At 64.6% G+C, this 56,470-nt stretch carries 47 protein-coding genes and 3 tRNA genes (1 of these 50 only partly in view); 36 read left to right on the forward strand and 14 right to left on the reverse strand.

The genetic code is table 11. The annotated features are described in order from the left end of the window. The first annotated feature begins 365 nt into the window (after positions 1–365). The 4 genes from ACVIIW_RS26870 to ACVIIW_RS26885 all read left to right on the forward strand — a co-directional run bounded on the left by ACVIIW_RS26870 (position 366) and on the right by ACVIIW_RS26885 (position 3,039). Positions 366–1,514: an acyltransferase family protein gene (locus ACVIIW_RS26870; RefSeq protein WP_456705279.1), complete on the forward strand. Its 1,149-nt coding sequence runs from the start codon at positions 366–368 to the stop codon at positions 1,512–1,514. 267 nt (positions 1,515–1,781) lie between these two features. Next, positions 1,782–2,165 (forward strand): hypothetical protein, encoded by a 384-nt coding sequence (locus ACVIIW_RS26875; RefSeq protein WP_456703500.1) that lies wholly within the window; start codon positions 1,782–1,784, stop codon positions 2,163–2,165. Next, a complete protein-coding gene (locus tag ACVIIW_RS26880) occupies positions 2,128–2,643 on the forward strand; it encodes a hypothetical protein (protein WP_456703501.1) in 516 nt (171 codons plus the stop codon). The genes ACVIIW_RS26875 and ACVIIW_RS26880 overlap by 38 nt, the downstream gene beginning before the upstream one ends. Positions 2,644–2,844: 201 nt before the next feature. Then, a complete protein-coding gene (locus ACVIIW_RS26885) occupies positions 2,845–3,039 on the forward strand; it encodes a hypothetical protein (protein WP_456703502.1) in 195 nt (64 codons plus the stop codon). Positions 3,040–3,052: 13 nt separating this feature from the next. Here the strand turns inward: ACVIIW_RS26885 and ACVIIW_RS26890 are convergent, their stop codons facing one another. After that, positions 3,053–4,231, reverse strand: a complete 1,179-nt coding sequence (locus tag ACVIIW_RS26890; protein WP_456703503.1) for an OpgC domain-containing protein — start codon at positions 4,229–4,231, stop codon at positions 3,053–3,055. A gap of 255 nt (positions 4,232–4,486) precedes the next feature. Between ACVIIW_RS26890 and ACVIIW_RS26895 the strand changes: the two genes are divergently transcribed. Continuing rightward, positions 4,487–4,792 (forward strand): ETC complex I subunit, encoded by a 306-nt coding sequence (locus ACVIIW_RS26895; protein ID WP_057754809.1) that lies wholly within the window; start codon positions 4,487–4,489, stop codon positions 4,790–4,792. A 97-nt stretch (positions 4,793–4,889) separates the two neighbouring features. Next, positions 4,890–5,384, forward strand: coding sequence for an Lrp/AsnC family transcriptional regulator (locus ACVIIW_RS26900; RefSeq protein WP_456703504.1), 495 nt, complete (start codon positions 4,890–4,892; stop codon positions 5,382–5,384). 36 nt (positions 5,385–5,420) lie between these two features. Here ACVIIW_RS26900 and ACVIIW_RS26905 read toward each other — a convergent pair whose 3' ends face one another. Next, positions 5,421–6,449 (reverse strand): AraC family transcriptional regulator, encoded by a 1,029-nt coding sequence (locus ACVIIW_RS26905; RefSeq protein WP_456703505.1) that lies wholly within the window; start codon positions 6,447–6,449, stop codon positions 5,421–5,423. Between the two features lie 159 nt (positions 6,450–6,608). On the opposite strand from ACVIIW_RS26905, the gene ACVIIW_RS26910 reads away from it, so the two are divergent. The 4 genes from ACVIIW_RS26910 to ACVIIW_RS26925 are packed head-to-tail and all read left to right on the forward strand — an operon-like array spanning position 6,609 to position 12,343. Then, the gene (locus tag ACVIIW_RS26910; protein ID WP_456705280.1) at positions 6,609–7,736 is read left to right on the forward strand and encodes an isovaleryl-CoA dehydrogenase; all 1,128 of its coding nucleotides are present in this window, start codon (positions 6,609–6,611) and stop codon (positions 7,734–7,736) included. Between the two features lie 39 nt (positions 7,737–7,775). Next, entirely contained in the window at positions 7,776–9,380 is a 1,605-nt protein-coding gene (locus ACVIIW_RS26915; RefSeq protein WP_456703506.1) for a carboxyl transferase domain-containing protein, read from the forward strand. A 4-nt stretch (positions 9,381–9,384) separates the two neighbouring features. Then, complete coding sequence (locus ACVIIW_RS26920) at positions 9,385–11,388, forward strand: acetyl/propionyl/methylcrotonyl-CoA carboxylase subunit alpha (RefSeq protein ID WP_456703507.1); 2,004 nt, start codon at positions 9,385–9,387, stop codon at positions 11,386–11,388. A gap of 43 nt (positions 11,389–11,431) precedes the next feature. Further along, entirely contained in the window at positions 11,432–12,343 is a 912-nt protein-coding gene (locus ACVIIW_RS26925; RefSeq protein WP_456703508.1) for a hydroxymethylglutaryl-CoA lyase, read from the forward strand. 19 nt (positions 12,344–12,362) lie between these two features. Here the strand turns inward: ACVIIW_RS26925 and ACVIIW_RS26930 are convergent, their stop codons facing one another. Genes ACVIIW_RS26930 through ACVIIW_RS26940 form a run of 3 tightly spaced genes read right to left on the reverse strand, consistent with a single transcriptional unit; the run spans position 12,363 to position 15,291 of the window. Beyond that, a complete protein-coding gene (locus tag ACVIIW_RS26930; protein ID WP_456703509.1) occupies positions 12,363–13,721 on the reverse strand; it encodes a TRAP transporter large permease in 1,359 nt (452 codons plus the stop codon). Next, positions 13,718–14,272, reverse strand: a complete 555-nt coding sequence (locus tag ACVIIW_RS26935) for a TRAP transporter small permease (protein ID WP_456703510.1) — start codon at positions 14,270–14,272, stop codon at positions 13,718–13,720. The genes ACVIIW_RS26930 and ACVIIW_RS26935 overlap by 4 nt, the downstream gene beginning before the upstream one ends. Further along, entirely contained in the window at positions 14,269–15,291 is a 1,023-nt protein-coding gene (locus ACVIIW_RS26940) for a TRAP transporter substrate-binding protein (RefSeq protein ID WP_456703511.1), read from the reverse strand. Before ACVIIW_RS26940 ends, ACVIIW_RS26935 begins: the two co-directional genes overlap by 4 nt. A gap of 340 nt (positions 15,292–15,631) precedes the next feature. Between ACVIIW_RS26940 and ACVIIW_RS26945 the strand changes: the two genes are divergently transcribed. After that, on the forward strand, positions 15,632–15,874 hold the full coding sequence (locus ACVIIW_RS26945; protein ID WP_092232808.1) for a pentapeptide MXKDX repeat protein: 243 nt from the start codon (positions 15,632–15,634) through the stop codon (positions 15,872–15,874). A gap of 115 nt (positions 15,875–15,989) precedes the next feature. On the opposite strand, the gene ACVIIW_RS26950 is transcribed toward ACVIIW_RS26945, so the two are convergent. After that, positions 15,990–16,334 (reverse strand): DUF6481 family protein, encoded by a 345-nt coding sequence (locus ACVIIW_RS26950; protein ID WP_092232811.1) that lies wholly within the window; start codon positions 16,332–16,334, stop codon positions 15,990–15,992. Positions 16,335–16,599: 265 nt separating this feature from the next. Here ACVIIW_RS26950 and ACVIIW_RS26955 point away from each other — a divergent pair, with 265 nt between their 5' ends. The 4 genes from ACVIIW_RS26955 to ACVIIW_RS26970 all read left to right on the forward strand — a co-directional run bounded on the left by ACVIIW_RS26955 (position 16,600) and on the right by ACVIIW_RS26970 (position 18,618). Then, positions 16,600–16,839 carry a hypothetical protein gene (locus tag ACVIIW_RS26955; protein ID WP_456703512.1) on the forward strand — a complete coding sequence of 80 codons (240 nt, stop codon included), beginning with the start codon at positions 16,600–16,602 and terminating at the stop codon, positions 16,837–16,839. A 74-nt stretch (positions 16,840–16,913) separates the two neighbouring features. Beyond that, the gene (locus tag ACVIIW_RS26960) at positions 16,914–17,138 is read left to right on the forward strand and encodes a hypothetical protein (RefSeq protein WP_456703513.1); all 225 of its coding nucleotides are present in this window, start codon (positions 16,914–16,916) and stop codon (positions 17,136–17,138) included. Positions 17,139–17,307: 169 nt separating this feature from the next. Next, on the forward strand, positions 17,308–18,096 hold the full coding sequence (locus tag ACVIIW_RS26965; RefSeq protein WP_456703514.1) for a hypothetical protein: 789 nt from the start codon (positions 17,308–17,310) through the stop codon (positions 18,094–18,096). Between the two features lie 216 nt (positions 18,097–18,312). Continuing rightward, the gene (locus ACVIIW_RS26970) at positions 18,313–18,618 is read left to right on the forward strand and encodes a hypothetical protein (RefSeq protein WP_456703515.1); all 306 of its coding nucleotides are present in this window, start codon (positions 18,313–18,315) and stop codon (positions 18,616–18,618) included. Between the two features lie 732 nt (positions 18,619–19,350). Here the strand turns inward: ACVIIW_RS26970 and ACVIIW_RS26975 are convergent. Together ACVIIW_RS26975 and ACVIIW_RS26980 are read right to left on the reverse strand one after the other, a co-directional pair. Beyond that, positions 19,351–19,587 carry a hypothetical protein gene (locus tag ACVIIW_RS26975; RefSeq protein WP_456703516.1) on the reverse strand — a complete coding sequence of 79 codons (237 nt, stop codon included), beginning with the start codon at positions 19,585–19,587 and terminating at the stop codon, positions 19,351–19,353. Between the two features lie 151 nt (positions 19,588–19,738). Beyond that, positions 19,739–19,815 (reverse strand) — tRNA-Arg (locus tag ACVIIW_RS26980). Positions 19,816–20,220: 405 nt separating this feature from the next. Between ACVIIW_RS26980 and ACVIIW_RS26985 the strand changes: the two genes are divergently transcribed. The 7 genes from ACVIIW_RS26985 (at position 20,221) to ACVIIW_RS27015 (ending at position 31,813) form a co-directional block, all read left to right on the forward strand. Then, positions 20,221–25,425 carry an alpha-2-macroglobulin family protein gene (locus tag ACVIIW_RS26985; RefSeq protein WP_456703517.1) on the forward strand — a complete coding sequence of 1,735 codons (5,205 nt, stop codon included), beginning with the start codon at positions 20,221–20,223 and terminating at the stop codon, positions 25,423–25,425. 8 nt (positions 25,426–25,433) lie between these two features. Further along, positions 25,434–27,566 (forward strand): penicillin-binding protein 1C, encoded by a 2,133-nt coding sequence (gene pbpC, locus ACVIIW_RS26990; RefSeq protein WP_456703518.1) that lies wholly within the window; start codon positions 25,434–25,436, stop codon positions 27,564–27,566. A gap of 50 nt (positions 27,567–27,616) precedes the next feature. Further along, a complete protein-coding gene (locus tag ACVIIW_RS26995; protein ID WP_456703519.1) occupies positions 27,617–29,359 on the forward strand; it encodes an ArnT family glycosyltransferase in 1,743 nt (580 codons plus the stop codon). A 1-nt stretch (position 29,360) separates the two neighbouring features. Further along, positions 29,361–30,206, forward strand: a complete 846-nt coding sequence (locus ACVIIW_RS27000) for a phosphatase PAP2 family protein (RefSeq protein WP_456703520.1) — start codon at positions 29,361–29,363, stop codon at positions 30,204–30,206. A gap of 66 nt (positions 30,207–30,272) precedes the next feature. Further along, the gene (locus ACVIIW_RS27005; RefSeq protein WP_456703521.1) at positions 30,273–31,007 is read left to right on the forward strand and encodes a glycosyltransferase family 2 protein; all 735 of its coding nucleotides are present in this window, start codon (positions 30,273–30,275) and stop codon (positions 31,005–31,007) included. Then, positions 31,004–31,342: a lipid-A-disaccharide synthase N-terminal domain-containing protein gene (locus tag ACVIIW_RS27010; RefSeq protein ID WP_456703522.1), complete on the forward strand. Its 339-nt coding sequence runs from the start codon at positions 31,004–31,006 to the stop codon at positions 31,340–31,342. Before ACVIIW_RS27005 ends, ACVIIW_RS27010 begins: the two co-directional genes overlap by 4 nt. A 33-nt stretch (positions 31,343–31,375) precedes the next feature. Continuing rightward, positions 31,376–31,813, forward strand: a complete 438-nt coding sequence (locus ACVIIW_RS27015) for a DUF3592 domain-containing protein (RefSeq protein ID WP_456703523.1) — start codon at positions 31,376–31,378, stop codon at positions 31,811–31,813. Here ACVIIW_RS27015 and ACVIIW_RS27020 read toward each other — a convergent pair. Next, positions 31,787–33,472, reverse strand: a complete 1,686-nt coding sequence (locus ACVIIW_RS27020) for a Na/Pi cotransporter family protein (RefSeq protein WP_456703524.1) — start codon at positions 33,470–33,472, stop codon at positions 31,787–31,789. The two genes, ACVIIW_RS27015 and ACVIIW_RS27020, sit on opposite strands and share 27 nt — an antisense overlap. Before the next feature lie 164 nt (positions 33,473–33,636). After that, positions 33,637–34,821, reverse strand: coding sequence for a cystathionine beta-lyase (gene metC / locus ACVIIW_RS27025; protein WP_456703525.1), 1,185 nt, complete (start codon positions 34,819–34,821; stop codon positions 33,637–33,639). A gap of 395 nt (positions 34,822–35,216) precedes the next feature. Here metC and ACVIIW_RS27030 point away from each other — a divergent pair, with 395 nt between their 5' ends. The 4 genes from ACVIIW_RS27030 to ACVIIW_RS27045 are packed head-to-tail and all read left to right on the forward strand — an operon-like array spanning position 35,217 to position 39,735. Continuing rightward, a complete protein-coding gene (locus ACVIIW_RS27030; RefSeq protein WP_456703526.1) occupies positions 35,217–36,233 on the forward strand; it encodes an amino acid ABC transporter substrate-binding protein in 1,017 nt (338 codons plus the stop codon). A gap of 27 nt (positions 36,234–36,260) precedes the next feature. Continuing rightward, positions 36,261–37,466 carry an amino acid ABC transporter permease gene (locus tag ACVIIW_RS27035; protein WP_456703527.1) on the forward strand — a complete coding sequence of 402 codons (1,206 nt, stop codon included), beginning with the start codon at positions 36,261–36,263 and terminating at the stop codon, positions 37,464–37,466. Beyond that, positions 37,463–38,983, forward strand: a complete 1,521-nt coding sequence (locus ACVIIW_RS27040; RefSeq protein WP_456703528.1) for an amino acid ABC transporter permease — start codon at positions 37,463–37,465, stop codon at positions 38,981–38,983. The genes ACVIIW_RS27035 and ACVIIW_RS27040 overlap by 4 nt, the downstream gene beginning before the upstream one ends. Positions 38,984–38,994: 11 nt before the next feature. After that, positions 38,995–39,735, forward strand: a complete 741-nt coding sequence (locus tag ACVIIW_RS27045) for an amino acid ABC transporter ATP-binding protein (RefSeq protein ID WP_092232907.1) — start codon at positions 38,995–38,997, stop codon at positions 39,733–39,735. Positions 39,736–39,934: 199 nt separating this feature from the next. Here ACVIIW_RS27045 and ACVIIW_RS27050 read toward each other — a convergent pair whose 3' ends face one another. Continuing rightward, the gene (locus ACVIIW_RS27050; protein ID WP_456703529.1) at positions 39,935–40,969 is read right to left on the reverse strand and encodes a cysteine synthase A; all 1,035 of its coding nucleotides are present in this window, start codon (positions 40,967–40,969) and stop codon (positions 39,935–39,937) included. Between the two features lie 494 nt (positions 40,970–41,463). Here ACVIIW_RS27050 and ACVIIW_RS27055 point away from each other — a divergent pair, with 494 nt between their 5' ends. Genes ACVIIW_RS27055 through ACVIIW_RS27075 form a run of 5 tightly spaced genes read left to right on the forward strand, consistent with a single transcriptional unit; the run spans position 41,464 to position 51,449 of the window. Continuing rightward, a complete protein-coding gene (locus tag ACVIIW_RS27055) occupies positions 41,464–42,939 on the forward strand; it encodes an efflux transporter outer membrane subunit (RefSeq protein ID WP_456703530.1) in 1,476 nt (491 codons plus the stop codon). Next, on the forward strand, positions 42,929–44,380 hold the full coding sequence (locus ACVIIW_RS27060) for an efflux RND transporter periplasmic adaptor subunit (protein ID WP_456703531.1): 1,452 nt from the start codon (positions 42,929–42,931) through the stop codon (positions 44,378–44,380). The genes ACVIIW_RS27055 and ACVIIW_RS27060 overlap by 11 nt, the downstream gene beginning before the upstream one ends. A gap of 36 nt (positions 44,381–44,416) precedes the next feature. Then, entirely contained in the window at positions 44,417–47,566 is a 3,150-nt protein-coding gene (locus ACVIIW_RS27065) for an efflux RND transporter permease subunit (RefSeq protein ID WP_456703532.1), read from the forward strand. Next, a complete protein-coding gene (locus ACVIIW_RS27070; RefSeq protein WP_456703533.1) occupies positions 47,566–50,670 on the forward strand; it encodes an efflux RND transporter permease subunit in 3,105 nt (1,034 codons plus the stop codon). The genes ACVIIW_RS27065 and ACVIIW_RS27070 overlap by 1 nt, the downstream gene beginning before the upstream one ends. Positions 50,671–50,711: 41 nt before the next feature. Then, a complete protein-coding gene (locus ACVIIW_RS27075; RefSeq protein WP_456703534.1) occupies positions 50,712–51,449 on the forward strand; it encodes a tRNA-uridine aminocarboxypropyltransferase in 738 nt (245 codons plus the stop codon). Positions 51,450–51,797: 348 nt separating this feature from the next. Here ACVIIW_RS27075 and ACVIIW_RS27080 read toward each other — a convergent pair. Together ACVIIW_RS27080 and ACVIIW_RS27085 are read right to left on the reverse strand one after the other, a co-directional pair. After that, positions 51,798–51,871: transfer RNA gene (locus ACVIIW_RS27080), tRNA-Cys, on the reverse strand. 74 nt (positions 51,872–51,945) lie between these two features. Further along, positions 51,946–52,152: a hypothetical protein gene (locus tag ACVIIW_RS27085; protein WP_456703535.1), complete on the reverse strand. Its 207-nt coding sequence runs from the start codon at positions 52,150–52,152 to the stop codon at positions 51,946–51,948. A gap of 269 nt (positions 52,153–52,421) precedes the next feature. On the opposite strand from ACVIIW_RS27085, the gene ACVIIW_RS27090 reads away from it, so the two are divergent. Next, entirely contained in the window at positions 52,422–52,685 is a 264-nt protein-coding gene (locus ACVIIW_RS27090; protein ID WP_456703536.1) for a hypothetical protein, read from the forward strand. Between the two features lie 240 nt (positions 52,686–52,925). Here the strand turns inward: ACVIIW_RS27090 and ACVIIW_RS27095 are convergent, their stop codons facing one another. Beyond that, positions 52,926–54,203, reverse strand: a complete 1,278-nt coding sequence (locus tag ACVIIW_RS27095; protein ID WP_456703537.1) for a transporter substrate-binding domain-containing protein — start codon at positions 54,201–54,203, stop codon at positions 52,926–52,928. A gap of 240 nt (positions 54,204–54,443) precedes the next feature. Between ACVIIW_RS27095 and ACVIIW_RS27100 the strand changes: the two genes are divergently transcribed. The 4 genes from ACVIIW_RS27100 to ACVIIW_RS27115 form a co-directional block, all read left to right on the forward strand. Beyond that, positions 54,444–54,518, forward strand: a tRNA-Asn gene (locus tag ACVIIW_RS27100). A 210-nt stretch (positions 54,519–54,728) separates the two neighbouring features. Beyond that, positions 54,729–54,908 (forward strand): hypothetical protein, encoded by a 180-nt coding sequence (locus tag ACVIIW_RS27105; protein WP_456703538.1) that lies wholly within the window; start codon positions 54,729–54,731, stop codon positions 54,906–54,908. A 136-nt stretch (positions 54,909–55,044) separates the two neighbouring features. Further along, on the forward strand, positions 55,045–55,707 hold the full coding sequence (locus ACVIIW_RS27110) for a protein-L-isoaspartate O-methyltransferase family protein (protein ID WP_456703539.1): 663 nt from the start codon (positions 55,045–55,047) through the stop codon (positions 55,705–55,707). A gap of 205 nt (positions 55,708–55,912) precedes the next feature. Continuing rightward, a protein-coding gene (locus ACVIIW_RS27115) for a TolC family outer membrane protein (protein ID WP_456705281.1) crosses the window boundary here: on the forward strand, positions 55,913–56,470 show its 5' portion. The gene runs 849 nt beyond the window's last position; only the first 558 of its 1,407 coding nucleotides appear in the window; the start codon lies at positions 55,913–55,915; the stop codon falls past the right edge of the window.

The raw sequence follows: 56,470 nt of genomic DNA on the forward strand, positions 1-56,470 counted from the left end.
GGCTTGCGCAATTTGCCACGACGGCCGCGCCCAACTCGAACTTGGAAGGGCCGGACGTTCTCGATCAGCGCTTGTGCCGGTCTGGCATGAGGATTGCTCAGCAGGGCGGGGTTGTGCCCGGGGAAATGCCTGATGACGTTGCACATGATGGGAATTGGGATTTTCCCAGGCCCGCAGCGGGAGGGCCACGGCCGTCTGGAGTAGGAAAACCTGCCGGAGCGACACGCCGAACGCTTTCAAGGGGCCTTGGCAGCTTCCCCTCTGGACGGCGCGCTTGACCCCGGCCATAAGCTTCCCGCACGAGGAAATTGTGGTCGGCTGCATTTGATGACTGCTGCCTGTGCCGGCGGGACCAACGGTTGAAAATGCGTAAGTTCAGTCTCGATCGCGGCAGTACAGACACATCTGTTGCCCTCGATGCCCTGAGGGCACTCGCGGCTCAAATGGTGTGTGTGGGTCACGGTCTCGTTTTCTTCAGTGTCGGCAACTGGCTCAAGCCTCCGGCGTCTCCCTACATCCAAAACGTCGGCGTCCTGCTGTTTTTTGTCATGTCCGGTTTTTGGATAACCGCGACATTGATCACCAACGCGGCTCGCCCGGAATACAGTTTCCTTGACTACTTTATCGATCGTTTCGCGCGCATCTATTCCGCGCTGATCCCCGCTCTTGTTCTCATCATCGTGGTGGACGCGGTCACGATCTGGCTCACCGGCGAGATCACCATAGAACGCAACTACAATCTGAAAACATTTGTTGCAAATCTCGCGATGCTCGAAGGTTATCGTGGCATTTATGGACCGTCCCATTTGCAATGGGCAACGTTCGGATCAGCAGCCCCGCTTTGGACGCTCGCGATCGAATGGCACATTTACATGCTGGTGGGCGCCGTATTTTTTCTGCTTAAAGGGCGCGGACCCTGGCTCCTTCTGATTCCGGTGGCGCTGTTTTTTGGCCAAACGCCTTTCCACCTTCTTTTCGGTGCGTTTCAGGAGGGCGGTGGCGGAACTGGCTTGTTCGCGCTCTGGCTCGGTGGCGCTGCTCTCTATTTGTTTTTTCGCTGCTATGTGCCGCCAGCCTTCTTGTCGGTGTTGGCGTTGCTCGCCGCCGGCGCCGCTTACTTTTGGATGGTCACACCGGGTCGCGAGTACAACATGGCGACCTACTTCGCTCTGGTCGCAGTCATAGGATCCCTGATCGCCATGACGCAGTGGACGAACGAGGCCGGATCAGTGCGCGTGGTCAGGATCGCAGCCGATTATTCGTTCACCCTTTATCTGATACATCACACCATCATGGCCGCGATCATTACGACGATGCCAAGTGCGCGTGGTCCGGCCTGGTTTTGGACTGCCGTACTATCATCGAACATCGTGGCGTACCTTCTCGCCCGACCATTCGAAATGCGGCATAAGGAATTGGCTCGTTGGCTGCGCTCCTTTGGCAGGACATCGACGAGAAAAAACAAAAAATGGACTGATTTGGACAGCTCGGTTCCTAACCAGGACACGCTGTAGCTCGTCCCGTTCCGCACCCCGAGCCAGCTGTATTGCAAGTCGCCGGTCGCACCGACGGCTTCAACATTAGCGACCCTCATCGGTCGAAGCTGATCCAGCAACGGACGGCCGGGCGTCAGTGGAGCGGTTTGAGCCGGCCGATTCCCCGCGCTGCTGGAGATGAATAGCCGGTGAACGCGCCTGTCCTGTGCCAAAATCGATTACCTTCCAAGGAAACCGACAGGAGCTTCACAGCGTTGGTTCCTGCAAGCCATGGGAGGAGTGAACATGCCACTGACCAGCGCCGCAGCCGCGGCAATCCTTGCCGTCCAGCTCGGGACGCCCGCAGCGATCCAGAGCGAACCACCCGCCATCCAAAACCACGCCCCGATCGTGCAGGTTGGGTACTGCGGAAACGGCTATGACATCGACATCTACGGCCACTGTTACCCGAACGGGGTGATACCCCCGCAATATCAGGCCGCGCGACGATACGGTCGACATGGACGATACGGCGCTTATGCCGGTCCCGTTCCTTGCGGCAATGGCGCTGACATCGATAGCCGGGATGGCCAATGCTACCCGACAGGCACGGTGCCGCCCCAGTTTCAGCAGGGACGGCAGGGCTACTACTATGGCCGTCAACGTCGCGGTTACTACGACGAAGATTGACCTCGCCCCGCGTCACCGTTGCGCCGGCCAAATGGCATCAGGGTTGAATGAAAGCCAGTCCGCCGACGGCCTGGAGTCGGCCGCGCGGCTCCTGGCGCCGGGTTGCCCGTCCCGCACCAAATTGCTCGAGCAACCGTTAGGCCTCGCCATGGACATATCGGCGTTGGCGCATTCCGATGATAGTCCGCTTGCGCGGCGTTGCGCTTTTTCGGCAAATCAATTCGATGCGTACCAGCCGCGTGGAAATGGTAGAAACGGCCACGCCAAGCGATTGTCGTTCGCGGCTCCGGCCGGCCCCCGAACGGACGTCGTGACGACCGGAACAGGCGGCGTTGATCGCACCGCCAAGCGCAGATATGCGCACTGCAAATTCATTGTGGTGGCCCCCGCCGGCAAGTCTTTTCAAAAAGCGATTTCAATCGAAATTTCCCGCACCCCAGAACGGCACGCTCATATTCAATTCACGCGTGCATCCTAGAAAGGTCGGCGCCGCCTTTCAAGCGGTCTCACGACTTACCCACGAGGGGTAAGGTTGATTGGTTAGGTTAAAGCCGATCGGGTATTGCAGCGACCAGGGCAGCTGTTATCAAACCGCTTCCGGCTCGCGACGGGCTGCTGCAATTCACGCTCACACAAGGTCACAGTTCGTCGCGGCGATCGTATTTGTGAGTTCTGCGTCATGTCCTTCGATCGCAATGTCCGAACCGTCGATCCACAGTCGAACTGGGCCGAGATCTGGCACCTCTGGACCGTGATCGTGCCGCGCCGCTCGATCAACGGGCAGCTCGTCTATGGCAAGGTCTGGCGCCGTCACGACGGGCGCGACTGGATCTACCGGAAATTCACCGAATATGACGGCGAGGCTGCGGCCTGAGCCGCAACCTGGCTCAGGCGGCCTTTGCAGGCGGAGCGGCCGCCGGTTTTGCCGGCGGTGGCTTCAGCGGCTTGTCCTGCCGCTTCGACCAGGAGATGTAATAGGCGACCGTCGTCATGATCGCGATGCCGGCGATGGACACGAAGAGCTGCGCGAACAGCGAGCCCGAGCTCATCGACAGCTCGAAATGGCCGACAAAGGACAGGAATACGCCGACGCAGAACACCGCGAGCGATTGCTGGCCACACACGATCACCGGATCGAAGATCTTCCACTCCAGCCCCGGCCAGTCCTTCGGTACGAAGCGTATCACCAGGATCACGATGACCACGAAGTGGATGAAGCGGTAGGGCGCGAGGTTGGTCTTATCGTTCGGGTTGAAGGCCGAGAACAGCCATTCCGGCATCATGCCGCCAAGGGCGGGGAAGCGACCCGCCATGGTCATGACCAGTGCGAACGCCAGATAGCCGAAGCAAAGCCATATCGTGACCGGTGAATTGATCAGCCTGCCGGAGCGGCGCGCGCCGCCCATCGCACACCAGGCGCCGAACACGAACAGCACCTGCCAGCAATAGGGGTTGAAGTACCACTGGCCGGCCGGATAGGCATTCAGGTTCAGGCTGAAGTGACGCGCGGTCAGCCACAGGATGATGGACAGCACCATGGTCAGGTCGGGTTTGCGCAGCATGAACCACAGCACCGGCGGAAACAGCCCCATCAGCACGATGTAGAGCGGCAGCACGTCGAGATTGAGCGGCTTGAAGCGCAGGAACAGGCCCTGGCGCAGCGTTTCGGTGGCATTGTCGACGAGACCGGCGACGTTGAACTCGTTGATCATCTCGGAATCGCCGAAGCGCAGCGCCAGATAGCTGATCGAGGCGATGTAGATGACAAACAGGATGATGTGGGCGACGTAGAGCTGCCAGACCCGCTTGGTCAGGCGCGTCGCGCCGACGATGAAGCCGCGCTCCAGCATCATTCGCGCATAGACGAACGACGCCGTGTAGCCGGAGATGAAGACGAACAGGTCAGCCGCGTCGGAAAAGCCGTAATTGCGTGTCGTGATCCAGTTCACGACATTGTCAGGGATGTGGTCGAGGAAGATCGCCCAGTTGGCGACGCCGCGAAACAGGTCGAGCCTGAGGTCACGGCCCTTCTCGGGGAGCGTGGCGTTGATGTTCAGGAAGGCCATGCGACGGGAGCTTTCGAAGGAGGCGGGTACGCTGAGATCGGCGAAGCTGGGCCGCCGGGCGGGATTCCCGGGCGGCGGGCGGGTACGCAATTGTCACAGTGCAGCATAATGACTATACCCGAGGGTGAGAAAGCCGGGGCCCCGGAATCACCGATCAGTTCCCGAAAGGTGTCTCTATACTATGCCCGCGGTTTCCACCAATCGCTACCGTGACGCATTGAAATCGAACGAAAAGACGAAGAGGCCGGACCGCCAATGACCGCACGCATTTTCAAGCCCGCCAAGAACGCGATGCAATCCGGCCGGTCCAAGACCAAGGAATGGCAGCTCGACTACGAGCCGGAGCAGCCGCGCGCGGTCGAGCCGCTGATGGGCTGGACCTCGTCCGGCGACATGAAGCAGCAGATCACGTTGCGCTTCCACACCAAGGACGAGGCGGTTGCCTATTGCGAGCGCAAGGGGATCGCCTACCAGGTGATCGAGCCCAAGGAATCCCTGCACCGCCAGGTCGCGTATGCAGACAACTTCTCGTTCCGGCGCGGTGAGCCCTGGACCCACTGAGAGGCTTTGCTTTCGGTCGGCTCCCGGAAGAGCACTTGGCACCCCACCGGCCACGTGCTTCGCTGGTCCGCATGACACGACCATGACGAGGTGGGGGATGGCCGCGCGACACCAGCTCGACGGCATCGATCTGAAGATCCTATCCGAACTGCAGCAGGACGGGCGCGTCCGCAACAACCAGCTGGCGCTGCGCGTCGGCGTGTCCCCGCCGAACTGCCTGCGGCGGCTGAAGTCGCTGTTCAGCCGCGGCGTGATCCGCGCGGTGCGGGCCGTGATCGACGAGCGGCTGCTCGGCTATGAGGTGGTGTCGTTCGTCTCGATCCAACTCGGCAGCCAGGCCCAGCCGGTGCTCGAGGCGTTCGAGGGGTCGATCGCGGCGATCCCGCGCATCCAGCAGTGCTGGCGCATTTCGGGCGACACCGACTATCTGCTCAGATGCGTGGCACCCAGCGTCGAGAGCATGCGGCAGCAGTTGTTGCATTTCGCCGCCATGCCCAACGTGAAGAACGTCCGCAGCTTTCCCGTGCTGGGGGTCGCCAAGGACGTGCCGCTGCCGGTGCAGGAGATTGTTGCGGCGGCGCCGGCAGGATGAGGGTGCTCGCGTCTGAATTCGGCGGCCGGCGGGCCTCTAGCGGTACCGGCCGCGAAACTCGCGCGGGCTGGCGCCGGTCCAGGTCCGGAAGGCCCGCGAGAAGCTTTTTTCGTTGCGGAAGCCGGCGATCTCCGCGATCCGCTTGATCGGGGTGCGACCGCGCATCAGCTCCTGCTTGGCGAACTCGAGCTTGGCTTCCTCCTTCAGATCACGCAGCGAGGTTGCCTCCTCGCGCAGACGGCGGTGCATGGTGCGGGTGGACAGGGCGAGCTCGCCGGCGACATCGTCCGCGCCCAAAATGCGTCCGCGCGCCTCGCGCAGCACGCGCCTGACGCGCTCGACCAGCAATCGATCGCGCCGATAGGGCAGCACGGTCAGGCGCAGCGCGCCCTTGAGCATGTTGTCGAGATCGGCGGCACTGCGGGCCAGCGGCAGCGAGAGATAATGCCTGTCGAACACGATGCGGGCCGCCTCCGCATCGAAGCGGACATGCTTGCAGAAGATGGTCGGATAGACCGAGACATGGACCGGCTCGGAATAGGGAAATTCCGCCGCGCGCAGTGCGATCGCCGAATCCACGGCCCAGCAGGAGAAGCCGAGCACGTAGCGGAGCAGGGTGACGAGACAGAATTCGCGCAAAGCTCCGAGATCGCGCTGCTCTTGAAGGGAGATGGTCGCGGTCTCGCCGCTGACCCCGAGCTCGAACAACACGTCTTCCGTCAGCAGGCGGTGATGCCGGCACCAGCGCTTCAGCGCGACCTCGAGAGTGGGCGCGGTGATGGAGGCGCGGCACAGCATGCCGTAGGTGCCCCACGGCAGCCTGCGCGAGAACCAGCCAAGCGCCTCGTCGTCGAGCTCGCGCATCGCGTGGCCGGCGAGCGCCTCGAACTGCGCCGCAGTGACCCGCCCGTCGGGCGATCCCACGAGGTCGGGCAGGACCTGGCCTTTGCTCAGCGCCTCGGCCGGATCCCGCCCGTAGCGGACATAGGCAGCGACCACACCCCGGACAAAGGCTGCGGGCGTCATGGCACGGCGGGGCGTAGCGGTCGCGGCTTGGAAAGGCATTGCAAGTCCTTTGGAAAATCCTCGCCAAACTTGGCGGAAAATGCAACCTTTTCGACCGCCAGAACACCCGGGCGGGGGTAGGTTCGAGCCCGACAAGATCTAGGAGGAATCGCCTTGAACATCCCGAGCATCGATTTCGATCTGGGCGAAGACATCAGCATGCTGCGCGACACGTTGCGCGCCTTCGTGGAGGCCGAGATCGCCCCGCGCGCCGCAGACATCGAGCAGGCCAACCTGTTCCCGGCGGAGCTCTGGAAGCGCCTCGGCGAGCTTGGCGTGCTCGGCATGACCGCGCCCGAGCAATATGGCGGCTCCAACATGGGCTATCTCGCCCATATCGTCGCCATGGAGGAGATTTCGCGCGGCTCGGCCGCCGTGGGGCTGTCCTACGGCGCGCATTCCAACCTCTGCGTCAACCAGATCCGCCGCAACGGCAATGACGCGCAGCGCCAGCGCTATCTGCCGAAGCTGATCTCCGGCGAGAATGTCGGGGCGCTCGCGATGTCCGAGCCCGGCGCCGGCTCCGACGTCGTCTCGATGAAGCTGCGCGCCGACAAGCGCGGCGACCGCTATGTGCTGAATGGCTCGAAGATGTGGATCACCAATGGCGGCGACGCCGACGTGCTGGTGGTCTACGCCAAGACCGATCCCGAGGCCGGCCCGCGCGGCATGACGGCGTTCCTGATCGAGAAGGGCTTCAAGGGCTTCACCCACGGCCAGCATCTCGACAAGCTCGGCATGCGTGGCTCCAACACCTATCCGCTGTTCTTCGACGACTGCGAGGTGCCGGAGGAGAACGTGCTGGGCAAGGTGGGCGAGGGCGTCAAGGTGCTGATGTCCGGCCTCGACTATGAGCGCGCGGTGCTCTCGGGCGGCCCGCTCGGCATCATGGCGGCGTGCATGGATGCGGTGGTGCCCTACATGCACGAGCGCAAACAGTTCGGCCAGCCGATCGGCGACTTCCAGCTGATGCAGGGCAAGCTCGCCGACATGTATGCGACCTGGCAGGCCACGCGCGCCTACGTCTATGCGGTGGGCCGCGCCTGTGACCGTGCCGATCATGCACGCACGCTGCGCAAGGATTCCGCCGCCGCAATCCTCTATTCCGCGGAGAAGGCGACGTGGATGGCGGGCGAAGCGATCCAGGCACTGGGCGGCGTCGGCTATACGTCCGAATTTCCGGTCGGCCGACTCTGGCGCGACGCCAAGCTCTACGAGATCGGGGCGGGCACGTCCGAGGTGCGCCGCATGCTGATCGGCCGCGAGCTGATGTCGGAAACCGCTTAGATCCTCCACGCAACCCATTCACAGCAAACGCGGGACCCCATGCCGCTGCATTCCAGCATCGATCCATCGTCGTCCGATTTCGCGCGCAACGCCGATGCCATGCGCGCACTCGTCGCGGACTTGCGCGAAAAACTCGGCCAGGTTGCCGGTGGCGGCGGCGAAGCCTCGCGCAACCGCCATACCGCGCGCGGCAAGATGCTGGCGCGCGAGCGCGTCGACCTGCTGCTTGATCCCGGGACCTCGTTCCTGGAGCTGTCGCCGCTGGCGGCCCACGGCCTCTATGGCGGCGACGTGCATTCGGCCAGCATCGTCACGGGTGTGGGGCGCATCTCGGGCCGTGAATGCGTCGTTGTCGCCAACGACGCCACCATCAAGGGCGGCACCTATTACCCCATGACCGTGAAGAAGCATCTGCGCGCGCAGGACATTGCGCGGCAGAACAATCTGCCCTGCGTCTACATGGTCGATTCCGGCGGTGCTTTCCTGCCCCTGCAGGACGAGATCTTTCCGGACGAGCGGCATTTCGGCCGCATCTTCTACAACCAGGCGCAGATGTCGTCGCAGGGCATCCCTCAGATCGCCATCGTGATGGGCTCCTGCACCGCCGGCGGCGCCTATGTGCCTGCGATGTCGGACGAGAGCATCATCGTGCGCAATCAGGGCACCATCTTCCTCGGCGGCCCGCCGCTGGTGAAGGCCGCGACCGGCGAGGTCGTCAGTGCGGAAGAGCTCGGCGGCGCAGATGTGCATTCGCGGCAATCCGGCGTGACCGATCACTACGCCCAGAACGACCCGCACGCGATCGGGATCGCCCGTCGCATCGTCGGCACGTTGAAGCGGCAGGCCAAGCCGAACCTCAACATGCATAAGCCGCGCGATCCGCTGTTTGCGGCGGAGGAGATCTACGGCGTGGTGCCCGTCGACGGCCGCAAGCCGTTCGACGTACGCGACATCATCGCCCGCGTTGTCGACGGTTCCGAGTTCGACGAGTTCAAGAAGCTGTACGGCACCACGCTGGTCTGCGGCTTCGCCCATATCTGGGGCTATCCGGTCGGCATCATCGCCAACAACGGCATTCTCTTCAGTGAGAGCTCGCTGAAGGGCGCGCATTTCATCGAGCTGTGCTGCCAGCGCGGCATTCCCCTGGTGTTTCTACAGAACATCACCGGTTTCATGGTCGGCAAGAAATACGAGGCCGGCGGCATCGCGCGCGACGGCGCCAAGCTGGTGACGGCGGTCGCAACCGCCTCGGTGCCGAAGTTCACCGTGGTGATCGGTGGCTCCTACGGCGCCGGCAATTACGGCATGTGCGGCCGTGCCTACTCACCGCGCTTCCTCTGGATGTGGCCGAATGCGCGCATCTCGGTGATGGGCGGCGAGCAGGCATCCATGGTGCTGAGCCAGGTCCGCCGCGACAACATCGAGGCCAATGGCGATAGCTGGTCGAAGGAAGCGGAGGATAAATTTCGCGAGCCCATTCGCGCGCAATATGAGAGCCAGGGGCATCCGTATTACGCGACCGCGCGCCTTTGGGACGACGGCGTGATCGACCCGGCCGACACGCGCCTCGTGCTCGGCCTCGGCCTTTCGGCGGCGTCGAATGCGCCGATCGAGCCGACCAAGTTCGGCCTGTTCAGGATGTGATGCGATGGACCGTTCGAAGCTCTACCGCCGTTTCCGCACGCTCCTGATCGCCAACCGGGGCGAGATCGCCTGCCGCGTCATCCGCACCGCCCGGGCGATGGGGCTGCGCACAGTCGCCGTCTATTCCGAGGCCGACCGCGATGCCATGCACGTCGCGCTCGCCGACGAGGCCGTGCTGCTCGGGCCCGCGCGCGCCCGCGACAGCTATCTCAATGTCGTGCGGCTGATCGAGGCCGCGCGCAAGACGGGCGCCGAGGCCGTGCATCCCGGCTACGGCTTCCTGTCGGAGAATGCCGAATTCGCGCAGGCCTGCTTTGATGCGGGCCTGGTCTTCGTCGGCCCGACCGCGGAAATGATGACGGCGATGGGTTCGAAATCGGGCTCGAAGGCGCTGATGGAGAGAGCCGGCGTGCCGCTTGTGCCGGGCTATCACGGCGAGGCCCAGGACGATGCGACGCTGTCGAAGGCCGCCGACAAGATCGGCTTTCCGATCCTGGTGAAGGCATCCGCCGGCGGCGGCGGCCGCGGCATGCGCATCGTGCGCTCTGCGGCTGAGCTTGCGCCTGCGATCGTCAGTGCGAAGCGCGAAGCCAAGGCTGCGTTCGGCGACGACCGCATGCTCATCGAGAAATATGTCGACAATCCCCGGCATATCGAGGTGCAGATCATCGGCGACAGCCACGGCAACCTGCTGTCGCTGTTCGAGCGCGAATGCACGCTGCAGCGTCGCCACCAGAAGGTGATCGAGGAGGCGCCATCGCCGACGCTCAATGCCGCCCAGCGCGAGACGGTCTGCGCCGCCGCGCGAAAGGCGGCGGGCGCGGTCAACTATGTCGGTGCCGGCACCATCGAATTCGTCTCCGACGGCAGGGACGTGTTCTTCATCGAAATGAACACACGTCTCCAGGTCGAGCACCCCGTGACCGAGTTGATCACGGGCATCGATCTCGTCGAATGGCAGCTGCGCGTCGCCTTCGGCGAGGCGCTGCCGCTGAAGCAGGACGAAGTCAAGCTCAAGGGCCACGCCGTCGAGGCGCGGGTTTATGCGGAGAACCCGACCAGGAGCTTCATGCCGTCGGTCGGCAAAATCTCGACCTGGCGGCTCCCGGCGGAGACCGGTGGCTTGCGCATCGACGCCGGCTATCGGGAAGGCGATACAGTCTCGCCGTATTACGACGCCATGCTGGCCAAGATGATCGCGTGGGCGCCGACGCGCGATGTAGCGATCGACCGGCTCAACCGCGGCCTGGAGGACTCCGACGTCCGCGGCATCGTCACCAATATCCCGTTCCTGTCGGCGCTGATCACGCACCCGAAGCTGCGGGCGAATGCGATCGATACCGGCTTCATCGAGCGCGAACTGGCGGCGCTGACCCAGGCTTCGCCGGCGCCCGGCGAGCTCGAGCTTTGCGCGGCAGTGGCTGCGATCGTCAATGAAGAACGGCAGGTTGCGCAAAGCGAGCCGAGCTCACCCTGGCAGACCTTTGGCTGGCAGCCGGTCGGCCGCCGCCGGCGCAGCTTTGCCTTCCGCGTCGGGCACGGGCCCGAGCAGAAGATCGCGCTGAACTACGGCAACGGGTTGTCGACGCTGGTCATCGGCGATCGCGAGCTGGCGTTCACCGTTGCGCCAAAAGACGGCGGCCTTGATCTGACGCTGGATGACGTCAAAACCTCGGTCGCAGCGGTGATCTCCGGGCACGAGCTGTATCTGCGCACACGCAACGGCCGTTTCGATCTGCACTGGGTCGATCCGTTCGGCGGCGAGACCGAGGAGCAGACCGGCGCGGACAAGATCGCAGCTCCCTTGCCGGGCACCGTCGTCGCCGTGCTGGCCGAGGAGGGCGCAAGGCTCGAGAAGGGCGCGCCGATCCTCACCCTGGAAGTGATGAAGATGGAGCAGACGCTGCGCGCGCCTTATGCCGGCGTGCTGAAGTCCATCAAGTGCGAGGTCGGCGACATCGTCCAGGAAGGTGTCGAGCTCGCCGTGGTCGAGGCCTCGGAAGGGTGACTTGGGAAGAATAACTTGGGAAGAATAACTTGGGGAGAGTGACATGAGCGATCCCGTCCGCATCATCGAGATGGGGCCGCGCGATGGCCTCCAGAACGAGAAGACACCAGTCAGCGTCGCGGCCCGCATCGCCTTCATCGAGGCGCTGGTCGCAGCCGGGCTCGACACCGTCGAGGTCGGTGCCTTCGTCTCGCCCAAGGCGATCCCGCAGATGGCAAGCTCCGATGCCGTGCTGCGCGGCGTTGCGCACGTGAGCGGCGCCGAATTCCACGTGCTGGTGCCGAACGAGAAGGGCTACGACGCCGCGCGAGCCGCCGGCGCCAAGGTGGTTTCCGTGTTCGCGGCGGCCTCAGAGGGCTTCTCGCGGGCCAACATCAACTGCACGGTCGCGGAGTCGATCGAGCGGTTCAAGCCGGTGCTGGCGCGCGCCAAGGCCGACGGCGTGAAGGTGCGCGGCTATGTCTCCTGCGTGCTAGGCTGTCCCTTCGATGGCGAGATCAAACCGAAGGCCGTCGCCGATCTTGCTGTGACGCTGTGGGATCTCGGCTGCTACGAAATTTCACTCGGCGACACCATCGGCGTCGGCACGCCTGATAGAGCCAAGGAGATGCTGCGCGCGGTTGCCGCCAACATTCCCGCGGCGAAGCTTGCGATGCATTTCCACGACACCTACGGCCAGGCGCTCGCCAATCTCTATGCCGGCCTGGAGGAGGGGGTCCGCGTCATCGATGCCGCAGCGGGCGGGCTCGGCGGCTGCCCCTATGCACCGGGGGCGACGGGGAATGTTGCGACCGAGGATGTCGTTTATATGCTCGAGGGCATGGGGGTGAAGACCGGCGTCGATATGGAGAAGCTGCTGGCCGCGACCAATGCGATGGGCCGCGTGCTTGGCAAACCGCCTGTGAGCCGGGTGGCGACGGCGCTGAACGCGAAGAAGAAGCGAATTGTCGCCTGACCCAGCGATGGAAAGAGCGTCACCGGCTCCCGTCCGGCCCCATCACCAGGTCCGGCAGCCAGGTCGAGATCTCCGGCACCAGACACAGCAGCAACACCGCGCCCATCATCAACAGCACGAACGGCAGCGTGCCCCAGATCACCTCGCTCAGCGAAATATCAGGCGCGACGTTGCGGATGACGAAGATGTTGAGGCCGACGGGTGGATGGATCAGCCCCATCTCCATGACGATGGTCATGACCACGCCAAACCAGATGATGTCGAAATTGGCGGCTCGTAACGGCGGCAGGATGATCGGCGCGGTCATGAGAATGATCGAGACCGGCGGCAGGAAGAAGCCGAGCACGACCACCATGACGAGGATCGCAAACAGCAGCCCCCAGCGCGGCAGGTGCATCGCGACGACGGATTCGGCCGCCGATTGCGAGATGTGCAGATAGCTCATCACGTAGGAATAGAGCAGCGACATGCCGATGATCATCATCAGCATGGTCGATTCCCGGATGGTCGATTTCATGATGGGCGCAAGGTCGCTCGGCCGCCAGACGCCGTAGATCGCAGCGATCAGCCCCAAGGCGAGAAGCCCGCCGAGGCCGGCCGTCTCCGACGGGGTGGCGTAACCGCCATAGAGTGCAGCCATGACGCCGGTGAGCAGCAGCACGAACGGCATCACGCGCGGCAGCACGTTGAAGCGTTCGGCCAGCGTGTACTCGTCACGGGTCAGGATAGCCGCTTGCGGCCCCCCTGTCTTGTAAGCGGCTTCGGCCGCGGCATATTCCTGCCGGAAGCGGACCACGGCGTAGCCGCCGAACAGCGAGACCAGCAGCAGGCCAGGGCCGATGCCGGCGAGAAACAGCCGTCCCAGCGACTTTTCAGCAGCGACCGCAAACAGGATCATGGTGATCGACGGTGGCAGCAGGATGCCGAGCGTGCCGCCGGCCGCGATGATGCCTGCAGCAAAGCCGCCGGAATAGCCGCGCTTGCGCATCTCGGGAATGCCGGCCGAGCCGATGGCCGAGCAGGTCGCGGGCGAGGAGCCCGCCATCGCCGCAAACAGCGCACAGGCGAAGACGTTGGCGACGCCCAGGCCGCCGGGCACCCGGTGCAGCCAGGCGTGCAGTGCCGAGTAGAGATCCTGGCCGGCGCGCGACTTGCCGATCGCCGCGCCCTTCAGGATGAAGAGCGGGATCGAGAGCAGCGTGATCGAGGCCATTTCCTCGTAGACGTTCTGCGTCACCGTGTCGAGCGAGGCCGAAGGCATATAGATGCCCATGAACACGACCGCGACCGCACCCAGCGCGAACGCGATGGGCATGCCCGAAAACATCACGACCAGCGTCGCGACGCCGTAAGCGATACCGATGCCGAAAACGCTCATGGACGCCTGGCTCCCGCGAATGGCAGCGCCAACTGCACGAGGATCTGGATGCAGAGGAGGCTCATGCCGAGCGCCATCAGGGAATAGGGAATGGCGAGCGGCGGCGACCACATCGAGTTCGAGACCTGGCCGTCGACGTAAGCTTCATGCGTCAGCGTCCAGGATTTCCAGGTGAAGAACGCGCAGAACAGGAACGTCAAGGCATCGACCAACCAGAGTCTGATCCTGTTCGCCTGCGGTGACAGCAGGCCGACAAAGGCCTCGATGCCGATATGGCCGCGGTTCTGCTGCACGTACGCCGCCGTCATGAAGGTGGCGCCGACCAGCAGGAACACGGCGGCCTCGTCCTGCCAGTAATTGGCGGCCTTGAACAGCGCGCGGCTGAGCACGCTATAGCTCAGGATGGCGCAAGCCGCGACCAGCGCCAGCGCGGCGAGAACGACGATCATGCCATTGAGGATGGCGAGGCCACGATCAAGCGCTGCCGCAAGGCCGGTCCTTGCGGCAACATTGTTCGTGTCCTCACGATCCGGAAACGGACCGTGGCTCATGCGGCGACGTCGGAGGCGAGCTTGAGCAGGTTCGCAGCGGTCGCAGTCTTGGCGCCATAATCCTTCCACGCGGTGTCGCGGGCGATGTCGCGCCATTTGCCGACGGTGGCGGCATCGAGCGCGCTCACCTTTGCGCCGGCCTTCTCATAGACCTTGGCGACCTCGACGTCGTCATCCTGCGCGCCCTTGCGGCCGAAGGCCTCCAACTCCTCGCCGACGGCGAGGAGGATGTTCTGCTGGTTCTTCGGCAGCTTGTCGAAGATCGCCTTCGACATCATCAGCGGCTCGAGCATGAACCAGTAGGAGGCGCCGGCGCCCGAGGTCAGCGATTTCGCGACCTCTTCGAGGCGGAACGAGATCAGGCTGGTGGAGGACGTGATGCCGGCGTCGCACGCGCCGGTCTGCATCGCCGCGTAGATTTCGTTCGAGGGCACCGACAGCACCGAGGCGCCGGCGGTCTGCAGCACCATGTCCATCTCGCGCGAGCCGCCGCGCACCTTCATGCCCTTGGCGTCTTCAGGCGATATGATCGCCTTGGAGCGGCTGGCAACGCCGCCCGCCTGCCAGACCCAGCTCAGGAGGATAATGCCCTTGTCGGCGAGGAAGTCCGTCAGCGCCTTGCCGACCGGCTCCTTCTTCCAGCGCATGCCCTGGTCGTAGGTGGTGACGAGGCCCGGCATCAGGCCGATATTGGTCTCCGGCAATTCGCCGCCGGCATAGGGCATCGGATAGAGCGAGATGTCGAGCGCGCCCTTGCGCATCGCGGAGAACTGCGCGTTGGTCTTGATCAGCGAAGAGTTCGGATAGATCTCGGCTGCGATGTCGCCATTGCTGCGCTTCGCAACTTCGGCAGCGAACATGCGGCAGAGCCGGTCGCGGAAATCGCCCTTGTCGATGGTGCCGCCCGGAAATTGGTGCGAGATTTTCAGCGTGGTTGCGGCGTGCGCGGTGCCGAGGCCGAAGCGCAAGATGGCGGGTGCGGCGACTGCGGTCGCGAGCAGATGACGGCGCGTGAACATGGATGATCCCTTGAGCGGTTCTTCGAAGCGGTTCTTGTTTGACGTGATCTGGGCGGGTCATGAGACCGGCGTGAGGGCCCATCCTAGCCGGTCTTCGACGTCGAGTTCTCTCAATCTGATAGTTCGAGACGGAATGCCGCGGCAAGGGCTGGCCTTGCTGCGCTGCACACCGGGCCTCCCTGTTTCAATCGTGAAGGCTGCGTCTCGGGCGAGGATCGCGCGAGACGCGCCCCATCCGAAAAAATCTACAGCCTGGCGTAACAAGAACGCGCGTCGATCCGTCGAGATTGTGTAGCGGCACACGTCGCTGACATACACCATCTCGAAGGGATTATTTCTGATGACCATTCGCACCCGCATCGTGCTCGGCGTCTCCGCTGCCGCACTCTCGCTTGGCCTCGCGCTGTCGCCGGCCGCCTTCGCTCAGGACAAGATGGGCAAGGACGACGGCATGATGAAGAAGGACACGATGTCCAAGGACGGCATGAAGAAAGACACCATGTCCAAGGGCGACGGCATGAAGAAGGACACGATGTCGAAAGACGGAATGAAGAAAGACGACGGGATGATGAAGAAGAACTGATCTTCCACCGGCGTCGCCGCGTTTAGGGAAGCCAGGCATTTACGAACGTTCCGGGGCGGCATATCGGCCGCCCCGAACGTGATGTCTCGGCTCAAATTCAATTGAACGTGATGCGTTACTTCCGCTTGGCCTTGCGCGCGGCGTAGCGGGCGTCGCGCTTCGCCTTCTGCTCGGCTTCCAGCTCAGCCTGCCTGGCGATCGCTTCTTCCGCCTCCCGGGCGATCCGCGCCGCCTCCGCGGCAGCAGCTTCTTCCGCGATGCGCTTCTGCTCGGCCTTTTCAGCCTCGCGCGCAGCCTTTACTTCGGCGCGCTTGGCCGCAAGCGCCTCGCGCTCGGCACGACGTGCCGCGACCGCAGGGTCGTCGTGCCCCGGCTGCGACTTGAATTTGTTCAAAAGATTTTTGCGTGCTTCCTGAGCGGCCTTTTGCCGGTCGGAGAATCCTGGTTCCCTGAAACTCATCTAACGAACCTTGTCATCCTCGCTTTCGATCCTACATCACTGCTGTTGGTACGTCGGCTGGGCACAAGCAGGCGCCACGCGACGCAGAAGCGTGTACATCGCCGCGCGCCGCGAAGCCACCCATAATCGCAGCCGATCAGGTCAACGAAATCGCTTATCCAGCCGATCCTTCGTAGCCCGGAAAAACTGCCGAATTGTGATGCCCCTCATAAGGGCACCCAGCGGCGGCGCCTAGCGTCCGCCCAGCGAGAGACGGAGCACGGGCATGATTATTTTCCGGCTGAGCCTGAAGGCCCTTGCAATCACGGCCACGGCAGCGGTTGTCGCGGGTGCGGTGCTGTTGGCCGCCCGCCCACAACCGATCGAGAGCACCGCTCTCGGGGCTGCATGGGAGTGCACCCAGACCGCGTTCATCCTGACGAGCTGCGCGCCGCGCACTCAGCACGCCGCCCCGGCGGTCGAGAGCCTGCGCAAGGAAGCGCTGAGGCGTCCGACCAGCGGGTGAGGGCCAGGAATCGCGCGGGATGTGACGCGTGGCCGCACAGGTGGTAAACCGCCTCACCAAGCGATAGCGTCCCCATGTCCGAGCCCGAATCCAAGCGTTCTAAGCCTTCCAAGTCCAACCCTTCGCCGAGACCGCAATCCGGCGACAGTCGTCGCGGGGCGATCGCGGGCCTGATCATCGCTGCGGTCATTCTGGCCGTCGGCCTGTGGCTCGCCCGCGACCTCACTGCCGCCAGCAAGATGCAGGATTGCGTGATGTCGGGGCGCAGCAATTGCAATGTGATCGAGCCGGCACGCTAGACCCGCTTGGTTCGCAGGGCCCAAAAATTGCCGCGATCTCAAACGTCTGCTGCGGGACCTAGCCGACTCGGCAGGTCAGTTATGTCAGCCGGCACCGGCCGGGCGCGATCCGAATCGTCTATGGCGCTTGGACCACGGCGATTTGCGAAAGTTGAGGGGGTAGGCACCGATGAGTGCGTTCAGCCGCATGAAGATCATTATTCCCATGGTTTCGGCCATATCGTTGCTGGCGATGTCCGCGCAAGCGCAGGACGCAGCGCCGCCGAAGGGAGCTGGCCAGCCGCCAGGGCAGGATGCCGGTGCGCCGCGCAAAGGCCCTCCGCCGCAGGCAGGGCGGACCGGGCCGCAGCCGGGCGGGCAGGCCCATGTGGCTCCTGCACCCGGAGCAGGTCCCGGCCCGCATGGCCCTGGCCCGCGCAATGCCGGTGGGCCATCCCCGGGACCACATCGTGCCATGGCGCGCGGTCCGGCGCCCATGCACGATTGGGGCGGTCACTCCTATCGCGGCAATCTGGCCTGGGACGGCGGACGCTGGCGCCACGAGGTCCACAACGGCCGCGCCGGCTGGTGGTGGGACGTCGGCGGCGTCTGGTACTATTATCCGCAGCGGATGGAGGGCCCGCCTGCCTACATCTCCGAAGACTATATCGACGACGTGCCGGTGGCCTATGCGCCGCCGGGACCGCCGGTCGCCTACGAACCTCCGCCGCCTCCACCGCCGCCCGCGGATCCCGGCGCCAGTGCGCTGGGCGGAGCCATCGTCGGCGGTCTGCTGGGTGGCCTGATTTCTGGCAACGCCTCGGGTGCGGCCGCAGGCGCCGTGATCGGCGGTGCGACCGGCGCCATCGCCGGCGCCACCGCCGCGTCGCGCCCCGGCTACTATCTGGCCCAGGGCAACTGCTATTACCGCTATCCCAGCGGCCAATATGTGCAGACCAATCCCCGCGCCTGCTACTGAACTTCTCTCGCAAGAGCCGATGTGAATGATGGATGAGGCGGGCCCGGTGCCCGCCTCGTTGCGTTGCGCGCGGGTTTAGACGAACCGGAACCCGGCTGTGATTGCAATTTCACGGCAACGAAACCTGGTCTCACTGCTTTGTGCGCGCGGCGTTTAGAACGATCGCGCGGCGGCGCGTTTAGCCCCTCTGCGAGCAAACGATCAGAGGATTATTTCATGAAACTTGCAGCGATCACCCTGGGGCTTGCGTTGGCCGTTTCGTCGACGGCTGCTTTCGCACAAGGTGCCGGCGGCTCTGCTGGCGGCGGTGCTTCGACAGGCGCGTCCCCGGGCGGCGTCGGGACGTCCGGCGGCGTGTCATCCGGCACCAGCGGAACGACGACCGGGACAGGGACGGGCGGCGCAACCGGCGCCACAGGCGGGATGAACACGACGATCAACCCGTCCGGCAACACCTTGTTGCCAAGCGGACAAAATCCGTCACAACCGGCGACGGGTCCGAACAACTCGACGGGTCGCTAGGGCTCGCCGGACCGAGTACACAGAATACGAAGACCGGCCCGATCGATTCCGTCGTGGCCGGTCTTCGCGTATCTGCCAACACGGCTCTCTTTGCGCGCAAATTCCATTCCGGTAACATCGTGTTGGGTTGCGCGAAGGCCCGACTTTCGTCCTCCGCAATCATACGGACGAAATTGCCACGCACTTGTCCTTATCGGCCGGCTAAAATTGGCCGCATGTGTACGCCCTACGACCCACAGCACGAGGCCGAGGCTGCGATGAAGCGCGCCGCGGCATCCGAAGGTCCCGACCGGCAGCGACTCATCGAATTGGCGCTGGCTTGGCATCAGCTTGCGCGCGATCGTCGCGAAACGAGCGGACGCGCTGATTTCTGCCTGACAGAAGAGACCGCGCGGTTCGGGCCTGGTCGCCGGCCATGAGAAAGCCCCGCGCTCGCTGGACAAGCACGGGGCCTTTCAAAGCCGACCCGGGGCTGGCGGGTCGGCACCACTCTATTTCGTCGCAGACAACCTGGTGGCCGTGATCTTGTTCCGCGCGGCCGTCGCCTTTGTGCGCGCCGGATTCGGCCTTGGCTCATATTGTTGAATGCATGAACAATCCACGTCCGCGCAAGGCGGCGTTAAGACTTGCGCGGTTCTGCTTTGCGCGGCTGCGATTCGTGTTTCGGGAACGGACCGGAGTCGGACCGTGAACAAACGAATCGCGGGTCCGTTCAAGATCAGCTCTTGAGCATTATTCGATCGCAGAGGGCGATCGCTTCTGATGGCCTCGATGCGCCAACGCATGCACTGCGGCGGTGAGTTGATGCCGGCTCATGGCGACCTCCGCAATCGAGGCCTGCGCCACCTCGATCCGCTTTGCGATCAGGCCTGAGTTGACGTCCACGAACGCGTCGAGTGCCACAAACGACATCGCGACGATCGCGATCGCACAGGCGATTGCCATTTTCGTCAGCTCGGCTCGCGGCATCGGTTGTCCGTTATCATGGGCGCAATTCGCCCGCCGCCGCTAGATAGGGTGAATCTGTCTGCTTCAAAGCCGGCGCCGAGGGTTACCCACGCGTTCGTGAGAGATGACAGAGTCATGATGAACGCCGGCGCATTCGGCAGGATCGAGGCTCTGGCGATCCCGGCAGGAATCGAACCTGCAACCCTCAGAGTAGAAATCTGATGCTCTATCCAGTTGAGCTACGGGACCGTCCTGTGCCACCCCCGTTTGGGAGGCTGATCGTTCATACCACATGCCAATAAGAAAAATCTGGCCGTTCGCCAAGTCTGAACCGAACCGTTTTCCTCTGAGCCGCGACAAACCGGAACGGTGGAGTGTCAGGGTGCCGGGTTGAGCGGCAGCGGACCGGACGACGGATCACGTCGCCGGCAACGCTGAGGAGCTTCCGGGACACGGCCGCCGGTCGATCGGTCCGATATTGCTGCGCCCCAGGACGGCGTGCGCGGCGATAGCGCGATTGGTCTCCTCTGGGCGTGGCTTGCCATGACGAATGCGACGTTTTGCACCTTGTGGTTCCATCGCCACGAGTCCGTCACCTTTCCGCACACTTTATCGCCGCCGCGGCGCTCGTCCGCGATTTCCGGGAGTCCATTCATGATTGGTCTGGTTCGCGCCTTTGCTCTCTGCGCCACGCTGGCGTTTGGCCTGAGCGCAGCACAAGCCGCAGACAAGGCGTTCAAGCGCGATGATCTCGCCGATTCCGCGGTCAAGTTGGAGGCGCAGATCAAGAGCGAGGCCGGACCGGTCGCCAAGACCGGGACGAGCCTGCGCAGCGGCGCGGATTCTGCCTTCAGGCGCAATGACTTCCGCACCGGGCTTGCCGTCCTCGGCCAGATCGCCGCCACGACGCCTGATGATGCGGGCAACTGGCTGCGGCTCGCAAAGGCCATCTTCCAGATCACGCCGAAGAGCTCGAGCGAGCAGACCTTCCTGCTGGAACGCGCCTCGACCGCCGCCTACATCGCCTACCAGCGCGCCGGCAATCCCGGCGAGGAGGCGGACGCACTCGCCGTACTCGGCAGGTCGCTCGCGGAGCGCAGGCTCTGGCGTCCGGCGCTGGACGCGCTGCGGCTGTCGCTCGACATGCGCGAGGTCGCCGACGTCCGCGGCCAGTATGAGAAGATGCGCGACGAGCACGGTTTCCGGCTGCTCGACTACACCGTGGATTCGGATTCGGCGAGCCCGCGCGCCTGCTTCCAATTCTCGGAAGAGCTCGCCAAGCGCACCGACTTCGCGCCTTTTCTCGCGCTTGCAGGCCAGGACAAGCCGGCGCTGTCGGCCGAGGGCAAGCAGCTCTGCGTCGACGGGCTGAAGCACGGCGAGCGCTACAACATCATTCTGCGCGCCGGGTTGCCGTCGACCGTAAAAGAAGGCCTGCCGAAATCGGCCGAGTTCAACATCTATGTGCGCGATCGCAAGCCGTTCGTGCGCTTCACCAGCCGGGCCTATGTGCTGCCGCGCACCGGCCAGCGCGGCATTCCCGTGGTCAGCGTCAACACGCCGGCGGTCAATATAAACGTTTACAGGATCGGCGATCGCAATCTGATCAACACGGTGGTCGACAGCGACTTCCAGAAGACACTGTCGAAATATCAGCTCAGCGATCTCGGCGACGAGCGCGGCGTGAAAGTGTGGTCCGGCGAGCTCGCGACCGCGATGAACCTGAACCAGGACGTCATCACTGCATTTCCGGTCGACGAGGCGCTCGGTGAGCTTCAGCCCGGCGTTTACGTGATGACCGCAGCGGCCAAGGGGCCGGGCGCGGACGATGACTACCAGCTCGCCACCCAATGGTTCATCGTCTCCGATCTCGGCGTATCGGCATATTCCGGCAATGACGGCATCCATGTCTTCGTCAATTCGCTGGCCTCGACCGAGCCGGTCGGGAAAGCCGAGGTCAGGCTCGTTGCCCGCAACAACGAGATCCTGGCGACGCGCAAGACCGACGACGCTGGCCATGTGCTGTTCGAGGCGGGCCTGGCGCGCGGTGAGGGCGGTCTGTCGCCGGCGATGCTGACGGTGACCGGTGAGAAAGCCGATTACGCTTTTCTCAGCCTCAAGACCTCGGCGTTCGATCTGTCCGACCGCGGCGTTGCCGGCCGCGCAGTGCCTGCGGGCGCCGACGCCTTCGTCTATGCCGAGCGCGGCGTGTATCGCTCCAACGAGACGGTCTATCTCACGGCACTGCTGCGAGACGGGCAGGGCAATGCCGTCAATGGCGGGCCGCTGACCCTCGTGATCGAGCGTCCTGACGGCGTCGAATTCCGCCGTGCCGTGCTGGCTGACCAGGGCGCCGGCGGCCGTACGCTTGCGGTGCCGCTCAACTCGGCTGTTCCGACCGGAACATGGCGGGTGCGCGCCTTCACCGATCCCAAGGGCTCTTCGGTCGGCGAGACCACGTTCATGGTCGAAGACTATGTGCCGGACAGAATCGAATTCGACTTGTCGGCCAAGGACAAGCTGATCAAAGCCAACGCGCCTGTGGAGCTAAAGGCGGATGGCCATTTCCTCTATGGCGCGCCTGCATCCGGCCTCAGCCTGGAAGGCGACATGCTGATTGCTCCGGCCGCCGAGCGGCCGGGTTTCGCGGGCTACCAGTTCGGCGTTGATGACGAGCAGACCACCTCGAACGAGCGCTCGCCGCTCGAGAACCTTCCCGAGGCCGATGCCAATGGCGTTGCGACCTTCCCGGTGACGCTGGAGAAGCAGCCGGCCTCGACCCGTCCGCAGGAGGCGCAGATCTTCATCCGCATGGTCGAAACCGGCGGCCGCGCCGTCGAGCGCAAGCTGGTGTTGCCGGTCGCGCCCGCGACCGCGCTGATCGGCGTCAAGCCGCTCTTCGGCGACAAGAACGTCGCGGAGGGCGACAAGGCCGAGTTCGACGTCGTGTTCGTCTCCCCCGATGGCAGGACGATTGCCCGCGACGGCCTGCGCTACGAACTCCTGAAGATGGAGTCGCGCTATCAGTGGTATCGCCAGAACAATTACTGGGAGTACGAGCCGGTCAAGTCGACCTCGCGCGTCGCCGACGGTGATGTCACCATCGCTGCCGACAAGCCGTCCCGCATCTCGCTGGCGCCGCGCCCCGGCCGCTACCGGCTCGATGTGAAGTCGAACGATGCCGACGGCCCGGTGACCTCGGTGCAGTTCGACGTCGGCTGGTATTCCGACGGCAGCGCCGACACGCCGGACCTGCTGGAAACCTCGATCGACAAGCCGCAATATTCCTCAGGCGACACCATGACGGTGTCAGTCAATGTCCGCGCCGCCGGCAAGCTCACCGTCAACGTGGTCGGCGACCGGCTGCTGACGACACAGACGATCGACGTCAAGCAAGGCACTGCGCAGGTGACACTGCCGGTCGGCAGGGACTGGGGCACCGGCGCCTATGTGGTGGCGACGCTGCGCCGTCCGCTCGATGCCGCCGCGCAGCGCATGCCGGGCCGTGCGATCGGGCTGAAGTGGTTCGGAATCGACAAGCAGGCCCGCACGCTTCAGGTCAAGCTGACGCCGCCCGATCTGATCCGGCCGAATTCCACATTGAAGATCCCGGTCAAGCTCGACGGGCTCAATCCGGGCGAGGACGCCAAGATCGTCGTCGCCGCGGTCGATGTCGGCATCCTCAACCTCACCAACTACAAGCCGCCGGCGCCGGATGATTATTATCTCGGCCAGCGTCAGCTCAGCGCGGAGATCCGCGATCTCTATGGGCAGCTGATCGACGGGATGTCCGGTACGCGCGGCCAGATCAAATCCGGCGGCGACGCCGGCGCGGCCGAACTGCAAGGCTCGCCGCCCGCGCAGAAGCCGCTCGCGCTCTATTCCGGCATCGTCACGGTGGGCGCCGAGGGCACTGCGGAAGTCAGCTTCGACATTCCGGAGTTCGCAGGCACCGCGCGCGTCATGGCGGTGGCATGGACCGCTACAAAACTCGGCCGCGCCAACACCGACGTCGTGATCCGCGATCCCGTCGTGCTGACCACCACGGTGCCGCGCTTCCTGCTCAATGGCGACCACGGCACGGTCAATCTCGAGATCGACAATGTCGAGGGGCAGGCCGGCGACTACGTCATCAACGTCAAGACCGGCGGCCCGGTGAAGATGTCAGGCAATCCCGCCACCACGGTCAAGCTCGCCGCCAAACAGCGCAACGCGTTCTCGCTGGCGCTCGATGCGACCGCGGCGGGGCAGGCGACGCTCGACGTCGACATCAGGGGACCGGACGGACTTGCGCTCGCAAGGCACTATGCGTTCGACGTCAAGGCGGCGACGCAGGTGTTGGCGCGGCGCTCGATCCGCACGTTGGCGAAGGGCGAGAGCCTGACGCTGACCTCGGACATGTTCTCCGACCTCGTGCCGGGCACCGGCAGCGTTTCGGTTTCGGCCAGCCTGTCCACTGCGCTCGACGCGGCGACGATCCTGAAAGCGCTCGACCGCTATCCCTATGGCTGCTCGGAGCAGATCACGAGTCGCGCCATGCCGCTGCTCTACGTCAACGACCTCGCGGCCGGGGCGCATCTTGCGATGGACACCGAGGTCGATCAGCGCATCCGCGATGCCATCGAGCGGCTGTTGGCCCGTCAGGGCTCCAATGGCTCGTTCGGCCTGTGGTCGGCGGGCGGCGACGATGCCTGGCTCGATGCCTACGTGACTGACTTCCTCACCCGCGCCCGCGAAAAGGGCTTTGTGGTGCCTGATGTGTTGTTCAAGAACGCGCTGGATCGTATCCGCAATTCCGTCGTCAACGGCAATGAGCCAGAGAAGGACGGCGGGCGCGATCTCGCCTATGGGCTCTACGTGCTGGCCCGCAACGGCGCGGCACCGATCGGCGATCTCCGTTATCTCGCGGATACCAAGCTGAACAATCTGGCGACGCCGATCGCCAAGTCTCAGCTTGCAGCGGCGCTCGCTCTGGTCGGCGACCGCAACCGCGCCGAGCGGGTCTATGGCGCGGCGCTGGACTCGCTTGCGCCCAAGCCGGTGCTGGAGTTCGGCCGTAGCGACTACGGCTCGCAGCTCCGCGACGCCGCTGCTCTGGTCTCGCTCGCGAGCGAAGGCAACGCACCCAAGGCGACGCTGACGCAGGCCGTCGCACGGGTCGAGACCGCGCGCGGACTGACGCCCTATACCTCCACGCAGGAGAATGCGTGGCTGGTGCTCGCGGCCCGGGCTCTGGCCAAGGAAAACCTCTCGATCGAGGTCGATGGCCAGCCGATCAAGACGGCGCTCTATCGCAGCTACAAGGCGGACAGCCTGAGTGGCAAGCCGCTCAAGATCACCAACACCGGCGATGCGCCTGTGCAGGCGGTGGTCTCGGTGTCGGGCTCGCCGGTGGCGCCGGAGCCGGCCGCGTCCAACGGCTTCAAGATCGAGCGGAACTACTTCACGCTCGACGGCAGGCCCGCCGACATCAGCAAGGTCAAGCAGAACGATCGCTTTGCCGTGGTGTTGAAGATTACGGAGGCGAAGCCTGAGTACGGCCACATCATGGTGTCCGATTATCTGCCTGCGGGTCTGGAGATCGACAATCCCAAACTGGTGTCGTCGGGCGACAGCGGCACGCTGGACTGGATCGAGGACGGCGCGGAGCCCGAGGATACCGAGTTCCGTGACGACCGCTTCACGGCGGCCGTGGACCGCGCCGCGGACTCAAAGGCGGTGTTCACCGTCGCCTATGTCGTGCGCGTGGTTTCACCCGGCAAATACGTGTTGCCCCAGGCCTATGTCGAGGACATGTACAACCCCTCGCGCTATGGTCGCACCGGTACAGGCACAGTCGAGGTGCGGGCGGCGAAGTGAGTGGTGAGATGAGCGAGGCGCTGAGCAAGAACGTGGATGGCCGGGCCAAGCCCGGCCCTGACCGAACGAGGAGCAGGGGGCATCGTGCCCTCTCCATCGCCGCCTTCGCGTTCATCCTCGCCGTCATCGGTTTCGTCGGCTGGGTCTATTCACTCGGCCCATTGCCACTCGACGAGGCGCGCCGCGTGTCGACCACAATCGTCGACCGCAACGGTAAGCTGCTGCGCGCCTATGCGATGGCCGACGGGCGGTGGCGGTTGCCGGTCGACGCCGAAGCCAACATCGATCCGACCTATCTCAAGCTGCTGTTCGCCTATGAGGACCAGCGCTTCTACGCCCATGACGGCATCGATCCGCTGGCGCTCGGCCGTGCGGTCTTGCAGCTTTCGACGCGCGGCCACATCGTGTCCGGCGGCTCGACTATCTCGATGCAGCTCGCCCGGCTGATGGAGCCGCGGCGGCAGCGTTCGCTCTACGCAAAACTGCACCAGATCGTGCGCGCGATCGAGTTGGAGCGGACGCTCGACAAGGACGAAATCCTCAACCTCTATCTGGCGCTTGCGCCCTATGGCGGCAATCTCGAAGGCATCCGCGCCGCCTCGATCGCCTATCTCGGCAAGGAGCCGAAGCGGCTGTCGCTGGCGGAAGCAGCGCTTTTGGTCGCGCTGCCGCAATCGCCGGAAACACGCCGGCTCGACCGCTATCCCGAAGCCGCACGCCTCGCCCGCGATCGGGTGCTCGACCGCATGGTCGAGGAGCATGTGGTCAGCCTCGATGACGCGAAGCAGGCCAAGGCCGTGCCCGTGCCGAAACTGCGCAAGCCGATGCCGATCCTGGCACCGCATGCCTCCGATAACGCGCTGGCGACGGTCAAGGACGTCCCTGTCATCAAGCTGACGCTGGATTCCAATCTGCAGAAGGTGCTGGAGCCGCTGGCGCGCGACCGCGCCATTGCACTGGGGCCGAACATCTCGGTCGGCATCATCGTCATCGACAATGACAGCGGCGACGTACTCGCCCGCGTCGGCTCGGCCGACTATTTCGACGACATCAGGGCCGGGCAGGTCGACATGACCCGCGCCATCCGCTCGCCTGGCTCGACGCTCAAGCCGTTCATCTATGGTCTCGCGTTCGAGGACGGTTTTGTCCATCCCGACAGCCTGATCGACGATCGCCCGGTGCGCTTCGGCTCCTACGCGCCGGAGAATTTCGACCTGACGTTCCAGGGCACGGTGCCGGTTAAGAAGGCACTGCAGCTGTCGCTGAACGTGCCGGCGATCGTGCTGCTCGATCGTGTCGGCTCGAGCCGGCTGGCCTCGCGGCTACGGCAAGCCGGCGGCAATCTGGTTTTGCCCAAGGATGAGGCACCGGGGCTAGCAATGGGTCTCGGCGGCGTCGGCGTGACGCTTCAGGACCTCGCCCAGCTCTATGCGGGTTTCGCCCGGCTCGGTACCACCAAGCCGCTGCGTGAGATCATCGCAGGCAAGGACGATCGCGAGCCGCTGCGGCTGCTGGATCAGGTGGCGGCCTGGCAGGTCGGCAACGTGCTGCTGGGAACCCCGCCGCCGGAAAATGCCGCCCATAACCGGATCGCCTTCAAGACTGGCACCTCCTACGGCTATCGCGATGCCTGGTCGGTCGGATTCGACGGCCGCATGACCATTGGCGTCTGGGTCGGCCGGCCCGATGGTGCGCCGGTTCCCGGCCTGATCGGCCGCGTCGCCGCTGCACCCATCCTGTTTGATGCCTTCGCGCGGACGGGCAAGACGCTGGTTCCGCTGCCGAAGCCGCCCAAGGGAACCCTGGTGGCCGGCAACGCCAAGTTGCCATTGCCGCTAAAGCGGTTCCGCCCGGTCGGAGAGCTGGTGCGGACCGGCGGCGAGCAGGCGCTCCACATCCAGTTCCCCCTCAACGGCTCCCGGATCGACGTGGACCGTTCAGGCGGAACGGAAGCGGCCGCGATGCCGGTCAAGGTCGCGGGCGGGGTGCTGCCGATGACGGTCATGCTCAACGGAACGGCTCTCGGCGAGATCGACGGGCGGCGCCAGCGGCTGATCGATCCTCCCGGCCCAGGGTTTGCACGGCTCACCGTCATCGATGCCGTTGGCGCAGCAGACACAGTCGTCATTCGAATTCAATGAGAGCGGCTTAAGCGGTTGTGGCGACGGCGGTTTCAGCGTAAGCGGAACCAATGGCCGAGACCTATCCAACTCCCCGTTTTGGAGCACCCCGAGAGCCGAAAACGCCCGTGAATCCGGGCAGCCGGCTTGTGCTGATGCTCGACTTTGTCACCACCAGCCACGCGCGCGCTGTGGGCTTCCTGGTGCTGTGCGCACTGTTGCTGTTCTTGCCCGGCTTCTTCACCATCCCGCCGGTCGATCGCGACGAGGCGCGCTTCGCGCAGGCGACCAAGCAGATGGTCGAGAGCGGCGATTATGTCGACATCCGCTTCCAGGAGGACGTCCGCTACAAGAAGCCGGTCGGCATCTACTGGTTGCAATCGGCGGCCGTCGAAGTCGCGACGGCGCTGAAGCTGCCCAAGGCCGAGCTGCGGATCTGGGTCTACCGGCTGCCCTCGCTGATCGGGGCGATCGGCGCAGTGCTGATGACCTATTGGACGGCGCTCGGCTTCGTGACGCGGCGCGCGGCTGTGCTTGCCGCGCTGCTCATGTCCGCCTCCGTGCTGCTCGGCGTTGAAGCGCGGCTCGCCAAGACCGACGCCATGCTGCTGTTCTGCGTGACCGCAGCCATGGGCGCCATGGCGCGGGCCTATCTGTCCTGGCAGCGCGCCGAGGACGAGACCCATCCGCCCTGGAGCTGGCCCGCGATCTTCTGGACCGCGCTCGCCGTCGGCATCCTGATCAAGGGCCCGCTGATTCTGATGTTCGCAGGTCTGACCATCGTCGCGCTCGCGATCCAGGACCGCGATTCCTCCTGGCTGTGGCGCTTGCGCCCCGTCTGGGGCTTGATGTGGATGTTGGTGCTGGTGTTGCCCTGGTTCATCGCGATCTTCTGGCGCGCCGGCGATGCTTTCTTCGCTGATTCCGTCGGCGGAGACATGCTGAGCAAGCTCAGTGCGCAGGAATCCCATGGCGCGCCGCCCGGGGTTTATCTGGCGCTGTTCTGGATCACCTTCTGGCCGGGTGCGCCGCTCGCGGCGATGGCGGCGCCTGCGGTGTGGCGGGCGCGACGCGAACCCGGCGCGCAATTTCTGTTGGCCTGGCTGATCCCGTCCTGGATCGTGTTCGAAGCGGTTCTGACCAAGCTGCCGCACTACGTGCTGCCGCTCTATCCGGCGATTGCGATCCTCACGGCCGGCGCGCTGGAGCGGAACGTGCTGTCGCGCTCGTGGCTCGCGCGCGGCTCGGCCTGGTGGTTCCTGATCCCGGCAGGCGGCTCGATCATTGCGGTGGTCGGCGCGGTGATGCTGACACGCCAGCCGGCGTTCGTCGCCTGGCCGTTCATCGCGGCTTCGCTGATCTTCGGCCTGTTCGCCTGGTGGCTGTTCGACACCAACCGCGCCGAGCGTTCGCTGCTCAACGCGCTGGTCGCGGCGCTGATGCTCGCCGTCGTGGTCTACGGCATCGTGCTGCCATCGCTGACGCCGCTGTTTCCGAGCATCGAGATCGCACGCGCGCTGCGCAACGTCACTTGCGTTGGGCCAAGGGCGGCCTCCGCCGGCTATGCCGAACCGAGCCTCGTGTTCCTGACCGGCACCCAGACGCTGTTGACGGACGGGTCGGGCGCTGCCGATTTCCTCAGGCAGGGAAGCTGTCGCTTCGCGCTGATCGAGCAGCGCTCGGAGCGCAGCTTCGTGCAGCGCGCCGAGGCGATCGGACTGCGTTACAAGGTCGGGGCGCGCATCGAAGGCTACAATTTCTCGCAGGGACGCGCGATCTCGATCTCGATTTTCCGCTCCGAAGGCACCGAATAGGATGGCCGGCTCGACCACCCTCGCGCCGCGCGCGAGCTATCCCGCGCAGCTGCTTGCCGTCGCGGGGCACGCGCTGGCGCAGCTCGCGCGCTCACCCTCGCATTCGCGCCGCGCTGCGGCTGCGCGAACTCTGGCGCGGCATTCGCTGTGGCTCGGCGCAGCGGGTGCAACGCTCGTCATCGTGCTGATGCTCGCTTTCGACCGGACCGAAATCCAGCTGATGCCGGCGCGTGGCACGCCGGCGCTCTGGCCGATCCGAATCCTCACCGATTTCGGCAAGGATGTGAATGTGCTCACGGCGCTGGGCGTTGCACTGGTGATCGTCGCGCTTCTGGCTGCCGGAACGCACGGTACGCGCCGCGCGCTCCTGCTCGGGTTCGGCACAAGGCTGCAGTATCTGTTTCTGTCCGTAGCCCTGTCGGTGTTCGTGGCCGAAATCCTGAAATATCTCATCGGCCGCGGACGTCCCTTCGTCGGCGGCAAGGCCGATCCGTTCAACTTCATGCCCCTTGATGGCTCGGGGGCATATTCCAGCCTGCCGTCGGGACATGCGGTGACGGCGTTTGCACTGGCATTTGCCGTCGCGGCGCTGTGGCCGCGCCTGCGCGTGGTGATGTTCACTTACGCGATCGTGATCGTGCTGACCCGCCTGGTGCTGCTGGCGCACCACCCGAGCGACGTCACGGCCGGTGCTCTGATCGGCATGGTCGGCGCCATGGCGGTCCGTTACTGGTTTGCGGCGCGCCGGCTGGCCTTTGGCATCAGCGCCGACGGCACCATCGTGCCGCTTCCGGGGGCGCTTCCCGGTCGGCTCAAAAGGGTTGCCCGCGGGGCATCCGCCCCATAAAAGCGGCTGCTTCCCGGGAAGCGGGTTCCCAGGATGCAAGGCCAAATCCAACCACGAGCTTTCGATTTGTCGTCGTCCCAGCCTTCGGTTTCCATCGTCGTTCCCGTGCGCAACGAAGCCGACAACATTGCACCCCTGATCGAGGAGATCGCGGCCGCGCTCGATGGCCGCTGGGCCTATGAGATCATCTATGTCAATGACGGCTCGACCGATGCGACCGGCGAGCGGCTCATAGGCATCATGGCGCAGCGGGACAATCTGCGGCAGTTGCGTCACGCCAAATCCGGTGGCCAGTCGGCGGCGGTGCGCAGCGGCGTGCGGGCGGCGCGCGGCGCGATCGTGGCGACGCTCGATGGCGACGGCCAGAACAATCCCGTCTTCCTCCCGGACCTGATCGCGGCGGTCGAGAAGGGGGCCAATATCGGCCTCGCCGCGGGACAACGCGTCGGGCGCAAGGACACCGGCTTCAAGAAACTCCAGTCGCGGGTGGCCAACAAGGTCCGCAACGCAATCCTGCAGGACGGCACGCGCGACACCGGCTGCGGACTGAAGGCGTTCCGGCGCGAGGTCTTCCTGTCGATGCCCTATTTCGACGGGCTGCACCGTTTCCTGCCGGCGCTGGTCCGCCGCGAAGGCTTTGACATCGCCTATGTCGACGTGATCGACCGGCCACGCCATTCCGGCGTGTCCAATTACGGCTTCTTCGACCGGCTGTGGATCGGGATCATGGATCTCGCCGGCGTGTGGTGGTTGATCCGCCGCAAGAAGCCCACTCCAGACGTGACTGAGGTAAAGGCATGATCATTCAATTCGGTCAGGCGTTGCACAACTATTTCTACGACGTCTTCGTCGCCAAGTTCGATTTCTGGCTCGCCTTCGGCCTGGTCGCGCAATTGTTCTTCACCGCGCGTTTCCTCGTGCAGTGGATCGCGAGCGAGCGCGCCGGCAACAGCGTGGTGCCGATGGCGTTCTGGTTCTGCTCGATGGGCGGCGGCCTGATGACACTGGTTTACGGCGTCGTGAAGCGCGAGCCCATCATCATCCTCGGACAGGCGCTCGCGACGATCATCTATGTCCGCAACATCATGCTGATCATCAAGAACCGCGGCCGGACGTCGAAGACGCTGGAGCGCTGATCAAGGCGGGCGCGTGGGCATGCAAAGCTCCGCATGCGCAAGCTACCGGTAATTCTGGTCGTATCGGTCCTTCTGGTCGGGCTGATCCTGCTCGGGCTCGGCCTTTTCGATCTCGGCAGCACGGTTGCGTTCCTCGCGAGAGCGGAGCAGACCGAGGCGCGCTTCGCCGGCGCCATCGCGCGAAGCGGGGGAAATCATGGCGGGACCTTTCTCTATCCGACGTTTCAATTCGTGACGCGTGACGGACGCGCGATAACCATCACGTCCTCATCGGGCTCGACGGCACAGCCCTATGCCGATGGCGAGCAGGTCAGGATCGCCTACGATCCGCAGCAGCCCGAAGGTGCGCGCCTGCTCTCGTTCCTGACGCTGTGGATCGCCCCGACGCTGCTTTGCGCGGCGGGGCTCCTGCTTTCGGGAGGAGCGGTTCTGGTTCGCGCGGCCCTAACGCGGCAGCGCCGTCGCGCCTGAGGCGGGCAGGGCGGCTTCCGCCTCGGTCCGGCGATAGGGCTCGCCGGCCGCATCCAGCACGGGATAGGCGACCGAGCAGATGTGCGAATGGATGCGGCGCAGATCGCGCAGCACGTCCAGATGCAGCGAGGTGGTCTCGATCGTCTCCGGGCGGCCCTCGCGCAGGCGGTCGAGATGGCGTTCGACGGCAGCGAGCTCGGTGTTCTTCAGCGCGGTCTTTTCCACCAGCAGCTTGCGGGCCTCGTTGGCATCGCCCGACATGAACACGCCGAAGGCGATCCGCAGCGAATCCATCGTGCGCTTGTGGAACGCGGCCAGCTCCTCGGCGCCCTCGGCCGAGAACTGGAAGCGCCGCTTGATCTTCTTGGTGGCGAGCTCGCTCAGATTCTTGTCGATGATGTCGCCGATATGCTCCAGATTAATCGCGAAGGAGATGATCTCCATCGCACGCCGGCCCTCGCTCTCGTCGAGGCTGCCGCGGGTCAGCTTCGTGACATAGAGCCTGATGGCCTCGTCGAGGCTGTCGACGATGTTGTCGGTCTTCGAGACCTGGTCGACCAGGGAGCGATCGCCGGTCATCATCGCGGCCATCACCTTGCGCAGCATGGTTTCGACGAGGTCGCCCATGCGCAGCGTTTCGCGCGCGGCATCGGCCAGCGCGAGCGACGGTGTCTCCAGCGCGCTTTCGTCGAGGTAGCGCGGCCGGGCTGGGTCGGTTTCCTCCACGCGATCAGGCAACAGGCGGGTCAGCAGGCGCGACATGATGTCGAGCAGGCCGACGAAGAGGATGGCCGTGCCGACGTTGAAGGCGGTGTGGAAGGCGGCCGTCATCCGGGCGAGATCCGGCTGCCAGGCATGCATGAGCTGCGTGATCGTACCCAGGAACGGCAAGACCAGCGCAATGCCGACCACGCGGTTGATGAGATTGCCGATCGGCAGGCGGTAGGTCGCGGGATCGTCGCGCTTTGCGCCTTCGAATACCGGGTTGATGGCGCTGCCGAGATTGGCCCCGAGCACCAGGGCGAGCGCCGCGGAGGGCGTGATGAACTGCGAATAGGCCAGCGACATGACCAGCAGCACGCTGGCGACGCTCGAATGCACCGCCCAGGTCAGGAGTGCGGCGACGACGATGCACAGAATGGGGTCGCCGGTAATGGCCGACATCACGACTCGAACGCCGGGAGCGTTCTCCGCCGGCGCCAGCGTGTCGAGCAGGATGTGCAGCGACAGCAGCATCAGGCCGAGACCGATGCAGACGCGGCCGATATCCTTGATCCGCGAGCGGGGACCGGCGCGGAAGGCGACGAGGCCGAGCACGAACAGCACGGGAGCAACGGCTGCGATGTTGAACGACAGCGCCTGCACGATCAGCGTCGTGCCGACATTGGCGCCCAGCATGATGGCGAGCGCGGCGACGAGGCTGAGCAGGCCCTCGGCGGCAAAGGAACTGGTGAGCAGCGCGGTCGCCGTGCTGCTCTGGAGCAGCGCGGTGAGGCCGAGGCCCGCGGCAAACGCGCTGAAGCGGTTGCCGAGTGCCTTGCCAAGCACACGTCGCAAGTCGGGACCAAAGGCGCGCAGAATGCCGCTTTGGACCATATGCAGGCCCCACAGCAGCAGCGCTACGCCGCCCATCAGATCGAGCAGAACCAACGTTCCCATGCTCCGTGTCCGGATCAGAGTCGATTGGTGAGGCTAGCGCCAAATGATCGGGGATCAAACCCTTTGTTGGCACGTCGGCGTCAACGTCTCCAGGAGTGCTCGTTCCCCCCGCGGCGCGGCTGCGCGTCTTGGTGCGTCCGCAGGCGCATTGCCTCGTAACAGAGTCACATTGCCGCTTTGAGGGCAGCAAAGCCGCGATCGAGGTCGGCCTTGAGGTCGTCGACGCTCTCGAGTCCGATGTGAAGTCGCAGCGTCGGGCCGCCCGGCGCCCACCTGGTCGCGGTGCGGTAGGTATCGCAATCGAAGGGAATCGCCAGGCTCTCGAACCCGCCCCATGAGAAGCCCATGCCGAACAGCTCGAGCGTGTTGAGCATTGTGTCGACCGCGCTCTGCGGCGCCGGCTTCAGCACGATGCTGAACAGGCCGGAGGCGCCGGTGAAATCGCGCTTCCAGATCGCGTGGCCCGGATCGGTCTCGAGCCCCGGATGCAGGACGCGCGCGACTTCGGGACGCGCCGCAAGCCAGTGCGCCATGTCGAGGCCGGAGCGATGGTGCTGCGCGAGCCGCACCGACAGCGTGCGCAGGCCGCGGAGCGCCAGGAAGACGTCATCGGGGCCGGCGCAGACGCCGAGCAGGCGGATGCCTTCGGCAATCTGCGGCCAGGCCTTGGCGTTGGCCGAGATGGTGCCGAACATGATGTCGGAATGGCCGCCGATATATTTTGTGGCGGCCTGCATGCTGATGTCCACACCCTGCTCGAGCGAGCGGTGATACAGCGGCGTCGCCCAGGTGTTGTCGTCGATGACGAGCGCGCCACGCGCATGCGCCACTTCGGCAATGGCGCGGATATCAGGCATCTCGAACGATTGCGAGCCCGGCGCCTCGACCAGCACGGCACGGGTGTTGGGCTTGAGCAATTTTTCGATGCCGGCGCCGATCAGCGGATCAAAGTAAGTGGTCTCGACCCCGTAGCGGGCGAGCATGCCGTTGCAGAAATTGCGCGAGGGTCGATAGATGTTGTCGACGACCAGTAGATGGTCGCCGGTCTTCAGCACCGAGAGCAGAGTGGTGGAGATCGCCGACAGGCCCGACGGTACGATGCCGACACCCGCGCATTGCGGTCCTTCCAGTGCCATCAGCGTGTCCTGGAACGCACGCGTGGTCGGGGTGCCGTGGCGGCCATAGGTGAACTCGCCCCGATGGGCGTGCAGGTCCTCGGCGGTCGGATAGAGCACGGTGGAGCCGTGGAACACCGGCGGATTGACGAACCCCTTCTGCGCCTTGGTGTCGCGGCCGGAGGTGACCAGCCGGGTATCGGCATGCTGCTGTGCGGGGTGCGAGGAATCCATGCGTCTGCTTTCAAAACAGCGTTTCCGCCGGGCGCGGATCGCACGGCCGGGGCGGCCTGGAGGCCGCGGACGTTAATAACAGAACACAGAAGAGTCCCGTCAACCCCTTGACCCGGCTCGCCAGTCGTTCTGTGATGCGCAGGTGCTATTCAGTCGCCGCATGTTGAGGGGCCTGCCGCGACCTTCGATCCATCGTTTGACCGAACCTTGCGTCACAGCCACAACGGCGGGCGCCTTCGGCGGGGATTAAGGTATGGCCTCCCAGGATCGGCGAGTGTTCGGCAAGGTTTTCCAGCATGACTCTTGCAAGGCGGATCCCAAGTAGGATTGCCCTGGCGGAGACGATCCTGAGACAACGTTCCTGACCTTGAGACGACTTTGAAAGGCCTGAAACCATGAAACGCGTAACCCTGGCTCTCTCTCTTGCTCTCGCCGCCGGCCTCTCTGCCCAGGCCGCCAACGCGCAAACGCTCAAGACCGTCAAGGATCGGGGCATGCTGTCCTGCGGCGTCAGCCAGGGCCTGCCGGGCTTCTCGTCGCCTGATGACAAGGGCAACTGGACCGGGCTGGACGTCGACGTCTGCCGCGCCGTTGCCGCCGCGATCTTCAACGACCCGACGAAAGTGAAGTTCGTGCCGACCTCGGCCAAGGACCGCTTCACCGCACTGCAATCTGGCGAGATCGACGTGCTCTCGCGCAACACCACCTGGACCCTCTCGCGCGACACCTCGCTCGGCGCCAATTTCACCGGCGTGACCTATTATGACGGGCAGGGCTTCATGGTGAAGAAGTCGCTCAAGGTGAATTCCGCGCTGGAGCTCAACAGCGCATCTGTTTGCGTGCAAACCGGCACCACCACCGAGCAGAATCTGGCCGACTACTTCAAGGCCAACAACATGAAGTACGAGGTGATCGCGTTCGGCACCAACGACGAAACCGTCAAGGCCTACGAAGCCGGGCGCTGCGACGTCTTCACCACCGACCAGTCCGGCCTCTACGCCAACCGTCTGAAGCTCGCCAACCCCAACGACCATATGGTTCTCCCGGAAATCATCTCGAAGGAGCCGCTCGGACCGATGGTACGCCACGGCGACGACCAGTGGTTCGACCTCGTGAAATGGACGCTATTCGCCATGGTGACCGCCGAGGAACTCGGCATCACCTCGAAGAATGTCGACGAGAAAGCCAAGATGGAGAATCCGGAGCTGAAACGCGTCCTCGGCACCGACGGCAATTTCGGCGAGCAGCTCGGCGTGACCAATGATTGGGTGATCCGTATCGTGAAGGCCGTCGGCAATTACGGCGAGATGTTCGATCGCAATGTCGGCTCCGGCTCCCCGCTCGCCATCAACCGTGGTCTGAACAATCTCTGGAACAAGGGTGGTCTTCAGTACGCGCCGCCGATCCGCTGATCCCGCTCGATCAGCCGGCACACGGCAATGAGCACCGAGGCTCGTAAACCGCCGCTCCAGATCGCCCTGAAGATCAGGCGCCTTCTGGGTGGCAAGGCAGGCTGGAACGGCGTTGCCGTCCAGTTTGCTTTTGCGGCGGTGTTGGGCTGGGTCGCCTACGAGATCATCTCGAATGCGCGAGCCAACCTTGAAAAACAGCACATTGCAGCCGGCTTCGGCTTCCTTGCCAACAACGCCGGCTTCGACGTCAACCAGACCCTGATTTCCTACACCGGCTCCGACACGTTCCTGCGCGTGTTCGTGGTCGGGCTTCTGAATACGGTCGTGGTCTCGGTGGTGGGCATCGTGTTCGCCACCTTGATCGGCTTCGTCGTCGCGCTGTGCCGGCTGTCGCCGAACTGGCTGGTGTCGCGCGTCGGCGAGATCTATGTCGAGATCATCCGCAATTTGCCGCTGCTGTTCCAGATCCTGTTCTGGTACCTGGCCGTGCTCGCGGCGCTGCCCAATCCCAGGCAGAGCATTTCGTTGCTGGGCATCGCCTTCATCAGCAATCGTGGCCTCGTCATTCCTCAGCCGATTGGCCAGCCCGGGCTGGAGCCGTTCGTGGCGGCCCTGGTGTTCGGCATCGTCGCGGCGCTGGGCTTGCGCATCTATGCGCGCCGGGCGCTGTTCCTGCGCGGGCAGTTGATCCGCATCTGGCCTTACGTGCTGGGCCTGTTGATCGGGTTGCCGCTCGTCACGATGGCGGTGTTCGGTCTGCCCTTCACGGTCGAGCTGCCGCAGCTCAAGGGTTTTAATTTCGCCGGCGGCGCGCGCATCATTCCGGAATTCGTCGCGCTGACGCTGGCGCTGTCGACCTATACGGCTGCCTTCATCGCGGAGATCGTGCGCGCCGGTATCCTGTCCGTCCACACAGGGCAGATGGAGGCGGGAGCCTCGCTCGGCCTTTCCCGTGGCAACACGCTGCGGCTGATCGTGGTGCCGCAGGCCATGCGCGTGATCGTGCCGCCGCTCACCAATCAGTACCTCAATCTCACCAAGAATTCCTCGCTCGCGGTCGCGATCGGCTATCCCGACCTGGTATCGGTATGGGCGGGCACGTCGCTGAGCCAGACCGGGCAGGCGATCGAGATCATCGCCATGACAATGGGCGTCTATCTCCTGATCTCGCTCCTCACCAGCGCCCTGATGAGTATCTATGGCTGGCGACTTAGCCGGAGTCTCGGCGCATGAGCGACATCACCGCCTCGGCCTTCGTCCGCCAGGACCTGGTCACCGAGCGCCCCGCGCCGATCAAGACATCAGGGCTTGTCGGCCTGCTGCGCACCCGCCTGTTGAACTCGCCGACCAATATTCTGCTCACCATCGTCGGGCTCCTGCTGCTCTGGTTCACGATCATTCCGTCCGTCAGATTCCTTGTCGTCGATGCGGTCTGGACCGGCAGCGACCGCGGCGCCTGCCTGACCGAGAACGCCGGTTCCGCGGTCGGCGCCTGCTGGCCCTACATCCAGGCCAAGCTGCCGCAGCTGATCTACGGCTTCTATCCCGAGGCCGAGCGCTGGCGGGTCAATCTTGCACTGATCTTGGCTGCAGCCCTGCTGCTGCCGCTGCTGATTCCGCGGCTGCCGGCCAAAGGCCTCAACGCCGGCCTGTTCTTCCTGGCCTTTCCTGCCGTGGCGTTCTTCCTGCTCCATGGCGGCGGCATCACCGGATTCGGCCTGAGCTGGACGGCCGGCCTGCTTGAATTGTTCGATGACAGCATCGTCAGCGCCGGGCAGGTCGTGCTCGGCCTGAGTGGGACGTCGGCCATCGCGCCGCTCCTGTGGCTCGTTGGTCATCTCATCGCGCTGCTCGGAATCGCGTTTCACTGGCTGATCTTCCCGCTGAGCTGGCTGCGCGACCAGATCCAGCAGACAGGCCAGCCGGTCTGGGTCGACCTCGTCCTCACGGCCGCATTCGTCTCGCTGACCGGCTTTGTCCTCGGTGGCGGCATGCGCGGCGGCTGGCGCGCGCTCGGGTCCTGCATCGCCACCTTTGTCGCCGTCGCGATCATCATCAAGCTGATGGGCCTCGACCGCGGCGGGCTGCCGATCGTCGCCACAAATCTCTGGGGCGGCCTGCTGGTGACACTGGTGGTCTCGGTCACCGGCATCGTCACCTCGCTGCCGATCGGCATCGCGCTGGCGCTCGGCCGGCGCGCTTCCATCCCCCTGATCCGAATCTTCTCGATTGCCTTCATCGAGTTCTGGCGCGGCGTGCCGCTGATCACCGTGCTGTTCTTCGCCACCTACATGCTGCCGCTGTTCCTGCCTGGCAATTTCTCCGTCGATGGTCTGGTGCGCGCGCTGATCGGCATCGCATTGTTCACCGGCGCCTACCAGGCCGAGAACGTTCGCGGCGGGCTCGCTGCGATCCCGCGCGGGCAGAGCGAGGCGGCGGCGGCGCTCGGGCTGTCGTGGTGGAAGACGACCTCGCTGATCGTGCTGCCGCAGGCCCTGCGTCACGTCATTCCGAACCTCGTCAACAGCTTCATCTCGCTGTTCAAGGACACCTCGCTGGTCTCGATCGTGGCGCTGTTTGACCTGTTGGGCTCGCTCCGGGCCTCGTTCTCGGACCCGAAATGGGCGACGCCGTCGACGGCGTTCACCGGCTTTGCCTTCGCCGGCATCATTTATTTCCTGTTCTGCTTCGGAATGTCGCGCTACTCACTTTTCGTCGAGCGCCGTCTCAACGCCCACCGCCGCAACTGATCGAGGCCGTCATGCCTGCTGACCCCATCGTCAACATTTCCGGCCTCAACAAATGGTACGGCGAATTTCACGTGCTGCGTGACATCGACCTCGAGGTCGTCAAGGGCGAGCGCATCGTGATCTGCGGCCCGTCAGGCTCGGGCAAGTCGACCCTGATCCGCTGTATCAACGCGCTGGAGGAATTTCAGGAGGGCCAGATCGTCGTTGACGGCATCGAGCTCGGCCCGAACTTGAAGCATGTCGATGCCGTGCGGCGCGAGGTCGGCATGGTGTTCCAGAGCTTCAATCTGTTCCCGCACCTGACCGTGCTGGACAATTGCACGCTGGCGCCGATCTGGGTGCGCAACATCCCCAAGAAGGACGCCGAAGAAACCGCGATGAAGTTCCTGGAGCGGGTGAAGATCCCGCACCAGGCCAACAAGTTTCCCGGCCAGATGTCGGGCGGCCAACAGCAGCGCGTCGCCATCGCGCGCGCCCTCACCATGAATCCGAAGGTGATGCTGTTCGACGAGCCGACCTCGGCGCTCGATCCTGAAATGGTCAAGGAGGTCCTCGATACCATGGTCGATCTTGCCGGGGAGGGCATGACCATGCTGGTCGTCACCCACGAGATGGGCTTTGCCAAGGAAGTCGCCAACCGCGTCGTGTTCATGGACGCCGGCCAGATCATCGAGGCCAACACGCCGAACGAATTCTTCGCCACCCCGCAGCACGCCCGCACGAAGCTGTTCTTGAGCCAGATCCTGCGCTGATCTCGCAGATTTCCGCAGGCGGTCGTGACGACCGCGATCTGCCTTGCGATCGCAATGGCGCAGAGCGAGCGCCTTACACCAACCCCTTCGAGCCGCCCGTGCGCGCAGCCAACAAGAAGTCCACGTCGGACCACCGCCTTGCACGCGTCTCGCAAGGCAGGGCGCGTCCGACCTGGAGCCGGCGCCTGACTGTCCGGACCTAGACGAACGGCAATTTGATGTTGCTGCGCTTCTCCAGCCATTCCGGCACAGGAAGGTTCTTGGCGCGCATGAAGTCGGCGTTGAACAATTTTGACTGATAGCGGCTGCCGGAATCGCAGAGAATGGTGACGATGGTCTTGCCCGGCCCGAGCTGCTTGGCGAGGCGCATCGCGCCCACAATGTTGATGCCGGTCGAGCCGCCGAGGCACAGGCCTTCGTGCTGGAGCAGCTCATAGATCACCGTAACAGCTTCGGCATCGGGAATGAGGAAGGCATCATCGACCTTCGCACTCTCGACGATTGCGGTCGCGCGACCGAGGCCAATGCCTTCCGTGATGGAGTCGCCGGGGCTCGCCTTGGCGGTGCCGGTCTTGAAATATTCGAACATGGCGGCGCCGTGCGGATCGGCGCAGGCAATCCGGACGTCCTTGTTCTTCTCTTTCAGATAGCGGCTGGTGCCGGCGAGCGTGCCACCGCTGCCGACTGAGCAGACGAAGCCGTCGACCTTGCCGCCGGTCTGCGCCCAGATCTCGGGGCCGGTCGATTCATAATGTGCCTTGGCGTTGTCGAGGTTGTTCCACTGGTCGGCGAACAGGACGCCGTTCGGCTCGGTCTTGCGCAGCTCATCGGCAAGGCGGCGGCCGACATGCTGGTAATTGTTCGGGTTGGAGTAGGGCAGCGCGGGCGATTCCAGCAGCTGGGCGCCGCACAGCTTCAGAAAATCCTTCTTCTCCTGGCTCTGCGTCTCCGGGATCACGATCAGCGTGCGATAGCCGCGCGCGCTCGCCACCACCGCGAGGCCGATGCCGGTGTTGCCGGCGGTCGCTTCCACCACGAGGCCGCCCGGCTTCAGCTCGCCGCGCTTCTCGGCTTCCTGAATCATCCATTTGCCGGCGCGATCCTTGACCGATTGGCCAGGATTCATGAACTCGGCCTTGCCGAGGATCGTGCAGCCGGTCAGTTCGGACGCGCGCTTGAGCTTGATGAGCGGGGTGTTGCCGATGGCTTGGACAACGTCGTTTTTGATGGTCATGTCAGGCAATACCGGCTGGTTTCGCGATTGGACGCGACCCTAAAGTAGGGTCGCAGGACACACAAGGCGAGGGCGCACACTCATATTGCTGAATTGCGAAGGTGGCTTGCCCCAACGGATCGGCTTCGTCCCACCGGATCGAAGGCGACGATCGAAAGGCTCACAATCGCAGGATAGCGAAGCGGGCGAGAACGATGTGGCTGCAATACCACATGAAATCTTCGTAAGCTTGGTTGTGTTTCTGAGCCTGTTGGAAGCTGAAAAAAGTCTGCAAGACAGGCACTTCTTACATTTCGAGAGCCCCTGCGCCGGCGCGTTCGGCTGTGCGTTTCGCAGGTGCGGGACTGTCCCGCGGTTCCGCGCCCGGCTAGTATTGCTTCCAGGTTTTGCAGAAAGCATCACGCTGTGAACGAGTTGGATCAACGCCTCCCGCCGTCTGCCCGCGAATCGGCTAATCCGGCCGCGCGGCGGCGGCATGTTCTGCCCGGCGGGGGGTGGATGTGACACAGCGGGTTCCGGCCGTTGCCGTCAGGCAATTCCTTGGTCGCGCGTTCCGCACGCTGCGAGCGGTCGCAGTCGTGTGCCTGGCGTCGAGCTCGGGCGCCTGCGTGCTGACCCAGGACCTTCCCGATCCCGCGCTCGATGTCCCCGCGCAATACAAATATGCCGGCAAGACGGATGCGCCGCCGACTCTGGATTGGTGGCGCGGCTTCCGCTCGGCGGAGCTGACACAGCTGATGGAGGAGGCGCAGACCGTCAACCTCGATATCGCAGCCGCGGTCTCGCGCATCGTCGAGGCCGACGCCCAGGCGCGGCAGGCCGGCGCGGCGCTGCTGCCGAGTTTGTCGGGCAGCGGGCAGGAAACCTATTCGCGCACCTCGGGCTCGAGTTCGTCGGGCCTGACCAACGGCGGCCGCGAGGTCGTCAACTACTCCGCGTCGCTCAGCGCCAGCTACCAGCTCGATTTCTGGGGCCAGAACCGCGACGCCCTCCAAACGGCGGAGGAGACCGCCAAGGCCAACCGCTTCGACCGCGACACCGTCGCGCTGACGACGCTCGCAGCGGTCGCCAATGCCTATTTCCAGGTGCTGTCGTCGCAGGATCGGCTGCGCACCGCCCAGCGCAACATCGCCAGCGCCCAGCGCATCCTCGATGCCATCCGCGAGCGCCGCAAGGCCGGCACGGGTACCGATCTCGACGTCGCCCAGCAGGAGAGCGTGCTGGCCAATCAGAAGGCGCTGGTGCCGCCGCTGCGCCAGACGCTCGACCAGAACAGCAACGCGCTCGCGGTGCTGGTGTCGCGTCCGCCCGAGAGCGTCCGCCTTGCGGGTGGCTCGCTGGACAGGATCGCCATCCCGCGCGTGACGCCCGGGCTGCCGTCGGAGCTGCTGACGCAGCGGCCGGACATCCGCCGGCAGGAGGCGCAGCTGGCCTCCGCCACCGCCAATATCGGCAACGCCCGCGCGCAATTCTTCCCGACCATCCAACTCACCGGCAATGGCGGCTACCAGAGCTCGGCACTGGTCTCACTGTTCCAGCCGCACGCAGCGTTCTTCCAGCTTGTCGGCAGCGCGACGCAACCGATCTTCGACGGGGGCAAGATCCTCGGCAATTTCGAATATGCCAAGGCGCGGCAGGAGGAATTGCTGCAAACCTACCGCAAGACCATCGTCCAGGCCTTCACCGACGTCGACAACGCACTATTTTCAATCAAGCAGACCACGATCAAGCTGCAATTGCAGCGCGATGTCGTCAACGCCTCGCGGCGCGCCTTCGATCTTGCCGAGCAACAGCTGCGCGCCGGCACGGCCGATATCGTGACCGTGCTCAACACCCAGCTGACGCTGTTCCAGGCCGAAGACACACTGTCGCAAGCGCAGCTCGCACGCCTTCTCGCCATCGTCAGCCTGTATCAGGCACTCGGCGGCGGCTGGGAGCCGCGAATGGAGAAACCGGTCAATGCTCTTTAAGCCGGATATGAAGGACAACGCGAAAGACGGGACGGCGAAGAAGTCGCGCGGCCGCGGCTTCGTCATGACGCTGATCACGCTCGCGATCCTCGGCGGCCTCGGTTATCTCGGTTGGTCCGTGATGCATCAGCAGCCGCAGCAGCAGGCGAACGGACGCGGCCAGCAGCGCCCCGATCTGCCGGTGCCGGTGCTGGCGGCGACGCCCAAGGTTCAGGACGTGCCCGTCTATCTCGACGGCGTCGGCGCGATCCGCGCGCTCAACACCGTCACTGTCCGCTCGCAGGTCGACGGCAAGCTGATCGCGGTGAATTTCACCGAAGGCCAGGACGTCAAGAAGGGCGACGTGCTGGGTGAGATCGACCCCGCGCTCTACCAGGCGACCTACGACCAGGCGGTCGCCAAGAAGGCGCAGGACCAGGCCCAGCTCGCCAACCAGCGCATCGACCTGACGCGCTACGAGCAGCTGGCTGCCTCCAATGCCGGCTCCAAGCAGCAGGCCGACACCCAGCGCGCGGCGGTCGCGCAGACCGAGGCGCTGGTCAAGGCCGATCAGGCCGCGATCGACAATGCGGCCGCGACGCTGAGCTATACCAAGATCGTGGCGCCGCTGTCGGGCCGCGTCGGCCTCCGTCAGGTCGACCAGGGCAACATCATCCACGCCTCCGACACCACCGGCCTGGTCGTCATCACCCAATTGCAGCCGATCGCGGTGTGGTTCAGCCTGCCGCAGCAGCAGATCATGCGGGTCAATGCCGCCGCGGCGAAGGGCGCGCTGTCGGTCGACGTGTTCGGCAATGACGGCGTGACCGTGATCGACACCGGCAAGCTCACCGGCATCGACAACCAGGTCGACCAGACCACGGGCACCCTCAAGCTCAAGGCGGAATTCCCCAACGCCAACTACCAGCTCTGGCCGGGCCAGTTCGTCAATGTCCGCCTCAAAGTCGAAACGCTGAACCAGGCGCTGGTGGTGCCGACTTCTGCGGTGCAGCGCGGACCGATCGGCACGTTCAGCTATGTCATAGGCGAGGACAACGTGGTTACGGCCAAGCCCGTGACGGTGACGCAGCAGAACGAGCATGATGCAGTCATTGCGAGCGGCCTGACGGCGAACGACAAGGTCGTTACCACGGGCTTTGCCAATCTGTCCGATGGCTCCAAGGTCATCATCGGCCGCGACGAGCAGACGCCGTCGGCCGACCTCGCCCCGCGCAAGCGCACGCGCGCTCCGCAGGCTGACGGGAAGGGCGGTCAGGCCAAGGATGGCCAGAAGGATGGCCAGAAGGATGGCCAGAAGGACGGACAGGGCAGGGACGGTGAATTCCGCGCCAAGCGGAAGAGCAGCGAGGGCGATCAGAAGGGCCAGACTGGGCCTGCGCCGGGGCCGGGGGCTCAACCATCGGGGGCTCAACCATCCGGATCTGGAGCCAAGCAGCCATGATCCCGGCAACAGCCGCCTGAGCGGCAGGCGCATCACATGGGTGTCTCCGAACCCTTCATCCGCCGTCCGATCGCGACCTCCCTTCTTGGCATAGCGCTGCTGATTGGCGGGCTGCTGGGTTATTTCGCGCTGCCGGTCTCGGCGCTGCCGCAGGTCGACTTTCCCACCGTGCAGGTATCGACGCAGCTGCCAGGCGCGAGCCCCGACGTGATCGCCTCGCTGATCACGGCGCCGCTGGAGCGGCAGCTCGGCCAGATCCCGTCGCTGACGGCGATGAACTCGACGAGTTCGTTCGGCGTCAGTCAAATCTCGCTCCAGTTTGATCTCAACCGCGACATTGACGGCGCCACCCAGGACGTGCAGGCCGCGATCAACGCCGCTGCCGGCGTCTTGCCCAAGACGCTGCCTTATCCGCCGACTTACGCCAAGGTGAATCCGGCCGACGCGCCAGTGATGACACTGGCGCTGCGCTCGGACACGATCTCCCTGCGCGCGATGAGCGACATCGCCGACACGCTGCTGGCACAACGGCTCAGCCAGATCTCCGGGGTGGGGCGCGTCTCGGTGCTTGGCGGGCTGAAGCCGGCCGTGCGCATCCAGGCCGATCTGGCGCGGCTTGCCGCCTACGGCATCGCGATGGAGGACTTACGGGCCGCGATCGCCAACGCCAACGTCTCCGGTCCGAAGGGCTCGCTCGACGGGGCGCAGCAATCCTACATCATCGCGGCCAACGACCAGATCGCCGCCGCCGACGCCTACAGGCCTGTTATCGTCGCCTACCGCAACGGCTCGCCCGTGACGATCGGCGACGTCGCGCAGATCGTCGACGGGCTCGAGAACGACCGCACCGGCGGCTGGTACCAGGGCACGCCGGCCGTCATCATCGACATCCAGCGCCAGCCCGGCGCCAACGTCATCGATGTCGTCAGCCAGATCCGCGCCGAGATCCCGAAGGTGCAGCGGGCGATTCCGGCCGGCGTCAAACTGACCATCGTCTCCGACCGCACCGTCACCATTCGCGCTTCCGTCCATGACGTGCAGTTCACGCTCGTGCTTGCCGTCGTGCTGGTGACGCTGGTCGTGCTGCTGTTCCTGCGCTCGCTGCGCGCAACGGTGATTGCCGGCGTGGCGCTGCCGCTGTCGCTGATCACGAGCTTCGGCATCATGTATTTTGCCGGGTTCAGCCTCGACAATCTCTCGCTGATGGCGCTGACGATCGGCACCGGATTCGTGGTCGACGACGCCATCGTGATGATTGAGAATATCGTCCGCCATATGGAGAACGGCGACAATGCGATGCAGGCGTCGCTGAAGGGCGCCAGCGAAATCGGCTTCACCGTGATCTCGCTGACGGTGTCGCTGATCGCGGTGTTCATCCCGCTATTGTTCATGTCGGGCCTCGTGGGACGCATGTTCCGCGAATTCGCGTTGACCTTGACCATCGCGGTCGTGACCTCGGCGGTGGTGTCGCTGACGCTGACCCCGATGATGTGCTCGCGGCTGCTCAAGCACGCCCACGAGGAACTGGCGGTGCCGGGGCTTGCCGCCATCAGCCGCTTCATCGACCGCACCGTCGAATTCTATCGCCGCACGCTGCTCGTGGTGCTGCGCCACCAGCGCACCACGCTGGTCGTCACTTTTGCGACGCTGGCGGCAACCCTCGTTCTCTACGTCGTCGCGCCAAAGGGGTTTCTGCCGCTGCAGGATACGGCGTCGATCACGGCGGTGACCGAAGCCGGGCCCGACGTCTCCTTTGCGGAGATGCAGAAGCGGCAGGCCGAGGCTGCCGACGCTATCAAGGCTGATCCTGACGTCACAGGCGTGGTCTCGGTGATTGGCGCCGGCTCGGTCAATCCGACCACCAATGTCGGGCGCCTCGTCATGACGCTGAAACCGCGCGGCGAGCGCGTCGACGATGTCGGCGTGGTCATTGCGAGGTTGAAGGACAAGGTCTCCGGCATTCCCGGCATGACCGTCTATTTCCAGCCGGTGCAGGACGTGCAGATTTCGACCCAGTCGAGCCGCTCGCAGTACCAGTATACGCTGACAGGTACCGACGCGACGCTGGTGTCGGAATGGGCCCGCAAGCTCGTCGACGAGATGCGGCGCGATCCCTTGTTCCGCGACGTCTCCTCGGAAGCCCAGGAAGGCGGCCTGCGCGCGCAGCTGGAGGTCGACCGCACCCGCGCCGGCCAGCTCGGCGTCAGCCTGCAGGCCATCACCGACACGCTCAACGACGCCTTCGCGCAGCGCCAGATCTCGACTATCTATGGCCAGGCCAACCAGTACCGCGTGGTGCTGGAGGCGTTGCCGATGTACCAGCGCGATCCCTCGATCCTGTCGAAGCTGTACTTGCCGGGCGGCGCCAGCTCCTCCGCGGTCGGTGCGCCCAATGCCCAGGTGCCGCTCGACGCGGTGGCGACGTTGAAGCGCACCACGGCGCCGCTGGCGATCTCGCACCAGGCCCAATTCCCGGCGATCTCGCTCAGCTTCAATCTCGCGCCGGGCGCGGCGCTCGGCGATGCCGTCGATGAGGTGAAGTCGATCGAGACTCGCATCGGCATGCCCAACAGCATCGTCGGCGTCTATGCCGGCGATGCCGCCGAGTTCGCCAAGGCGCTGGCCGGCCAGCCCTGGCTGCTGCTCGCCGCCGTGATCACGATCTACATTGTGCTGGGCGTGCTCTATGAGAGTTACATCCACCCGATCACGATCCTCTCGACGCTGCCGTCGGCCGGCGTCGGCGCCATCCTGGCGCTGATCCTGTGCGGGCAGGATCTCTCGGTGATCGGCCTGATCGGCATCATTCTCTTGATGGGCATCGTCAAGAAGAACGCGATCATGATGATCGACTTCGCACTCGAAGCCGAGCGCGGCCAGGGCATGCCGGCCCACGAAGCCATCGTGCAGGCCTGCCTGTTGCGCTTCCGTCCGATCATGATGACGACGCTGGCCGCGCTGTTCGGCGCGCTGCCGCTCGCGATCGAGAGCGGCACGGGCGCCGAGCTGCGCTTCCCGCTCGGCATCTCCATCATCGGCGGCCTGCTGCTGAGCCAGTTGCTGACGCTCTACACCACGCCCGTGATCTATCTCGCGCTCGACCGCATCAACCGCCGCCTCGAGCAGGCGCTGCCGCCGCCCGAGCCCGAGGCGCCGACGGCCGGCGCGACCGAGGGGATGCAGTGATGGCGTCGATCTCGGAGCCCTTCATCCGCCGCCCGGTCGCGACCACGCTGCTGTCGATCGGCCTGTTCCTGCTGGGGGGCGTCGCCTACGAGTTCCTCCCCGTGGCCTCGGTCCCGAACGTCGATATCCCCGCCATCTTCGTCTCGGCGAGCCGCCCCGGCGCCGATCCTTCGGTAATGGCCGCAACCGTCGCCGCGCCGCTGGAACGGCGGCTCGGCGAAATCGCGGGGATCAACCAGATCACGTCGACGAGCTCGCTCGGCACGGCGAACATCCAGCTCCAGTTCGACATCGGGCGCAACATCGACAAGGCGGCGCGTGACGTGCAGGCCGCCATCAACGCCGCGCTGGTGGATTTGCCCAGCGATCTGCCGGCGCTGCCGCGCTTTCGGAAAGCGAACACGGCCGGCGCGCCTGTCTTCGTGCTGGCGCTGACATCCAAGACACTGTCCGCCAGCGCGATCTACGATGTCGCCGACACCGTGCTGGCGCAGCGCATCTCGCAGGTACCCGGTGTCGGCGACGTGACGGTATCCGGCGCGGACCAGCCGGCGGTGCGGATCCAGCTCAATCCGGTGGCGCTGTCGAATGCGGGAATCGCGACCGACGACGTACGGACCGCGATCATCAACGCAAACCCGCTAGGTCCGGTCGGAATCTTCAACGGCGAACGCCAGAGCGAGACGCTGTCGCTGAACAAGCAGATGCGCACCGCGCAGGAATTCCGCGACATCGTCATCAAGAGCTCGGGCGGCAACTTCGTCAAGCTCTCCGACGTTGCCGAGATCGAGGACGGCGTCCGCAATGCGCGCTCGATCGCCTGGTTCAACAAGCAGCCGGCGGTGCTGATCCAGATCACCAAGCAGGGCGACGCCAACGTCATCGACACCGTCGACCGGGTGAAGGCGCTGATCCCCGAGCTGAAGCAGTGGATTCCGGCCGGTGTCGACGTTTCCACGCTGGTCGACCGCACCTCGACGATCCGCGCCAGCGTCATGGACATGCAGTGGACGCTGCTGGCGACCGCAGTTCTCGTGATGGTCGTGGTGTTCGTGTTCCTGCGCCGGGTGACGCCGACCATCGCCGCCGGCATCTCGGTGCCGCTGGCGTTGGCCGGCACTTGCGCCGGCATGTGGGTCGCCGGCTTTTCGATCGACAATCTGTCGCTGATGGCGCTGGCGATCTCGGTCGGATTCGTGGTCGACGATGCCATCGTCATGATCGAGAACATGTTCCGCAATCTCGAGCACGGCATGCGGCCGATGCAGGCGGCGCTGGAGGGCGCCAGGCAGATCGGCTTCACGGTGGTCTCGATCAGCCTGTCGCTGATCGCGGCGTTCACCCCACTGATCTTCATGGACGGCATCGTCGGCCGCCTGTTGCGCGAATTCTCGCTGACGCTGACCTTCGCGATTCTGGTCTCGACCCTGGTGTCGCTGACGGTCACGCCGATGATCTGCGCCCATTATGTCAGGCAGACCACGTCGGGGTCCGCCACGCTGTTCGACCGCCTGATCGAAGGCTCGCTGTCGCGTGTCGTCGCGTTCTACACCCGGACCTTGCGCGCCGTGCTCGAGTTTCCGCTGCTGACGCTGCTGGTGTTCTTCGCCACCATCGCCCTGACGGTGGTGCTCTACATCAAGGTGCCAAAGGGCTATTTCCCGACGGATGATTCCGGCTTCGTGATCGGCGCGACGCGGGCCTCGGCCGACATCTCGTTCCAGTCGATGCTGACGCTGCAGCAGCGCCTCGCCGACATCGTGATGCAGGATCCGGCCGTGGCCGGCATCGGCTCGACGGTCGGCAGTGGCGGTGGCCCGGGCGGCGCGACCTCGAACCGCGGCGTCATGTACATTAGCCTAAAGCCGCCCGAGGAGCGCGACCACGTCTCGACGCAGGTCGTGATCGACCGGCTGCGGAAGGCACTGTTTCCCGTGCCCGGCATCCGTCTCTTCATGTTCGCCGCCCAGGACGTCCGCGCCGGCGGCCGGCAGAGCGATTCGAACTATCAATACACACTGTCGAGCACCGACCTCGACCTGCTGCAGAAATGGGCGCCGATCGTGGCCAAGCGCATGGAGACGGTCGAGGGCATCACCGATATTTCCAGCGACCGCGATCCCGGTGGACTTCAGCTGACATTGAACATCGATCGCCGCAAGGCCGCAGCACTCGGCGTCAAGGTCCAGGACATCGACAATGCCTTGAACAACGCCTTCTCGCAGCGGCAGATCTCGATCATCTACACCCAGCGCAACCAGTACATGACCGTGCTGGAGATCGATCCGAAATTCCAGGTCGATCCCTCCAACCTCGAGCGCATTTACGTCGCCGGCGCTGGTGACGTGCAGGTGCCACTGTCCGCCGTGGTGCATGCGAGCCGCGGGCTCGCTGCGCTCGCAGTCTATCATTCGCAGTCGGTGCCCTCGACCACGGTGTCGTTCAACACCTTGCCTGACGTGGAGCTCCAGGCTGCCACGCAGAACATCCAGCGCGCGGTCGACGAATTGCACATGCCCGAGGGCATCCGCGGCAGCTTCGACGGCAACGCCGGTGATTTCGCCAAGACCAGCGGTCGACAGCCGCTGCTCATCCTTGGCGCGCTGGTGGCGATGTATATCGTGCTAGGGGTGCTCTATGAGAGTCTCGCTCATCCGCTCACGATCATCTCGACGCTGCCCTCGGCGGGTTTGGGCGCGCTGCTCGCGCTGCAGATCACCAATACGCCGCTGACGGTGATCGCCTTCGTCGGCATCATCCTCTTGATCGGAATCGTCAAGAAGAACGGCATCATGATGGTCGACTTCGCGCTCGATGCCGAGCGCCAGCGCGGCCTGTCCTCTGCAGAAGCCATCTTCGAGGCCTGCCAGGCCCGCTTCCGCCCGATCCTGATGACGACCATGGCGGCGCTGTTCGCCGGCATTCCGCTGGTCATCGCGACCGGACCGGGCACCGAGCTGCGGCGCCCGCTCGGCATCACCATCATCGGCGGTCTGTTCGTGTCGCAGGTCCTGACGCTCTACACCACGCCCGTGATCTACCTCCTGATCGATCGCCTGCGCCGGAGATCCGAGCCACGCGCGCTGGCAGCACCGGCGGAATAGGCGGGTTGTTGAACCACCATACGAAGCGTATAGCGGCGATCATGTCGAACCCTGAAACCACGGCCGCCGTGGCCGAGCCGATTCCCGAATGCCCGCACTGCCGGAAGCCGATGCCGCTCTGCATCTGCGACAGTGTCACGCCCATCGAAAACAAGCTCTCGCTCCTGATCCTGCAGCATCCGCAGGAGCAGGACAGGGCGCTCGGCACGGCGCGGCTGCTGGCGAAGCATTTTGAGGATGCCACCGTGCGGGTCGGCCTGTCCTGGCCGAGCCTGTCCAAGGCGCTCGGGCATCCGATCGAGAACGCCTCGCACTGGGCCGTGCTGTATCTCGGCTCGGCGCGCGCGGCCGACCTCGATGTCGACGGCGAGATCGTCGCACTCAACCGCAAGGGCGAGGTCGCGGACAACCAGCGGGCCATTCTGGGAAAGCTCGAAGGGGTGGTGCTGCTCGACGGCACCTGGAGCCAGGCCAAGGCGCTGTGGTGGCGCAATCCCTGGATGCTGAAATGCCAGCGCGTGATCCTCAATCCGGCGCACCCGTCGCGCTACGGTCGCCTGCGTCGCGAGCCACGCAAGGACGGGTTATCGACCATCGAGGCGGCGGCGACATTGCTGGCCGGGCTCGAGCGGCGCCCCGATATCGCCGAGACGCTGAACGCCAGCTTTGAGCGGCTGTTGACACGCTACCGCGAGGTTCAGGCCGAGATGCCCGAACTCGCGCCGAAGCCGGCACCGAAAGGCCGCCGGCGCGATTTCCGCCGTGGCAAGAAGGGTTGAGCGGCGCGGCTGGTTCTCGACGCTCTCCTCGTCCTCCTGCGGCACCGCATCGGCGGCGGAGGGCGGGAAGACGCTGTCATAGATCGCGCGCGCCTCGCGAATGAGGCGAGCCCGTTCCAGCTCGGATTTCGGGGTAAATCGGACGATCTCGCCCACGTGCTCTCTCCGGCGCTCGTTTGTCGGGACTGCATCCTCGGCTGAAGCGACGATTATGCCAGACGACCTGAATCAGGAGTTTCCGCGGGCCCAGAGGTAAACACGGTGACACCACCCGCGCGGCAGAGTTCCGGCGGCACGGCGAGGCCGGTGCAACGGTTGATTTTATGCTGGCATATCAGGGAGTTGTGATGGAGGCCACGACCAGAATTGAACTGGTGTACACGGTTTTGCAGACCGTTGCGTAACCACTCCGCCACGTGGCCTCAACGAGGGCGGAGCAATATAGGGGATCAACAGTTTAGGCAACCCCGCAGGCCTCGCGCTTGACGCCGAGGCCTCAGCCGGCGGCGTGCCAGCCTTCCGGAAAGGGCAGCAAAGGCCAGGCGCCCTCATTGTCGTTCGCGGCTTTGAGAGTTTTCTTGAGCATCGCATCGAAGCTCCACCAACGGTGCACCAAGTCCTCCTCCGGCGCGGGCGCAAAATCTTCATGAATCAGGGCGTTGCGCACTGCATCCAGCATCAGGTTGAATTCGGCTTCGCTCATCGCACCCTCCGGAACGCGGATGGCGCACGGTCGCAAAGCCGGCTTGTGTCCCGATTGAGCCGATCGTTCGCTTTTTAACGATCGGACCATCACGCCCGTTTTGGTTAGCGATTTCTGAAAGATCCCCGGGAAACGCGGGAGTCCCACGGGAACTCCAGGAGGCCTCCGGGTGACGGCCAGTGTGAAGGAGATCACATCGCCCGCAATTTGTTCCTACTACCTCTGCCGTACCGGCCAACGCGGGCCCGGCGGTCAGGAGGAGAGTGGTCATGAAGGCGAGATTCTTGCGGTCTGCAGGTGTGAGAAGCCGGGCGCGTCGAGCCTCGACCGTTGGGCTGTTCCTGACACTGTTCGCCAGCACCGCCCAGGCACAGCAGGGCACGCCGGAGCAGCGGCGGGCTTGCACCCCCGACGTCTACCGGCTCTGCGCCGGCGAAATCCCGAACGTGCGTGCCATCACGGCCTGTCTGCGGCGTAACCGCTCGAGCTTAAGCGAAGCTTGCCGCACCGTGTTCGACCAGGCCGGCGGTTGAGCAGCCCCTGTGGATTTGTGCGCAGCAAGTGCTTTGCTCGATCGGCACAAATTCATCCGAAAGCCGCTGTGGATATGCTGCGGACAAGCTGTTGAGCGGCGGGTACCAGGCGCAGATCGGACAAACCATCTGATCACATCAGACGAATTCACGACGGCGCGCGCGCCGTGGATCGTCTTGCGGCGAAACCAACCGTTTGTTCGGCAGAACCGCGGCGTCCTGGTTTCGGCCGACCGTCTACTAGCGCTTGCCGAACCACTCCTCGTAGATCCGCTGGTAGGTGTCGCGCTCGCGCAGCCCCAGAAGTGCTTCGTTGACCTGCTTGCGCAACGGACTGCCGGTCGGAAAGACGATGCCGTAATCTTCCCGGTGAAACACCTCGCCTACGATCCGTGCCGAACTCTGGCCGTCGTGGGTCGTGTAGTAGAGCAGGGCGGGTGCATCGAACACGACCGCGTCGATCTGTTGCTTCAACAGGGCATCGTAGAGGTCGTCGACTTTCTCGAACTCGACCATGTGAGCACTGACCTCGTTCAGATAGGCCGTCGCGGTGCTTCCTCGGGTCGTGCCGACGGTCTTGCCGACGAGATCCTGCGGACCGTTGATCGGGCCCCTGATCTGCTGGACCGTCAGTGAAGCGGTCAGCTGCGCCGTATAGAAGGCGACGAACACCACGCCGGTGAACATCCACAGCACAGCGACGATCCGGGCCATCCAGTGCCGGGGCATCTGGTCGGCCTGAGTGGCCAACGTGCCCGCAGCCCAAAACATCGCATGGAAGATTCCCGGGAAATATTTCCGGGTCGGAATGATTCCGCTGTGATGCGTTCGCTCGACCAGGAACATCAGATGAGCCGGCACGAGGATGAGCAGAAGCGCAATGCCGAGCCAGACCAGCAGGGTCCGTGAGAAGAACAGTTGCATCAACTCGCGCAACGGATTGGCTTGGACATTGACGGCCGTGCCACGCACCAGAATTTGCAAACCCGAGTTCATGATCGGCAGAGAGAAGTCGAATTTGTCCTCCCGCTCCGACGTGATCGAGATGGCTGCGATGGCGAGATCGGCCCGTCCACTTCCCACGGCGTCAAGCAATTCGCTCACATCGGGCAACACGAGGTATTCGGTCTCGCGGTTCAGCCGTTTGCCGATGCTGTTCCAGAGCTCGATACTGAAGCCGCTCAGCGTGCCGTTCTTCTCGACGACCATGGGCGGCACTATGCGGGTCGCCACCCGGAGCTTGGCAGTCTCGGCTTGAGCCGCGGACCAGGTCAGGCAGAAGAGCAGTGCCAACGCCAGCCCTCGGGCGGCCTCGGCCGCAAGCGCCCAACGCAGTCGAGCGGCTCGAGCGCGAGAGCTGGTCGCCGGTTGCGGACGAGTCATCGATGGTTGTTTCCCGGTGCTCGAACCGCCCCGTCGGGGACAGTCCCGTTGGGATTGATGGCCCAGTCCAATATAAAACACCATCCATTGCGTTGCCCGACCCACGAAACACCCGATCCGCGGATCAGTCGTCACGCGAAATATCCCGATTTACCGAATTTTGGATTCCCGGGTCAGAGCCTGCGCCGACGTCAGGAGCCGGGGGCCGATTTCGATCGGGGATTTCGAATGAAGTCTTGGCCCGCCCTGACTTAGGCCGGAGGAGGGCCCCGGTAGGCCCTTTCTCGATGCTTTGCGAGTGATCACGAATTCGTCCTTTGCAAGCGCAACCGGCTTTGTTATACGCAGCCGCGCGCGAACGAACGGTTCGCCTTTTCCTCGGTAGCTCAGCGGTAGAGCATCCGACTGTTAATCGGATGGTCGCTGGTTCGAATCCAGCCCGGGGAGCCAAATTCCGCTTTATCTTCAAGAAGTTGCGATCGCCGCTGATGCGCGCGCGATATTGTTCGATCGTTCTCTCGGCGTTCTCGCGGGCAAGCCAGCGCAGGATCGTCGCGCGGATGTGTGCGGCGGCGGCACGATCGTCGCTGCGGGGCAGCACCAAATCGACGTAATTCAAATCAAGCTTGGCATGGCCGGACTCTTATGGAGCTGATTCCCATGCCCGACATCGAGATCGACCGCGCCCATCAGGCCCCCTCGACTCCGCCGGCCGATATCCCCGAGTTGAGCGACGACGAATGCCTGGCCTGTCTCGCCCGGGCGGTCGAGACGCCCGATTCGGCACGGCTGGGCGAAGTGGCGGCGCTGATCGGGCGCCTTGCCGTCGCGATCGAATAGGCCAATCATCTCTGATGGGTGCGTTGCCTAGCCGTTGGCTGACGGGCCAACGGACGTGTTGCGTTTTCGCGGTGCCTGTTCCAAAGATGCCGCCAACTCATTCCCGCGGCATCGTCCGCCATGCAGGGTTCCGCAAATGTCCGGTTTTTCGACCGCGCGCCAAAAAATGGTCGATGGCCAGGTGCGCACCAATGATGTCACCGATCGCCGCATTCTCGATGCCATGCTCACGGTTCCCCGCGAGGCGTTTGTGCCGGCGAGCCGCCAGGCGCTGGCCTATCTCGACCTCGATCTCGACGTCGGCGAGGGTGCTTCCAAGCGCTATCTGCTCAAGCCGCAGCTGATCGGCAAATTGCTCCAGGCCGCCGAGATCGGCGAAGGCGACAACGTGTTGGTCGTCGGCTGCGCCACCGGCTACCTCGCCGCGCTGACCGCGAAGCTTGCGCGCCAGGTCACTGCAACGGAATGCGATTCGGCGCTGGTGGCAAAGGCCAGGGATGCCCTTGCCGCCAGCGGGCTCACCAACGTCACCTGCAAGGCCGCGCCCTGCGCCGAGGGCGACCCATCTGCCGCGCCCTATGACGTGATCGTCCTCAATGGCGCCACCCAGGTGACGCCGCATGGTCTGTTCGGCCAGCTCAAGGAGGGGGGGCGCCTGGTGGGTGTCTCGGCCGAATCCCGGCCGTCGCGGGCCATGATTGTGACGCGCTCCCACGGCGAATTCGGCTACCGGCCCCTGTTCGACGCCGCAGCCCCGGTGCTTCCCGGGCTGGAACGGGCTGCCGCGTTCGTCTTCTGACGGCCGAAACCCCGTTAAAATCCCGTTCCGAATCAGAAGTGTGGCCGGGATGCTGCACGTGAAGAGTTTCCGCTGAGAACCACCCTGAGGTAGTTCCGTCGCGCTTGACCCCGTCCTATGTTGCGACGGGGCCACGAGTCCACTCGGATACGGTAACCAGGTTTGCGGGCACGGGCCTGGCGTGAGAATGAACGGAATTTCAGGGATGCATGGGGTGAAGCTTTTCACCGGAGCAGCGGTTTCGGTCCTCCTGACGGCGCTAGCCGGACCGGCGCCTGCGTTGGCGGATACGATCGAGGCAGCGCTGGTGCGCGCCTATCAGAACAATCCGCAGCTCAACGCGCAGCGCGCGCAGGTGCGATCGACCGACGAGAACGTGCCGCAGGCGCTTTCGGGCTATCGCCCCAAGGTCGCTGTCACGGCGAGCGCTGGCGTTCAATACACCGATACGAACACCACGGCCGGCGGATCGCCGACTGCGATCGTGCGGACCGAAACCCACGGCACCAACGCGCCGCGCAGCGTCGGTGTGACGGCGACGCAGAACCTGTACAACGGCAACCAGACTGCCAACCGGACCCGTGCCGCCGAGAGCCAGGTCTCCGGTGCGCGTGAAGCGTTGCGCGTGCTGGAGCAGACCGTTCTGCTGCAGGCGGCCACCGTCTACATGGATTATCTGCGCGATGCCGCGACCCTGGAAGTCCAGCGCAGCAACGTGCGCGTGCTGGAGCAGACACTGAAGCAGACGCGCGACCGCTTCAAC

This window comes from Bradyrhizobium sp. USDA 4449 (assembly GCF_054056275.1).

What these genes read in the sequence shown, in the direction of transcription:
- ACVIIW_RS26870 (WP_456705279.1), top strand. Translation starts at nt 366, where the DNA reads ATGCGTAAGTTCAGTCTCGATCGCGGCAGTACAGACACATCTGTTGCC.
- ACVIIW_RS26875 (WP_456703500.1), top strand. Translation starts at nt 1,782, where the DNA reads ATGCCACTGACCAGCGCCGCAGCCGCGGCAATCCTTGCCGTCCAGCTC.
- ACVIIW_RS26880 (WP_456703501.1), top strand. Translation starts at nt 2,128, where the DNA reads ATGGCCGTCAACGTCGCGGTTACTACGACGAAGATTGACCTCGCCCCG.
- ACVIIW_RS26885 (WP_456703502.1), top strand. Translation starts at nt 2,845, where the DNA reads ATGTCCTTCGATCGCAATGTCCGAACCGTCGATCCACAGTCGAACTGG.
- ACVIIW_RS26890 (WP_456703503.1), bottom strand. Translation starts at nt 4,231, where the DNA reads ATGGCCTTCCTGAACATCAACGCCACGCTCCCCGAGAAGGGCCGTGAC.
- ACVIIW_RS26895 (WP_057754809.1), top strand. Translation starts at nt 4,487, where the DNA reads ATGACCGCACGCATTTTCAAGCCCGCCAAGAACGCGATGCAATCCGGC.
- ACVIIW_RS26900 (WP_456703504.1), top strand. Translation starts at nt 4,890, where the DNA reads ATGGCCGCGCGACACCAGCTCGACGGCATCGATCTGAAGATCCTATCC.
- ACVIIW_RS26905 (WP_456703505.1), bottom strand. Translation starts at nt 6,449, where the DNA reads ATGCCTTTCCAAGCCGCGACCGCTACGCCCCGCCGTGCCATGACGCCC.
- ACVIIW_RS26910 (WP_456705280.1), top strand. Translation starts at nt 6,609, where the DNA reads ATGCTGCGCGACACGTTGCGCGCCTTCGTGGAGGCCGAGATCGCCCCG.
- ACVIIW_RS26915 (WP_456703506.1), top strand. Translation starts at nt 7,776, where the DNA reads ATGCCGCTGCATTCCAGCATCGATCCATCGTCGTCCGATTTCGCGCGC.
- ACVIIW_RS26920 (WP_456703507.1), top strand. Translation starts at nt 9,385, where the DNA reads ATGGACCGTTCGAAGCTCTACCGCCGTTTCCGCACGCTCCTGATCGCC.
- ACVIIW_RS26925 (WP_456703508.1), top strand. Translation starts at nt 11,432, where the DNA reads ATGAGCGATCCCGTCCGCATCATCGAGATGGGGCCGCGCGATGGCCTC.
- ACVIIW_RS26930 (WP_456703509.1), bottom strand. Translation starts at nt 13,721, where the DNA reads ATGAGCGTTTTCGGCATCGGTATCGCTTACGGCGTCGCGACGCTGGTC.
- ACVIIW_RS26935 (WP_456703510.1), bottom strand. Translation starts at nt 14,272, where the DNA reads ATGAGCCACGGTCCGTTTCCGGATCGTGAGGACACGAACAATGTTGCC.
- ACVIIW_RS26940 (WP_456703511.1), bottom strand. Translation starts at nt 15,291, where the DNA reads ATGTTCACGCGCCGTCATCTGCTCGCGACCGCAGTCGCCGCACCCGCC.
- ACVIIW_RS26945 (WP_092232808.1), top strand. Translation starts at nt 15,632, where the DNA reads ATGACCATTCGCACCCGCATCGTGCTCGGCGTCTCCGCTGCCGCACTC.
- ACVIIW_RS26950 (WP_092232811.1), bottom strand. Translation starts at nt 16,334, where the DNA reads ATGAGTTTCAGGGAACCAGGATTCTCCGACCGGCAAAAGGCCGCTCAG.
- ACVIIW_RS26955 (WP_456703512.1), top strand. Translation starts at nt 16,600, where the DNA reads ATGATTATTTTCCGGCTGAGCCTGAAGGCCCTTGCAATCACGGCCACG.
- ACVIIW_RS26960 (WP_456703513.1), top strand. Translation starts at nt 16,914, where the DNA reads ATGTCCGAGCCCGAATCCAAGCGTTCTAAGCCTTCCAAGTCCAACCCT.
- ACVIIW_RS26965 (WP_456703514.1), top strand. Translation starts at nt 17,308, where the DNA reads ATGAGTGCGTTCAGCCGCATGAAGATCATTATTCCCATGGTTTCGGCC.
- ACVIIW_RS26970 (WP_456703515.1), top strand. Translation starts at nt 18,313, where the DNA reads ATGAAACTTGCAGCGATCACCCTGGGGCTTGCGTTGGCCGTTTCGTCG.
- ACVIIW_RS26975 (WP_456703516.1), bottom strand. Translation starts at nt 19,587, where the DNA reads ATGCCGCGAGCCGAGCTGACGAAAATGGCAATCGCCTGTGCGATCGCG.
- ACVIIW_RS26985 (WP_456703517.1), top strand. Translation starts at nt 20,221, where the DNA reads ATGATTGGTCTGGTTCGCGCCTTTGCTCTCTGCGCCACGCTGGCGTTT.
- pbpC (WP_456703518.1), top strand. Translation starts at nt 25,434, where the DNA reads ATGAGCGAGGCGCTGAGCAAGAACGTGGATGGCCGGGCCAAGCCCGGC.
- ACVIIW_RS26995 (WP_456703519.1), top strand. Translation starts at nt 27,617, where the DNA reads ATGGCCGAGACCTATCCAACTCCCCGTTTTGGAGCACCCCGAGAGCCG.
- ACVIIW_RS27000 (WP_456703520.1), top strand. Translation starts at nt 29,361, where the DNA reads ATGGCCGGCTCGACCACCCTCGCGCCGCGCGCGAGCTATCCCGCGCAG.
- ACVIIW_RS27010 (WP_456703522.1), top strand. Translation starts at nt 31,004, where the DNA reads ATGATCATTCAATTCGGTCAGGCGTTGCACAACTATTTCTACGACGTC.
- ACVIIW_RS27015 (WP_456703523.1), top strand. Translation starts at nt 31,376, where the DNA reads ATGCGCAAGCTACCGGTAATTCTGGTCGTATCGGTCCTTCTGGTCGGG.
- ACVIIW_RS27020 (WP_456703524.1), bottom strand. Translation starts at nt 33,472, where the DNA reads ATGGGAACGTTGGTTCTGCTCGATCTGATGGGCGGCGTAGCGCTGCTG.
- metC (WP_456703525.1), bottom strand. Translation starts at nt 34,821, where the DNA reads ATGGATTCCTCGCACCCCGCACAGCAGCATGCCGATACCCGGCTGGTC.
- ACVIIW_RS27030 (WP_456703526.1), top strand. Translation starts at nt 35,217, where the DNA reads ATGAAACGCGTAACCCTGGCTCTCTCTCTTGCTCTCGCCGCCGGCCTC.
- ACVIIW_RS27035 (WP_456703527.1), top strand. Translation starts at nt 36,261, where the DNA reads ATGAGCACCGAGGCTCGTAAACCGCCGCTCCAGATCGCCCTGAAGATC.
- ACVIIW_RS27040 (WP_456703528.1), top strand. Translation starts at nt 37,463, where the DNA reads ATGAGCGACATCACCGCCTCGGCCTTCGTCCGCCAGGACCTGGTCACC.
- ACVIIW_RS27045 (WP_092232907.1), top strand. Translation starts at nt 38,995, where the DNA reads ATGCCTGCTGACCCCATCGTCAACATTTCCGGCCTCAACAAATGGTAC.
- ACVIIW_RS27050 (WP_456703529.1), bottom strand. Translation starts at nt 40,969, where the DNA reads ATGACCATCAAAAACGACGTTGTCCAAGCCATCGGCAACACCCCGCTC.
- ACVIIW_RS27060 (WP_456703531.1), top strand. Translation starts at nt 42,929, where the DNA reads ATGCTCTTTAAGCCGGATATGAAGGACAACGCGAAAGACGGGACGGCG.
- ACVIIW_RS27065 (WP_456703532.1), top strand. Translation starts at nt 44,417, where the DNA reads ATGGGTGTCTCCGAACCCTTCATCCGCCGTCCGATCGCGACCTCCCTT.
- ACVIIW_RS27070 (WP_456703533.1), top strand. Translation starts at nt 47,566, where the DNA reads ATGGCGTCGATCTCGGAGCCCTTCATCCGCCGCCCGGTCGCGACCACG.
- ACVIIW_RS27075 (WP_456703534.1), top strand. Translation starts at nt 50,712, where the DNA reads ATGTCGAACCCTGAAACCACGGCCGCCGTGGCCGAGCCGATTCCCGAA.
- ACVIIW_RS27085 (WP_456703535.1), bottom strand. Translation starts at nt 52,152, where the DNA reads ATGAGCGAAGCCGAATTCAACCTGATGCTGGATGCAGTGCGCAACGCC.
- ACVIIW_RS27090 (WP_456703536.1), top strand. Translation starts at nt 52,422, where the DNA reads ATGAAGGCGAGATTCTTGCGGTCTGCAGGTGTGAGAAGCCGGGCGCGT.
- ACVIIW_RS27105 (WP_456703538.1), top strand. Translation starts at nt 54,729, where the DNA reads ATGCCCGACATCGAGATCGACCGCGCCCATCAGGCCCCCTCGACTCCG.
- ACVIIW_RS27110 (WP_456703539.1), top strand. Translation starts at nt 55,045, where the DNA reads ATGTCCGGTTTTTCGACCGCGCGCCAAAAAATGGTCGATGGCCAGGTG.